The 46,743-nt window shown below is 73.4% G+C and carries 42 protein-coding genes, 1 tRNA gene, 3 pseudogenes and 1 riboswitch; of the genes and pseudogenes, 19 read left to right on the top strand and 27 right to left on the bottom strand.

The annotated features are described in order from the left end of the window. Positions 1-100 precede the first annotated feature (100 nt). On the bottom strand, positions 101-1,048 hold the full coding sequence (locus ACI79G_RS21780; RefSeq protein WP_456883132.1) for a DUF222 domain-containing protein: 948 nt from the start codon (positions 1,046-1,048) through the stop codon (positions 101-103). A gap of 549 nt (positions 1,049-1,597) precedes the next feature. Between ACI79G_RS21780 and ACI79G_RS21775 the strand changes: the two are divergent. The 4 genes and pseudogenes from ACI79G_RS21775 to ACI79G_RS21760 form a co-directional block, all read left to right on the top strand. Further along, positions 1,598-2,251 (top strand): annotated as a pseudogene (locus ACI79G_RS21775) (amidase family protein); the annotation flags it as partial. After that, the gene (locus ACI79G_RS21770; protein ID WP_456883131.1) at positions 2,167-3,009 is read left to right on the top strand and encodes an amidase family protein; all 843 of its coding nucleotides are present in this window, start codon (positions 2,167-2,169) and stop codon (positions 3,007-3,009) included. The pseudogene ACI79G_RS21775 and the gene ACI79G_RS21770, both read left to right, overlap by 85 nt. After that, entirely contained in the window at positions 3,009-3,611 is a 603-nt protein-coding gene (locus ACI79G_RS21765; protein WP_456883130.1) for a helix-turn-helix domain-containing protein, read from the top strand. Before ACI79G_RS21770 ends, ACI79G_RS21765 begins: the two co-directional genes overlap by 1 nt. A gap of 114 nt (positions 3,612-3,725) precedes the next feature. Next, the gene (locus ACI79G_RS21760) at positions 3,726-4,763 is read left to right on the top strand and encodes an ion channel (protein ID WP_456883129.1); all 1,038 of its coding nucleotides are present in this window, start codon (positions 3,726-3,728) and stop codon (positions 4,761-4,763) included. A gap of 78 nt (positions 4,764-4,841) precedes the next feature. Here the strand turns inward: ACI79G_RS21760 and ACI79G_RS21755 are convergent, their stop codons facing one another. Genes ACI79G_RS21755 through ACI79G_RS21745 form a run of 3 tightly spaced genes read right to left on the bottom strand, consistent with a single transcriptional unit; the run spans position 4,842 to position 6,784 of the window. Further along, positions 4,842-5,348, bottom strand: coding sequence for a mycothiol transferase (locus ACI79G_RS21755; RefSeq protein WP_456883128.1), 507 nt, complete (start codon positions 5,346-5,348; stop codon positions 4,842-4,844). Between the two features lie 28 nt (positions 5,349-5,376). Further along, complete coding sequence (locus ACI79G_RS21750) at positions 5,377-5,499, bottom strand: hypothetical protein (RefSeq protein WP_456883127.1); 123 nt, start codon at positions 5,497-5,499, stop codon at positions 5,377-5,379. A gap of 34 nt (positions 5,500-5,533) precedes the next feature. Further along, positions 5,534-6,784: a serine/threonine-protein kinase gene (locus tag ACI79G_RS21745; RefSeq protein WP_456883126.1), complete on the bottom strand. Its 1,251-nt coding sequence runs from the start codon at positions 6,782-6,784 to the stop codon at positions 5,534-5,536. 153 nt (positions 6,785-6,937) lie between these two features. On the opposite strand from ACI79G_RS21745, the gene ACI79G_RS21740 reads away from it, so the two are divergent. Next, the gene (locus ACI79G_RS21740; protein WP_456883125.1) at positions 6,938-7,516 is read left to right on the top strand and encodes a universal stress protein; all 579 of its coding nucleotides are present in this window, start codon (positions 6,938-6,940) and stop codon (positions 7,514-7,516) included. A 66-nt stretch (positions 7,517-7,582) separates the two neighbouring features. On the opposite strand, the gene ACI79G_RS21735 is transcribed toward ACI79G_RS21740, so the two are convergent. The 10 genes and pseudogenes from ACI79G_RS21735 to ACI79G_RS21690 form a co-directional block, all read right to left on the bottom strand. After that, complete coding sequence (locus tag ACI79G_RS21735; protein WP_456883124.1) at positions 7,583-8,083, bottom strand: DUF2505 domain-containing protein; 501 nt, start codon at positions 8,081-8,083, stop codon at positions 7,583-7,585. A gap of 77 nt (positions 8,084-8,160) precedes the next feature. Then, positions 8,161-8,772 (bottom strand): GPP34 family phosphoprotein, encoded by a 612-nt coding sequence (locus tag ACI79G_RS21730; protein ID WP_456883123.1) that lies wholly within the window; start codon positions 8,770-8,772, stop codon positions 8,161-8,163. A gap of 55 nt (positions 8,773-8,827) precedes the next feature. Further along, positions 8,828-9,244, bottom strand: a complete 417-nt coding sequence (locus ACI79G_RS21725) for a DUF6069 family protein (RefSeq protein ID WP_456883122.1) — start codon at positions 9,242-9,244, stop codon at positions 8,828-8,830. Beyond that, positions 9,241-9,810, bottom strand: a pseudogene (locus ACI79G_RS21720) (HXXEE domain-containing protein); the annotation flags it as partial. The gene ACI79G_RS21725 and the pseudogene ACI79G_RS21720, both read right to left, overlap by 4 nt. Before the next feature lie 113 nt (positions 9,811-9,923). Continuing rightward, positions 9,924-10,232 (bottom strand): annotated as a pseudogene (locus ACI79G_RS21715) (HAD family hydrolase); the annotation flags it as partial. Positions 10,233-10,253: 21 nt separating this feature from the next. Then, positions 10,254-10,541 (bottom strand): hypothetical protein, encoded by a 288-nt coding sequence (locus ACI79G_RS21710; protein ID WP_456883121.1) that lies wholly within the window; start codon positions 10,539-10,541, stop codon positions 10,254-10,256. Beyond that, positions 10,538-11,347 (bottom strand): phosphotransferase family protein, encoded by an 810-nt coding sequence (locus ACI79G_RS21705; RefSeq protein ID WP_456883120.1) that lies wholly within the window; start codon positions 11,345-11,347, stop codon positions 10,538-10,540. The genes ACI79G_RS21710 and ACI79G_RS21705 overlap by 4 nt, the downstream gene beginning before the upstream one ends. Further along, positions 11,344-12,804 carry an amino acid permease gene (locus ACI79G_RS21700; protein WP_456883119.1) on the bottom strand — a complete coding sequence of 487 codons (1,461 nt, stop codon included), beginning with the start codon at positions 12,802-12,804 and terminating at the stop codon, positions 11,344-11,346. The genes ACI79G_RS21705 and ACI79G_RS21700 overlap by 4 nt, the downstream gene beginning before the upstream one ends. A 31-nt stretch (positions 12,805-12,835) precedes the next feature. Further along, entirely contained in the window at positions 12,836-14,488 is a 1,653-nt protein-coding gene (locus ACI79G_RS21695) for an AMP-binding protein (protein WP_456883118.1), read from the bottom strand. Positions 14,489-14,498: 10 nt separating this feature from the next. Beyond that, positions 14,499-15,464 carry a cyclase family protein gene (locus ACI79G_RS21690; protein ID WP_456883117.1) on the bottom strand — a complete coding sequence of 322 codons (966 nt, stop codon included), beginning with the start codon at positions 15,462-15,464 and terminating at the stop codon, positions 14,499-14,501. A 147-nt stretch (positions 15,465-15,611) separates the two neighbouring features. Between ACI79G_RS21690 and ACI79G_RS21685 the strand changes: the two genes are divergently transcribed. After that, positions 15,612-16,901, top strand: coding sequence for a hydroxyacid-oxoacid transhydrogenase (locus ACI79G_RS21685; protein WP_456883116.1), 1,290 nt, complete (start codon positions 15,612-15,614; stop codon positions 16,899-16,901). On the opposite strand, the gene ACI79G_RS21680 is transcribed toward ACI79G_RS21685, so the two are convergent. The 6 genes from ACI79G_RS21680 to ACI79G_RS21655 all read right to left on the bottom strand — a co-directional run bounded on the left by ACI79G_RS21680 (position 16,902) and on the right by ACI79G_RS21655 (position 24,214). Beyond that, a complete protein-coding gene (locus ACI79G_RS21680; protein WP_091223823.1) occupies positions 16,902-17,318 on the bottom strand; it encodes a PaaI family thioesterase in 417 nt (138 codons plus the stop codon). A 114-nt stretch (positions 17,319-17,432) separates the two neighbouring features. Further along, the gene (locus ACI79G_RS21675; protein WP_456883115.1) at positions 17,433-17,609 is read right to left on the bottom strand and encodes a hypothetical protein; all 177 of its coding nucleotides are present in this window, start codon (positions 17,607-17,609) and stop codon (positions 17,433-17,435) included. 101 nt (positions 17,610-17,710) lie between these two features. Next, positions 17,711-20,047 (bottom strand): M28 family peptidase, encoded by a 2,337-nt coding sequence (locus ACI79G_RS21670; protein WP_456883114.1) that lies wholly within the window; start codon positions 20,045-20,047, stop codon positions 17,711-17,713. Positions 20,048-20,054: 7 nt separating this feature from the next. Beyond that, entirely contained in the window at positions 20,055-22,202 is a 2,148-nt protein-coding gene (gene helR, locus ACI79G_RS21665) for an RNA polymerase recycling motor ATPase HelR (protein ID WP_456883113.1), read from the bottom strand. Positions 22,203-22,430: 228 nt separating this feature from the next. Further along, entirely contained in the window at positions 22,431-23,225 is a 795-nt protein-coding gene (locus tag ACI79G_RS21660; RefSeq protein WP_456883112.1) for a phosphotransferase, read from the bottom strand. Between the two features lie 41 nt (positions 23,226-23,266). Next, positions 23,267-24,214 carry a sugar-binding transcriptional regulator gene (locus ACI79G_RS21655; protein ID WP_456883111.1) on the bottom strand — a complete coding sequence of 316 codons (948 nt, stop codon included), beginning with the start codon at positions 24,212-24,214 and terminating at the stop codon, positions 23,267-23,269. A gap of 163 nt (positions 24,215-24,377) precedes the next feature. On the opposite strand from ACI79G_RS21655, the gene ACI79G_RS21650 reads away from it, so the two are divergent. The 6 genes from ACI79G_RS21650 to ACI79G_RS21625 are packed head-to-tail and all read left to right on the top strand — an operon-like array spanning position 24,378 to position 31,402. Further along, the gene (locus ACI79G_RS21650; RefSeq protein WP_456883110.1) at positions 24,378-25,733 is read left to right on the top strand and encodes an ABC transporter substrate-binding protein; all 1,356 of its coding nucleotides are present in this window, start codon (positions 24,378-24,380) and stop codon (positions 25,731-25,733) included. Positions 25,734-25,770: 37 nt separating this feature from the next. Continuing rightward, positions 25,771-26,757 (top strand): carbohydrate ABC transporter permease, encoded by a 987-nt coding sequence (locus ACI79G_RS21645; RefSeq protein WP_456883109.1) that lies wholly within the window; start codon positions 25,771-25,773, stop codon positions 26,755-26,757. Further along, entirely contained in the window at positions 26,754-27,647 is an 894-nt protein-coding gene (locus tag ACI79G_RS21640) for a carbohydrate ABC transporter permease (protein WP_091223836.1), read from the top strand. The genes ACI79G_RS21645 and ACI79G_RS21640 overlap by 4 nt, the downstream gene beginning before the upstream one ends. Beyond that, positions 27,644-28,714 carry an NAD(P)-dependent alcohol dehydrogenase gene (locus ACI79G_RS21635; RefSeq protein WP_456883108.1) on the top strand — a complete coding sequence of 357 codons (1,071 nt, stop codon included), beginning with the start codon at positions 27,644-27,646 and terminating at the stop codon, positions 28,712-28,714. The genes ACI79G_RS21640 and ACI79G_RS21635 overlap by 4 nt, the downstream gene beginning before the upstream one ends. A gap of 38 nt (positions 28,715-28,752) precedes the next feature. Continuing rightward, on the top strand, positions 28,753-29,865 hold the full coding sequence (locus ACI79G_RS21630) for an ABC transporter ATP-binding protein (RefSeq protein WP_456883107.1): 1,113 nt from the start codon (positions 28,753-28,755) through the stop codon (positions 29,863-29,865). A gap of 22 nt (positions 29,866-29,887) precedes the next feature. Beyond that, on the top strand, positions 29,888-31,402 hold the full coding sequence (locus ACI79G_RS21625; protein ID WP_456883106.1) for a mannitol dehydrogenase family protein: 1,515 nt from the start codon (positions 29,888-29,890) through the stop codon (positions 31,400-31,402). Positions 31,403-31,445: 43 nt separating this feature from the next. Here the strand turns inward: ACI79G_RS21625 and ACI79G_RS21620 are convergent, their stop codons facing one another. The 4 genes from ACI79G_RS21620 to ACI79G_RS21605 form a co-directional block, all read right to left on the bottom strand. Then, on the bottom strand, positions 31,446-32,168 hold the full coding sequence (locus ACI79G_RS21620) for a DUF5602 domain-containing protein (protein WP_456883105.1): 723 nt from the start codon (positions 32,166-32,168) through the stop codon (positions 31,446-31,448). A 603-nt stretch (positions 32,169-32,771) separates the two neighbouring features. Next, positions 32,772-32,987: a hypothetical protein gene (locus ACI79G_RS21615; RefSeq protein ID WP_456883104.1), complete on the bottom strand. Its 216-nt coding sequence runs from the start codon at positions 32,985-32,987 to the stop codon at positions 32,772-32,774. 320 nt (positions 32,988-33,307) lie between these two features. After that, positions 33,308-33,703 (bottom strand): type II toxin-antitoxin system VapC family toxin, encoded by a 396-nt coding sequence (locus ACI79G_RS21610; protein WP_456883103.1) that lies wholly within the window; start codon positions 33,701-33,703, stop codon positions 33,308-33,310. A 19-nt stretch (positions 33,704-33,722) separates the two neighbouring features. Continuing rightward, positions 33,723-33,953 (bottom strand): FitA-like ribbon-helix-helix domain-containing protein, encoded by a 231-nt coding sequence (locus tag ACI79G_RS21605; protein ID WP_456883102.1) that lies wholly within the window; start codon positions 33,951-33,953, stop codon positions 33,723-33,725. 2 nt (positions 33,954-33,955) lie between these two features. Here ACI79G_RS21605 and ACI79G_RS21600 point away from each other — a divergent pair, with 2 nt between their 5' ends. The 4 genes from ACI79G_RS21600 to ACI79G_RS21585 all read left to right on the top strand — a co-directional run bounded on the left by ACI79G_RS21600 (position 33,956) and on the right by ACI79G_RS21585 (position 40,324). After that, positions 33,956-34,384, top strand: coding sequence for a tyrosine-type recombinase/integrase (locus ACI79G_RS21600; RefSeq protein ID WP_456883101.1), 429 nt, complete (start codon positions 33,956-33,958; stop codon positions 34,382-34,384). A 541-nt stretch (positions 34,385-34,925) separates the two neighbouring features. Then, positions 34,926-37,238 carry a hypothetical protein gene (locus ACI79G_RS21595; protein ID WP_456883100.1) on the top strand — a complete coding sequence of 771 codons (2,313 nt, stop codon included), beginning with the start codon at positions 34,926-34,928 and terminating at the stop codon, positions 37,236-37,238. 516 nt (positions 37,239-37,754) lie between these two features. Then, positions 37,755-38,984, top strand: coding sequence for an FAD-binding protein (locus tag ACI79G_RS21590; protein WP_456883099.1), 1,230 nt, complete (start codon positions 37,755-37,757; stop codon positions 38,982-38,984). Between the two features lie 239 nt (positions 38,985-39,223). Next, the gene (locus ACI79G_RS21585; protein WP_456883098.1) at positions 39,224-40,324 is read left to right on the top strand and encodes a methyltransferase; all 1,101 of its coding nucleotides are present in this window, start codon (positions 39,224-39,226) and stop codon (positions 40,322-40,324) included. A 64-nt stretch (positions 40,325-40,388) separates the two neighbouring features. Here ACI79G_RS21585 and ACI79G_RS21580 read toward each other — a convergent pair. Both ACI79G_RS21580 and pstS read right to left on the bottom strand, forming a co-directional pair. Continuing rightward, positions 40,389-40,462, bottom strand: a tRNA-Ile gene (locus ACI79G_RS21580). Positions 40,463-40,495: 33 nt separating this feature from the next. Continuing rightward, entirely contained in the window at positions 40,496-41,596 is a 1,101-nt protein-coding gene (gene pstS / locus ACI79G_RS21575) for a phosphate ABC transporter substrate-binding protein PstS (protein ID WP_456883097.1), read from the bottom strand. 465 nt (positions 41,597-42,061) lie between these two features. Beyond that, a riboswitch (cyclic di-AMP (ydaO/yuaA leader) is annotated at positions 42,062-42,212 on the top strand. Positions 42,213-42,223: 11 nt separating this feature from the next. Here pstS and ACI79G_RS21570 point away from each other — a divergent pair. Next, on the top strand, positions 42,224-43,444 hold the full coding sequence (locus ACI79G_RS21570; RefSeq protein ID WP_456883096.1) for a peptidoglycan DD-metalloendopeptidase family protein: 1,221 nt from the start codon (positions 42,224-42,226) through the stop codon (positions 43,442-43,444). Positions 43,445-43,517: 73 nt separating this feature from the next. Here ACI79G_RS21570 and ACI79G_RS21565 read toward each other — a convergent pair whose 3' ends face one another. After that, positions 43,518-44,417 (bottom strand): maleylpyruvate isomerase N-terminal domain-containing protein, encoded by a 900-nt coding sequence (locus ACI79G_RS21565; protein WP_456883095.1) that lies wholly within the window; start codon positions 44,415-44,417, stop codon positions 43,518-43,520. A gap of 122 nt (positions 44,418-44,539) precedes the next feature. Between ACI79G_RS21565 and ACI79G_RS21560 the strand changes: the two genes are divergently transcribed. After that, positions 44,540-45,652, top strand: coding sequence for a diguanylate cyclase domain-containing protein (locus tag ACI79G_RS21560; protein WP_456883094.1), 1,113 nt, complete (start codon positions 44,540-44,542; stop codon positions 45,650-45,652). A 364-nt stretch (positions 45,653-46,016) separates the two neighbouring features. Then, positions 46,017-46,517, top strand: a complete 501-nt coding sequence (locus ACI79G_RS21555) for a DUF3145 domain-containing protein (RefSeq protein ID WP_091223883.1) — start codon at positions 46,017-46,019, stop codon at positions 46,515-46,517. The last annotated feature ends 226 nt before the right edge of the window (positions 46,518-46,743 follow it).

Raw genomic sequence — 46,743 nt, 5'->3', positions numbered from 1 at the left:
CCCCCGCCTCCCCCCCCGGGCCCGGGGCCCCCCGGGCGCCCCCCCCCCCCCCACCCCCCCGCCGGGGGGCGGGGGCCCCTCGGCGTGCGTCGTCGGTCGGTCAGGCTGCGGTGGCCAGGGGTGGGCCGGTGCGCTGGGGGCCGGTGCGGATCTCGGTGCCGTCGGGTCGCCAGGCGCGCCATCGCCCGTCGGGTCGGCGTTCGACCCGGAAGCCGTGGTGCACCTTCGTGTGGTGCCGTTCGCACAGCAGCGCGGCGTTGTCCAGGTTGGTCGCCCCGCCGTTGACCCACTCGAGCAGGTGGTGGACGTCGCACCACCAGGTGGGCGCGGCGCAGCCGGCGAACACGCAGCCGCCGTCGCGCACCTCCACCGCGCGGCGCACGTGCGGTGGGAACAGCCGCAGCGTGCGGCCGTGGTCCAGCGGCACCCCGCCGGGGCCCATCACGATCCGGGTCACCTGCCCGTCGCAGGCCAGCCACCGGGCTCGCGCGGCGGAGATCTGCGCGCCGAAGCCGGTGTCGGCCGCGCCGCGGCCGGTCGCGGGGGCGGCCAGGTCCTCGATGCCGATCGTGACGATGACCTGCGGCTTGTGCCCGCGCAGGACCGGCAGGGAGCCGGCGGCGAGGGCGGTGTCGCACAGCTGCACCAGCGCATCGGCCAGCCGCTGGCTGCGTGTCCGCTCGTCGCCGGCGCACCGGCCGGCCTGCACCAGCGACTCCAGCGCCGCCTGCAGCCGCTCCCCACCCACCGCGTCCAGGTCGAACCGGCCGCTGACGCTCCCATCAGCCTGCTTGGCGAGCACCAGCCGGCGGCCCGCGGTCGGATCGGGCTCCGGGCCGTCGGCGTCGAGCCGATCGAGGTAGTGGTGCACCGCCTTCGCGGTATCGGCGTGCGGGCGTGAGGTCGCGACGCCGGTCAGCAGCTGGTCGACCCCGGCCAGGTCGACGTCCTGCCCAGCGGCCAGCGCGAGCGCCTCCGGCTCGGCCACCCGCGCGATGAGCCCGGCCTGCTCGCCGGTCACCGCACCGGCGGCGAACGCCGCGGCCATGGCGGGCAGGTTGCGCCAGCGCGCGGCCGGGGCGGACCACCCGGGCGGCCTCGGTGGCCGACAGGTGCCCGTGCCCGCACAGCCAGGACGCCATCGACGTCAGCCCGTCCACCTGCGCGGCACCGGACACCTCGGCCTCCCGCACCGTACGCGCCACCTCGGCGGCGAGCCGGTTCGCCGCGGCCAGCAGCGGGCGCAGCCGGTCCAACAGCGCCGGGCCGAACATCGGTGCCAGGTCCTCGGCGGCCAGGGCGTCGAGCGCGGCCGTCAGCTCGTCCACGACACCTCTCACCGGATCGATCACCTGTTCGAAGCCTATCCGATCAGCAGGGGCCGTACAACACGAATCCGCAGCTCAGCAGCTTGTCCACACAGTGCGGCCACGCTTTGACATGTGAGGTCTCCAGTCAGCCAGGTCGATGCGGCAACGGCCGTGGGGAGAAGCCTGAGTCCGCCTCCGAGCCGTTGGCGCCATCCGGCCCGTGGCGCCCACCAGGGCGGCGGTGCCACCTCTGGACATAAGCGAACGCTGCATTCACGATTCTGCGCATGCTGATCGCCGAGCGCGACTACCGCGCCTGGGACGCCGTGGAGATGGCCCGGCTCGTCCGCGCCGGGGAGCTCACCGCCACCGACCTGGCCGAGACGGCGATGGACCTCCTCGACCGCATGCCTGCGCTGAACGCCGTGGCCGACGTCGCTGAGCGGGTCGACCTCGCCAGGAGGGCCACCGGTCCGCTGGCCGGGGTTCCCTTCGCGGTCAAGGAACTCCTGGGCTGGCCGGGCCTGCCGTGGACCATGGGCTCGCGGCTCCTGGTCGGTCACCGCGCTCCCGGCTTCTCGCCGTACGCCGCCGCGATCCGGGATGCCGGGCTGCAGGTCCTGTGTTCCACCACCAGTTCGGAGTTCGGGCTGCTCGGGAGCACCGAGACCGCGTTGCACGGCACGACGCTCAACCCGTGGGGAGAGGGGTTGTCGGCCGGCGGGTCGTCGGGAGGATCGGCGGCGCTCGTCGCGGCGGGGGTCGTCCCGATGGCCCATGGCAACGACGCCGGCGGGTCGCTGCGGGTCCCGGCGTCCCTCACCGGTCTGTTCGGCTTCAAGCCGTCGAACCGCCGGTGCGCACCCACCGGCCCCGAGGTCCCCGGCCTGGGCGCACTGGTCGTGGACCACTGCATCAGCAGGTCCGTGCGGGACAGCGCCCACCTGCTCGCGCCACGGAGCGCACCGGCCCGGACGCCGTCCACCCGCCGGTCGGGCTGGTCGACCGCCCGGGCCGCGACCGGCTCCGCATCGCGGTGCTCGTGCCGACGCTCCTGGGTGAGGAGCCGGAGCCCGCCGTCCGACGGGAGCTGGACCGGGCGGCCGCGCTGTGCGAGGCCCTCGGGCACGACGTCGTCCCTGCGGAGTGGCCGGGCGTCGACGGGGAAGCGCTGAGCCGGGCGTTCTTCGTGGCCGCGGCGCGGACGATGTCCGAGGTGGCGCGGTCGGTCGTCCCGCTGCTCGGCCGACCACCGGGCCCCGACGAGTTCGAGCCGTTCACCCTGGAGCTCATGGCGTGGGCCGGGACGCTGGGACCGGAGGTGGACGCGGAGTGCGACCGGGCCCTCGTGCAGGCGAACCGCGCGTACCTGGGCCTGTTCGAGCGCTGGGACGTCATCCTCAGCCCCACCCTCGCGCGGCTGCCCTGGCCGCTCGGTCACCTCGCGCCGGCAGCGGGCCGTGGGGTCCTGGTACGGCGCACCGAGGAGGCGGTCGGGTACACGCCGATCCACAACACGGCGGGGTGTCCAGCGATGTCGGTGCCGCTGGGCCGGTTCGACGGCGTACCGGTCGGCATCCACTTCGCGGCGGCCCCGGGTGCGGACCGGCTGCTGCTGCAGCTCGCCCTCGCCCTCGAGGAGGCCGCTCCGTGGGTGGACCTCCGGCCGGACCTCGGCTGGCTGGAGCGGGCGGCCTGATGGCGCAGGTGCTCAAGCCGGCCGTGCGGGCGGGGATCGAGGTGGCGGCCCTGCGCTGCTTCGCCGACGCGGGGTACGGCGGCACGTCCGTGGCCCGGATCGCCACCGCGGCCGGGACGGCGCCGGCCAACGTGTACCGGTACTTCCCCTCCAAGGCGGCCCTGTTGGACGCGGTCGTCCCTGCGGACCTCCCCGTCCGGCACGACCGGCTGCTCGACGTGCGGATCGAGGCACTGGCGAGGGGAGCCGAGGGTGGCGCCGCGGCGGCCGCCGAGCTGCTCGAGTTCTGGCTCGACCACCGCCTGGCCGTCGTCGTGCTGCTCGACCGGGCCGAGGGCACCCCGTTCGCGGACTACCCGGCCGCCTTCGTGCAGCGGCTCGTCGCCCACGTCGAGCGGTCCCTCGGCGTCCCGCTGAGCGCGGTGCACCGGGAGCTGCTCGAGCTCGTGTTCGACAACACCCGCCGCGCCCTCGCGCGGATCCTGCGCAACCCCGGGGACCGCGAGCATGCCCGCGCCCTCGTCACCGGCTTCTGGAGCTACCAGGTCCCGGGGCTCGACGGCCTCGTGGCCGCCATCCGCGCGGACGCCACCGGCTCCTGAGGCCCCCACCAGCAAGGCGACGTCACCTCACGACGGGTGAGCACGCGCGGCGATCGGCGGTCGACCGGTGATCACGTCCGCTACGTTGCCCGGGTCGTCGTCGGGAGGTCCCAGGTGCCGTTCCTGCTGGCGCGCCTGACGCGCCTGCTGCGCGTGAGGCTGCCCGGGTGGCGGCTGCCGCTGGCCGTCGCGGTCGTCGTCTTCCTGACCAGCTGGGCGGCCATGGCCGTGATCGAGCCGGCCGGGACCGGCATCGCCTCGCCGGGCACCTACTGGTGGTACTTCGTCGTCACCGCGGCCACCGTGGGCTACGGCGACGTCTACCCGGCCTCGCCCGGCGGCCGCGTCGTCGGCGCGTACGTCATCGTCGGCGGCATCGTCACGCTCACCCTGCTCTTCACGCAGCTGTCCGCCGCGCTGCAGTCGGTGAGGGGCAAGAGACTGAGGGGGCTGGTCGAGCTGGACCTCGCCGACCACGTCGTCCTGCTCGGCTACACGCCGGGGCGGACGGCGCGCATCGTCACCGAGCTGTGCGCCGAGGGCCGCGCGCGCGTGGTGCTCTGCGCCTGGGACGAGGACGTCCCCGAGGACCCGCTGCCCGAGCGGCTGGACGTGCAGTTCGTCCGCGGCGACCTGACCTCCGAGGACGTCATGGCCCGTGCCTGCGTGGCCCGCGCCCGGACGGCGGTCGTCGACGTCCGCGACGACAACGAGGCCCTGGCCGTCGCGCTCGCCGTCACCCACGCCAACCCGCGGATCCACCTGGTCGCCGCACTCCGCGACCTCGGCCGGCTGGACACGCTGCGCTACGTGCACCCCGACGTCCAGGGGGTGCAGTGGCACATGCCCTTCCTGCTGACCGAGGAGGCCACCGACCCCGGCATCGCGCAGGTCTACAGCGACCTGATGACCAGCGGGGGGCACGGCAACACGTACTCGACCCGCGTCCCGAGCGGCTTCGCGCACCGCACGTTCGGCGACTGCCAGACCTGGTTCGGCCGCACCTTCGGTGCCACGGTGCTGGCCCTGCGCACCGACGGCGGGCCACTGGTGGTCAGCCCCGGCTGGGACACCCCGGTGCCCGAGGGCACGACGCTCTACTACGTCGCCGGTCGGCGCATCGACGACGCCCGGCTGCGCGCCGGCCGCTGAAGGACCCCGTCCTCCTCACCGCTCGCAGGCTCGCGGCGAGCCTCTGGACGGGGCCGCGAGCCGACCCTCAGCGCGGCATCAGCGCCCCAGCAGTCCGCGCACGTAGGCGGCCTGGCCCAGGTGCTGCAGGTCGTCCGACAGCACGCTGACCAGCCGCACGCCGAGGGTGACCGGCGGGTCCCAGCGGGTGTCGACGACCCGGTCGAGGTCCTCGTCGGAGAGGCCGCGCAGGAACTCCGCGGACCGCGCGTGCACGGCGCGGGAGTAGCCCACCAGCAGGTCGGCCGAGGGCACCCGGACGGCGTCCACCTCGTCGTCACCCATCCCGTAGCCGATCGCCGCGTCGTCCACGGGGAGGCCGAAGCGGCCGGCCCAGCCCTGCGCGGTCCACATCTGCTCGGTGCCGGCGACGTCGGCGACGTGGTCGTCCTGCACCCGCAGCAGGTGCCAGGCCAGCCAGCCGATCGGGTTGGCGCCGGGCTGCACCCGGCGGTTCAGGTCGTCGGGCTCCAGCCCCTCGACGGTGCGGGTGAAGGTCTCCTCGATCTGCTCGTAGGCGTAGGTGAGGACGTCGCGGCTGTGCATGGTCGGCCGCTACCCGTGGGCCGGTCGGTCACTCGCCGTCCGGGCCCTCCTCGGGCTCGCTCTGCGCCTCCAGGTCGGCGGCCTGCTCGGGTGTCTCCACCTCCAGGGCGATGTCGCGCGGCTGCGGGGTGTCCGGGGACGGCGTCGTCATGGCCCGAGCCTGCCCCAGGACGGGTCGGTCCGCGTCACCAGCCGTACAGGGTGCCGAAGAGGACGACGACGCCGACCGCCACGGCGAGCAGCACGAGCGCGAGCATCACCAGGGGGACGACGACCCAGCGACGGCGGAACCGGCGCCGCCGCGGCCGCTGCTCCCTCGGCCGGGTCGCGACGGGCGGTGGGGCAGGAGGTGGCGGCGACTCGGCGGGCGGGGCCGGCGGGGGAGCGGCCGCCTCCGACGTCCCCGTCCGGCGCTTGCGCTCCCGCCGCCGCTCGGCGAGGTGCCGCGCCTGGTCGCGGGCGTCGCGGGCCACCGCCCCGAGCGCGGTCGCCGACGCGGCCGCCAGCGCCTTGAGGTCCGCGGCGTCGATCCGCTCCAGCCGGTCGCCGTCCGCCGCGGGCTCCGCCGGGGGCGGGGTCGGCCCGGGGGACCACGGGTCGGTCCGGGGAGCCCCGTCGAGGACGGCCTGCAGCTCCCGGCGCGCCTGCTCGGCCGTCATCCGCCGCGCCGGGTCCTTCTCCAGCAGGCCGAGGACCACCGGCGCGAGCGGGCCGGCGTGGGTCGGCGGCGGGGGGTCCTCGGCGACGACGGCCATGAGGGTGGCCATCGGTTCGCCACGGGCGAAGGCGGGGCACCCCTCCACCGCGGTCCAGAGCGTCGCGCCGAGCGACCACAGGTCCGCGGCCGGGCCCGGCCGCTCGCCGTGGGCACGCTCGGGCGCCATGTAGGACGGCGAGCCGATGATCGCGCCGGTGGTGGTCAGCGTCGGGTCGCCGGTGGCGGTCGCGATGCCGAAGTCGGTGAGGCAGGCCCGCCCGTCGGGGGCGACCAGCACGTTGGCCGGCTTGACGTCGCGGTGCACCACCCCGGCCTCGTGCGCGGCGGTCAGCCCGGCCAGCACGTCCAGCCCGATGCGGGCGACCGCCGACCACGGCAGCGGGCCCTGGCCGTCGATGACCTGCTGGAGGCTGCAGGACTCGACGTGCTCCATCACCAGCCACGGCCGCCCGTCCTCCTCGACCACGTCGTAGACCGCGGTGACCGACGGGTGGTCCAGCCGGGCGGCGGTGCGGGCCTCGCGCAGCGTGCGCTCGCGCAGCACCCGGCGCTCCTCGTCGGACAGGTGCAGGGCGAAGGTGACCTCCTTGACCGCGACCGGTCGATCCAGCCGCAGGTCGGTGGCCAGCCAGACGACGCCCATGCCGCCGCGGCCCAGGACCTCCTGCAGTGCGTAACGCCCGGCCAGCAGGCGATCGGCGGACGGCTCCGCGGTCATGGGCGGACGGTACGCCGGGGCGGGCGTCGTTGCGCCCCCGATCGCGCGCGGGAACCGAGGGCCTTGTCGACTCCCGGGAGGCCGCGCATGCTCGGAGGTGCCGGTCGTCCGTGGGCACCGGGGCCCTCGGCCGGCCGGTTCGAGGAGGCCGACATGACCGAGCAGGCCGAGAGCGTCGACCAGCCGCAGGCGCGAGGGCCACGCGTCGTGGTGGGTGTGGACGGCTCGGCGGGAGCGCGGGCCGCGCTGCGGTTCGCCATCGAGGACGCCGTCCGCCGTGGCGTGCCCGTCGAGGCGGTCATCGCCCACCGCCCGCCCGAGGCCTGGATGGACTTCGACGCGATCGGTGAGTTCTCCTACGCCGAGGCGGAGGCCGAGGCGGTGCAGCGTGCCGAGAGGTTCCTCGCGGAGGTGCTGCGGGACATCCCGGAGCCACACCCGGAGATCCACGTGACGGCCGTCCTCGGCTCGGCGGCGGACGCGCTGATCCGGGAGTCGGCCGGCGCGGACCTGCTGGTGGTCGGCAGCCGGGGGCACGGCGGGTTCTCCAGCATGCTGCTCGGGTCGACGAGCATGCAGTGCGCCCTGCACGCGTCGTGTCCGGTGACCGTCGTCCACTCGCCCGAGTCGCACCGGGAGCGGCTGCACCTGCGGCGCCACCACGACGGGGAGCGGGTGCAGGCCCGCCGGAGGCGCTTCCGCGGGGCCACGGCCGACTTCAGCGGCCCCTGACGAACGGCCTCGCTGCAGGGGGCCCGCCGCGAGCCGGCGAGTGGTGGGGGGCAGGGAGGTCCTCCCTCAGTCCGGGGAACCCAGCCAGCGGCGCAGCACGTCGTCCTCACGGCGCAGCACGACCATCGCCAGCTCGCGGACGGCCGCCTCGGCCTGCCGCCCGACCACCGGCGCGTCGACCTCCGCCTCCCCGGTGACCGTCGACCGGGTGCCCTGGGCGGTCGGCCGCAGCCGCCGCTCGCCCCGCACCGCCGCGGTCCGGCCGAGGATGCGGGACTCGACCTGCAGGACGGCCCGGTGCCCCCCGCCGCCGTCGGTCGTCCAGTTGCGCCGGTCGGCGACGGTGACCTCGCGGCCGACGAAGCGGGTGAACACCGCCGGGACGCCCAGCGTGGGGACGACGAGCCGTAGCGCGGTGCGGGGGCTGCCGCCGTCCGGGGTGCTCTCCAGCGACTCGAGCCGCGCGCCGAGGGCCTGCGCGTAGTCGCGGAGGAAGGCCTCGTCGGTGAGGACGGCGAGGACGTCGTCCGGGGCGGCCGGGAACGTGGCGGTGTGGTCGATGGGCACGTGCAATCCTGCGACGGCCCGCGCGTCCGCGCCCGTCGAGCGCCGTTCCGCCCGGCCTCCCGGCTCGGTACGTTCCGTCAGCCGGGGGAGCCGTCGGCGAAGCTGACCGCACCCTTCATGTACCGGCCCCGGGTGATGGCCCGGTCGACCTCCTCGACGACCAGGTCGACCAGCCAGCGCACCGGCTCGGTGTGCGCGAGCAGCTCCTCGCCGGCGCGCTCCCGTGGGCTGGCCAGCAGGCCGAGGGTGCCGGCGACGGCGGCGAGGGCGGCGTCCTCCGGCGTCCACCCCGAGCGCTGCGGCTCGTCGAGGACCCGCTCGTCGGCATCCGTGCGGTCGGCGCGGGAGTCGTCGTAGCGGGTGCCCAGCAGCCGGCGGCGCACCGTCCACGACCCGCGCCGCACGTGCTCGGCGGCGAGGTCCCGCTGGTCGACCGGGCCGCGGCGGAGCAGGTCGGTCAGCGACTCGGCTCCCTCCGCGAGCAGCCGGTCGGCGGGAGGGAAGCCGGTGGGCGGGTCGTCGAACTCGACGGCCTCCTCGGTGTCCCGCACCCGCCCGCGCAGCGCGAGGTCGACCAGCAGCGTGCCGCGCACCGCCAGCGCCGTCACCAGGTCGTCGGTCAGCCGTCCCCTGTCCAGCGCCAGGGCGGCCAGCCGCATCGACACCGAGTCGTCCCAGTCGTCGTCCACGCGCGCATCCTGTCGCGGTCGGGGGCGGCACGGGCCCGGCCGTGCCGCCGGCCCCTCACCTCCGGTGGGTGGGGAGGCGACGGGCGACGGCCGGGACGACGATCGCCGCGGCCACGAGGGGGGTGACCATCAGCAGCACCCGGGTGTCGATCGTGGCGTCGGCGACCACGTCGGGGACCAGTGACAGCGCGGTGAGCACCACGGTCGTGCGCACGAAGGTGCTGCGCGGCCGCCGGGCGCGGCGGGCCAGCGCGGCGGCCAGCACCACGCCGACCAGGGAGAACACGGCGGTCAGCACGGCGAAGCCGGACACCGGGATGGGCGCCCCGCTGACGTCGAGGCTGATCCCGGCGGCGGAGCCCGCGGCGGCGACGGTGGTGGTCGCGAGGGCGGCGACCGTCGTGGCGGCCAGGCCCGCGCCGACGACGGAGCCGGTGCCGCGGCGGGTGGTGGTGGTCAGCGTGGCGGTCATGACGTCCTCCGAGGGGAACGGCCGGCTCGGTCCCGGCCTCTCACCAGGAGGTCGAACGGCCGCGGCCCGGATCGACACGGTCGCCGAGGACTTCTCCCGAGGCGTCCGCGCCGCCGATCCGCCAGCCGGAGCAGGCCGGACGCCGCGACGTGCGCCCCGACGACGACCAGGGGTCCGAGCAGCGCGACCGCCAGGGGAGTCGGTGCCACCGGGACCCCGGCGCGCCGGAGCCTCGACCGTGCCCAGAGCGCGAACGGCGCGACGACCGTGGGAGCCGTCAGCACGCCGGGGGTGTAGCCGCGGGTGACCACCGCGGAGGCGACGTGCGGGACGGCGTGCCACCCGAACGCGGCGAGCGTGGCCTGGAACAGCGGGTCGGCGCCGTCGGTGCGCGCACCCCGGGCCGAGGCGGCGGCGATGACGGTCCCCACGAGGCCGATGGCCACGGTCGTGTGCGGCCGAGAGACGGCCAGCCCGTCCCGGACCCGCGCCGGCAGCCGGGGCACGGTGCCCTCCAGACGCGGCCGGGCGCGGTCCGCCCAGCCGGGCATGGTGACCAGCTCCTCCGCGTCGTGGACGGCTCACGCGGCGAGCAGGCCCCACGTCGCGCCGCGCGGGAGGTGGGGCGTGGAGCCGGGAACGGGCACGCCTCCATCCTGGGGCCCGTCGTCGGAACCGGTCAGCCGGAGCCGTCCTGCAGGAGGGCGGCCAGCTCGCCGGGGCCGCGGTACAGGTGGGCGCGGAGTCCCACCCGCGCCGCGGCGTCGACGTTGACCTGCTGGTCGTCGACGAAGACGCACCGGTGCGGCGGCAGGCCGAGGGCCGAGCAGACCGCGGCGAACACCTCCGGGTCGGGCTTGGCCACCCCCAGGTCCGAGCTGTTGAAGACGGCGTCGAGCTCCCCGTCCAGTCCCAGCCGCTGCAGGTCGTGGGGCAGCCGGTCGGTCGCGTTGCTCAGCAGCGCCACGGGACGGGAGCGGCGCTGCTCGCGGAGGACGGCGAGGACCCGTCAGTCGACCTCTCCGCAGGGGCCCGACCAGTCGGCCACCGCTCCGGCCGCGGCCTCCCCGTGGACGGCGACCAGCCGTGCGGCGATCCCCGCCCGCCACTCGGCGTCGCTGATCCGGCCGGTGACGACGGCGCGCAGGGTGGCCGCGTCGGCGAACGCCGCGCGGTCGAGCGCGCCCGGGGGCAGACCGGCCCGTCGCTCGGCGGAGGTGACGATCCCCGGGTCCCAGATCCGCAGGACGCCGTCGAGGTCGACGACGAGGGCGGAGTCCGCGGATCGCAGGCTCATGCGGGGAAGAGCCACGCGAGGCTGCGGCGGGCGGCCGCGGCGTACTCCGCACGGCCCGTGCGCAGGCCGTACCCGAGGTCCTCGAGGGCGGCGCAGCGCGCGAAGAACTCGATCCGCGGGCCGGCGTCGGGCAGGCCGCCGTACGCCTGCAGGGTCTCGGCGAGGAAGGCGGGCCCGAAGTCGCGGTGGAGGCGGGCGAAGTCCAGGGCCGGGTCGGTGATCGCGCAGTCCGACCAGTCGATCACGCCGGTGAGGCCCGGTCCGTCGGCGAGGAGGTGCTCGGCGCCGAGGTCCGCGTGGGCCACCACGCGCAGTGTGGAGCGGCGCGGCACGCTCGACCGGACCACGCGCAGCAGCTCGGGAGGCCCGTCGAGGTCCGCCAGCCACTCGGCGGGGTCGGCGTCGTCCTCGTCGACGAACGCGCGCACCGTGTCCGGGTCGGTGGCGTGCAGGTCGCGCAGGAACCGGCCGAGCACGGCGGCGGTGCCCGGCGCGGGCGCCCGGCCGAGCAGCGGCCGTCCCGGCAGCAGCCGGTGGCCGAGCACCCCGGCGTCCGCGTCGGCGAACACGGGGACGGGGACGGCCAGCGGCAGCCGCGGCGCGAGGACTCCCAGCAGGCCCGCCTCGCGCTGCACGTCGTGACCGTCGGCCACCCGGAGGACCAGCTCGCCCGCGGCGAAGGCCGTGTTGTCCAGCCCGCGGCCCAGCTCCCGCAGCGGCAGGTCGGCGAGCTCGGGAGCGTGCGTCCGGAGCGCCCGGGCGGCGCGTGCCGCGGCGGGCCCGGCGTCCCCGCCGCCGGTGCTCACTCGCGGGGCGGGGCGGCCACCGCGCGCCGGTGCAGCGGGCTGTCCGGGTTCAGCAGCGAGTGCCGGCGGCCGTAGCCGAAGTAGAGGACCAGCCCGATGAGGAGCCAGACGCCGAAGCGCAGCCAGGTCTCCCAGTGCAGCTGGGCGATGAGGAACAGCGACGCCAGGACGCCGAACGCGGGGACGACGGGCATCAGCGGCAGCCGGAACGAGCGGGGCGCGTCGGGCCGGGTGTAGCGGAACAGGATGACGGCGACGCACACCACGACGAACGCCGACAGGATGCCGATGTTCGTCAGGTCCGCGACGGCGCGGATGGGGAAGACGCCGGCGAGCACGGCCGACCCGATCCCGGCGATCCAGGTGACGCGCTGCGGGGTGCCGTGGCGGTCGGTGCGGGCGAACCACGGGGGCAGCAGCCCGTCACGGCTCATGGAGAACCACACCCGGGTGACGCCGAGGAGGAAGGTCAGCATCACGGTCAGGATGGACAGCACCGCGAACACCGAGATGATGCTGGCGATCACCGGCAGGCCGGCATTGGTGAACGCGGAGGCGAAGCCCGCGGTGGGGTCGATCTCCCGGTAGTCCTGCATCCCGGTGAGCACCAGCGTGGCGAGGACGTAGAGCACCATCGCGATGACCAGCGACAGGACGATCGCCTTGGGCATGTGCCGCCTGCCGTCCTGGGCCTCCTCGGCGGCGGTGCTCATGGCGTCGTAGCCGAAGACGGCGAAGAAGACGGTGGCCGCGCCGGTGAGCACCGGGCCGAAGCCGGCGGGCATGAAGGGGTCGTAGTTCGCGGTGTCGATGTAGAAGACGCCGAGCCCGATGATGAACAGGATCAGCAGGATCTTGATCCCCACCGCGATCAGCTCGAACCGGCCGAACGTCCTGGTCCCGGCGCTGAGGATGGCGGTGACGAGCAGGCAGATCAGGATGGCCGGGACGTTGACGACCCCGCCCTCCTCGGCGGACGCGGTGACCGCCGTCGGCAGGGCGACCCCGAAGCCGTCGAGGAAGGCCTCCAGGTAGCCGGAGATGCCGATCGCCACGACCGCGACGATCGCGATGTACTCCAGGAGCAGGTCCCAGCCGATGAACCAGCCGATGACCTCGCCGAGGGCCACGTAGCCGTAGGTGTAGGCCGAGCCGGCCCGCGGGATCATGCCGGCGAACTCGGCGTAGGACAGCGCCGCGGCCGCCGAGGCCAGACCCGCGACGAGGAACGCGATGAGCACCGCCGGCCCGACGCCGGGGTTGTCCGCGTCGCCGTGCGCCACCAGCCCGGCGAGGGAGAAGATCCCGACGCCGATGATGCCGCCGACACCGATCGCGGTCAGCTGCCAGAGCCCGAGGCTCTTGGTCAGCGCGCCGGCCCCGCTCTCGGCCTCGATCTCCTCCATCCGGTCGATCGGCAAGCGGCGCCAGATGGAGTGCCTCGCCTGCGTGGCCATGCGTTCCCCCTCGCGGTCGGACCAGAGGTGGTCAGGACCCTCCGCGCAGTTCCCGGCGGAGGATCTTGCCGGTGACGGTCTTGGGCAGCTCGTCGACGATCTCGACGCTGCGCGGGTACTTGTAGGCCGCCATGCGCTCCCTGCAGTGCGCGATGAGCTCCTCGGGCGTCGCGCTGGCGCCGGGCACGAGGCTGACGAAGGCCTTCACCGTCTCCCCGCGCTTCTCGTCGGGGACGCCGACGACCGCGGACTCGCGGACCGCCGGGTGCTCGGCGAGGACGTCCTCGACCTCGCGCGGCCACACCTTGTAGCCCGACGCGTTGATCATGTCCTTCTTGCGGTCGACGATGAACACCCAGCCCTCGGGGGTCATGAAGCCGACGTCGCCGCTCTTCAGCGCGCCGCCGGGCAGGTTGGCGGCGGTCTCCTCCGGCTTGCCCCAGTAGCCGGCCACCACCTGCGGCCCCTCGGCGACGATCTCGCCGACCTCGCCGAGCGGGAGGTCCTTCCCGTCGTCGTCCTGGATGCGCACGACCGTGCTCGGCGCCGGGACGCCGACCGACAGCGCGCCCGAGGTGGGGTCGACGGGGGATGGCGAGCCGAACGGCGTGACGGTCATCGGCGAGGTCGTCTCGGTCAGGCCGTAGGCGTTGTGCACCTGCTTGCCGGTGGCCTCGAGGAACCGTCGTTCGGCGGCCGGCGAGATGGGGGCGCCGCCGGAGTAGATCGACGTGAACGACGCGAAGTGGTCCCGGCTGACCCCGGGTGCGTTGAGCAGCGCGCTGAACGCGGTGATCGCGCCGATGGTGAACGCCGGCCGGTGCTCGAGGAAGGCGTCGAGGACGACCTGCGGCTCGAACCGGTAGGCCAGGACCAGCGGCGCCGGAACGAGCATGCTGACCGCGATGTGCCCGATCAGCCCGGTGATGTGGAACAGCGGGGCGATCCCGAAGATGGCGCCGTCGCGCCCGGCGTGCACCCAGTCGCGGTAGACCTGCGCGGTGAAGACGACGTTGCGGTGGGTGTTCATGGCGCCCTTGGGCACCCCCGTCGTCCCCGAGGTGTAGGTCAGGAACGCGACGTCGTCCGGGCCCAGCTGCACCGGGGGCGGGGTCTGCCCGCGGTGCTCGGCCAGGAACTCGCCGAGGTCCGTCGTCCCCTCCTGCCGCTGCCGGCCCACCCCACCGAAGAGCCGCTCGTCGTCGCGGGTCTGGAACTCCAGCTCGCTGGTCGTGAGCACCAGCCGGACGTCGGTGCCGGGCACGACGTCGCGGGCGACCTGGTCGTACAGCGACTCCAGGGACACCAGCACCGTGGCCCCGGAGTCCTCCAGCAGGTAGGAGAGCTCGCGGGCCCGGCTCATCGGGTTGATCGAGACCATGGTCCCGCCGGCCTTCCAGGCCGCCACCATCGCGATGACGAACTGGGGCACGTTCTGCAGGTAGACGGCCAGCCGGTCGCCGGGGGCGAAGCCGTTGGCGAGCAGGCCGCTGGCCAGGGCGTCGCTGAACTCGTCGAGCTCGCGGCGGCTGACGACGCCGTCGAAGTACCGCAGCGCGTCGCCCGAGGGGTCCCGGGCCAGCCCCGCACGGAACATGCTCAGGGCGTCGTCGAACTCGATCTCGTAGTCGGCCGGCTGGTCGCCGTAGAGCGCCAGCCAGGGTCGCTCGTCGTAGTCGCTCACGGTGGCAGCCCTACTTGATGACGACGGGGTTGACGGGGGAGCCGCTGCCCTTGGCGACCTTGAGCGGGGCGGCGACGTAGAGGAAGGCGTACTGGCCGTCCTCGGCGCAGTCGGCGGCCAGCTGCTCGAGGTCGGCGATCTCGGTGAGGGTGACGCCGAGGTTGCGCATGAGCGCGTTGTGCAGGACCAGGGCGACGCCGGTGTTGGGGTCGGTGGTCACCTCGTTGGCGATGGTGTCGGTGACCAGGTTGGGGATCTCCATGTCCTGGAACCACCGCACGAGCTCGGGGCTGTAGACCAGGCCGGGCTCGTTGAAGCCCTCGTAGAAGGCCTCGCCCTGCTCGAAGAACAGCTGCAGGAAGTTGGTCCGGATGACCAGGATGTCCCGCTTCTGGATCTCCACGCCCTGGGCCTGCGCGCAGGCCACCAGGTCCTCGTGCGTGAAGGTCTCGCCCTTGTCGAGGGTGTCCTTGCCGCGGAAGCGGGCCATGTCGAGCAGGACCGCCCGGCCGACGACGCCGCGCTGGGCGATCGGCTCGACGCTGGCCTTGTCCAGGCCGCCGATGGTGGTGCGGGCGTCGTAGCCGTTCCAGATCTTGCCGCCGTACCAGACGTGGCCGAGTCCGTCGTACTGCGTCGAGCCCTGGAGGAAGGCGTTGATCTTGTCGTCGGCGTAGTGCAGGCCGCCGGGGTACTGCGGCGCGTCGGGGGAGTCCCAGGTCGACTCGTCGAGGATCTGGGTCCGCTCGGCGGGCGTGCGCCCGGGCCACACCGGGTCGCCCTTCGGGTCGCCGATCAGCCGCTGCAGGGTGAAGACCTTGCCGGAGCTGACCAGCCGGGCGGCGGCGAGCACCTGCTCCGGGCCGAGGTAGTTCAGCGCGCCGACCTCGTCGTCCGGGCCCCACTTGCCCCAGTTCGTCGGCGCGTCGGCGAGCAGGTCGTCGAGGGCGGGGACGGTGGGGGGCGCGTCGGTCACGGGTACCTCCTGGGCTGGGAAGGGTGCCGCCCGGTGGCGGACGGATCGGTGTCGTGGACTATCCCGTCGGTGTGGTGCGGACCACAACCACGTGCAACATTCGGCGCAACGCCACCCAGCCGCACCCCGACCGCAGAGAGGGACGTCATGAGCACCGTCGCGCCCGCCCACCCCGAGTCCGTCTTCACCTACGGGGCGCCGCAGCTGAAGTTCGGGAGCGGGGCCTCCGACGAGATCGGCTACGACCTGAGCAGGTACGGCGTCCGGCGGGTGCTGGTGGTCACCGACGCGGGTCTCGCGGCCACCGGCATCCCGCAGCGCGTGGCCGACCAGATGGCGCAGTTCGACATCGAGGCGCACGTGTACGACGGCGTGCACGTCGAGCCGACCGACGTCAGCCTCGTCGCCGCGATCGAGGAGGCCCGCTCGACCGGGCCCTGGGACGCCTTCGTCGCCGTCGGCGGGGGCTCCTGCATCGACACGGCCAAGGCGATCGACCTGCTGACCACCAACCCCGGCGAGCTCCTGGACTACGTCAACGTGCCGGTCGGGAAGGGGCAGGCGCCGTCGAAGCCGTTGAAGCCGCTGATCGCCGTCCCGACGACGACGGGCACCGGCTCGGAGAGCACCACCATCTGCGTGATGGACGTGATCGCGGCGCGGGTGAAGACCGGGATCAGCCACGCGATGCTGCGCCCGACCCTGGCCGTGATCGACCCGGACCTCACGCTGACCCAGCCGCCCGGGGTGACCGCGGCGTCGGGCATGGACATCCTGTGCCACGCCCTGGAGAGCTACACCGCGCGCTGGTACACGACCTACGAGCACAAGAAGCCCGAGCAGCGGGTGCCCTACTGCGGGTCCAACCCCATCTCGGACATGTGGGCGGAGAAGTCGCTCAGCCTGCTGGCCGGCTCCTTCCGGCGGGCGGTGCGGCACGGGGACGACGTGCAGGCGCGCGCCGACATGTCGATGGCGGCGACCTTCGCGGGCATGGGCTTCGGCAACGCGGGGGTGCACATCCCGCACGCCAACGCCTACCCGATCGCCGGGCAGGTGAAGGACTTCCACCCCAAGGACTACCCGGCGGACGAGCCGATGGTCCCGCACGGGATGTCGGTCGCGCTGACCGCGCCGGAGGCCTTCCGCTTCACCTTCGAGGCCGCTCCGGAGCGGCACGTGCGGGCGGCCCAGCTGCTGGCGCCCAACGCGGGGATCCCGACCGAGGCGGTCGACTTCCTGCCCATGGTCCTGACCGACCTGATGCGCGACATCGACATCCCCAACGGCGTGGGCGCGGTCGGCTTCGGCGAGGACGACATCCCGGACCTGGTCGAGGGCACGATGAAGCAGCAGCGGCTGCTGGCGACCTGCCCTCGCGAGGTCACCGAGGACGACATCGCCGGCATCTTCCGCCGGTCCATGTCGCTGTGGTGATCAGCCGAGGCGGACGACGCTCTTGGTGACCTGGGCGGTGGCGACCAGCTCGCCGTCCACCACCGCCTCGGCGCGCATGAAGGCGACCGCGCGGCCGCGGCGCAGCACGGTGGCGGTGACGTCCACCCGCTTGTCGGCGGCGACCGGCCGCAGCAGCGACACGGTCTGGTCGTGGGTCACCGCGTGCTCGGCGTCGGACAGCCGGGGGAGCAGCGCGAGGTAGCTCGCGGTGTCGAGCAGCGTCGTCACCACGCCGCCGTGCAGCACCGCCGCCTGGTTCTGCGCCGAGCGTCCGACCGGGAACCACAGGCCGGCGGCGGGGTCGGCCGGGTCGCGCAGCTGCATGCCCAGGAAGCGGTTGAGCGGGATGTCGAGGACGGCCTGCACGCGGGCGGCGGTCTCGGTCTCGGACGGCATGCGGGCCACCTCTCGTCGGGGGACCCGCCGAGCCTCGCACGCGCCGGTCGTCAGCCGCCTGGACCCACCCGGTGTCTGCGCCGGGGCGCGGGGGCGGCTGCCCGACGAGGTCGGTCACCCCGCGGGCGGGGGGACCGGCTCCTCGAGCCAGTTCCAGCTGTGGTGGCTGTACAGGGTCTTGTTGCCCTGGGCGTCGTACACGACGAGGTGACCGGTGGCGGTGAAGCTGAAGCGGGCGTCGTCACCGAAGCGCATCACTTCACCATCGGCTCGGTGGAGGTCGAAGGCCATCCCCGGAGCCTGGCACGGGAGTGGAGCCTGCCCGTGCCGATCCACCGTCGGTGCGTCGACGGGTGGCCGCCACGACGACGTCGTCGGGCTGCGGCTCGCCCTCACACCCGGGCCGTCCGCGTCACCCACAGCTCCGGGGTGACGAGCACGCGCCCGTGCGGCGGCGTGGACCCGGGCACGACGCCGAGATCGGTGCTGCGGTCGCCGAGCCGGAGGGTGAGCGCGTCGGCGCGCTGCTCGAGCACCAGGCGCACCTCCACGCCGTCCGCCGGCACCGCCGCCAGGACGAACCCGAGGTCCCAGGGCCCGCGCGGCCCGTGCACCGGGAGGTCGCGCCCGGCGACGCGGGCCTCGCGCACGGAGGCGCCGGCGGCGTCCACCCACAGGCCCACCGCGGGCGCGCCGCGGGCCGAGCGCAGGCGCAGGACGAGCTCGCGCTCCGTGCCCCGCCGCGTGTCGGACAGGACGGCGACCTCGGGGGGCAGCAGGTCCACGGCCGGTGCCGGCCCGTGCGCGAGCGCCCGCCCGTCGGTGTGGGGGAGGACGTCGTCGAGCGCGGCGGGCGGCTCGGTCAGCAGCGAGGCGCGCCACGCGCTGGGTGGTTCCCGCCAGGAGGCCCACAGCGCCCGGCCGGTGTCGGCGTCGAGACCGTAGAGGAGCTGCTCCTGGCGCGGTGGCGTCGCGCCCTCGCGGTTGACGACCAGTCCGGCTGCGGTGAGCACCGCCGCGAGGACCAGCGCTGCCACCGGCGTCCCCGCCGTCCGCCAGCCCCCTCGTCCGGCCCCCCGTCGGTCGGCCCGCGGCGGCCGGGAGAGGCGCACCACCGGCAGCACCAGGAGCACGAGCAGCCCGGCGAGCACCGCGCTGAACGGCCCGCCCAGCCCCAGGCCGACGTCGAAGCCGAGCCAGGCGCCGGGACCCAGCAGCACGGCGACGCCGGCGGACGCCAGGAACACGGCCGCGGCGCGCAGACCGGTCCACCGCCGTGGCACGAGGTCGTGCACGACCGCCCCGGCGGCAGCGCACAGCGTCGGCAGGACCAGCACACCGGAGACGCCCGGGGCGGTGAGCGCGACCAGGACCCCGGTGACCGCGAGGACGACCAGGGCCCCGACGGCTGCGGCGTCGGGGCCCGTCCAGCGGCGCAGCAGCCCCGCCACCGCCAGCACCGCACCGACCGCGGCCAGCAGCACCGCCGCCTGGTAGAGCAGGGGACGGTACGGCTCCCCGACCACCGCGGAGGCCTGCCCGGGGTCGATGGCGAGCGCTGCCTGCCACACCGCCCACCCGGCCAGGCCGGCGACGGCGAGCGCCGCGACCGCCCCCAGGGCACCCAGGGCGGTGCGGGGCAGCGTCAGCGCGCGCTGCCCCCGGCGCAGGACCAGCACCACGACAGCGAGGACGAGAGCGCCGAGGGCGAGCGGGACCTCGAGCCCCTGCGGATAGCGCAGGAGCCCCCACGGCAGGGTGGTCACGACCTGCTCGGTGCCGCGGGGGACCGCCGTCAGGTCGGCGGCGGTGAGGTGCCGGGTCGCCGCGAGGCTGACCTCGCCCATCTGCTGGACGGAGGCGGGGCTCAGGTGCTCGAGGTCGTCGACGGGGGAGTGGTAGTGCGCTCCGCCGGCCGAGATGGCCGTGTCGAGCCCGTGCAGCCCGGCCGCGGCGAAGGGGGTGAGGTCGCTGTCGTTGGGCAGGGCCTCGAAGGCCGCCTCCGCGGCGGACTCCGCCATGGCCCCGGGGGAGCCGGCGAGGGCGTCGAGCAGGGCGCTGTTGGGGGACGTCGTCCGGAAGGTCGCCGGCGTGCCCCACGCCCCGCGCGCCTCGTGGTTGAGGACCACGGTGGTCCCGAGGGAGGCAGCCCGTTCGCGGGTGAAGGCCTCGGCGCCCAGCAGCCCCGCCTCCTCGGCGTCGGTGAACAGGACCACGACGTCGTTGCGGGGTGGTGGGACCCCCTCGGCGGTCAGGGCCCGTGCGATCTCGAGCAGCACCCCCATCCCCAGGCCGTCGTCGCCGGCCCCCGGTGAGGCGGCGACCGTGTCGTAGTGGGCGGCGAGCAGCACGGTCCCGGTGGGGTCGGAACCCGGCAGGGACGCCACGACGTTGCGCACGAGCGCCACCGGTTGCGTGCCGGCCCGGCCGAGGTCGGTGGCCCCGACGGCCTGGTGCACCTCGGTGCGCCACCCCCGGGCGTCGAGGACGGCCAGCAGGTGGTCGCGCACCCGGGCGTGCTCGACCGACCCGACCGGACGCGGGGCGACGGCGACCTGCTCGAGCTCGTCCATCGCCCGGGCGGCGCTGAACTCCTCCGCCGGAGCCCCGGAGCCCCGTGGCGCGGCAGGAGCGAGGACCAGCACCGACGCGACGGCGACGGTCAGGAGCCCGACGAGCGCGAGGACGCCGGCCGGCCGGGGTGCGCGCGGTCCCGGGGGACTCGTCATGCCGGCGTCAGGGGCTCGTGAGGACGACGAGTCGCTGGGTGGCCCGCGTCATCGCGACGTAGCGGTCGACCGCTCCCTCGATGCCCCCGCCGAACGCCTCCGGGTCGACGAGGACGACGAGGTCGAACTCGAGCCCCTTCGCCAGCTCCGGGCTCAGCGACCGGACGCGCGGCCTCTCCGCGACCGTGGGGTCGCCGATGACGCAGGCGGTCCCCTCGGCGTGCGCGGCGAGCCAGGTGTCGAGGATCGTGCCCAGCTCGGAGGTGGACCCGTGCCTGACGGGGACGCCGGTGCTGCGGACGGACGTCGGCACGTTGGCGTCCGGGAGCACGGCCCGGATGACCGGCTCGGCCTCCGCCATGACCTCCGCCGGCGTCCGGTAGTTGACGGTCAGGGAGGCCAGGGTGACGTCGCCGAGCCCGATCCGTGCGAGCCGCTCCTGCCACGACTCCGGGAACCCGTGCCGGGCCTGGGCGCGGTCCCCGACGATGGTGAGGCTCCGCGACGGGCAGCGGAGCAGCAGCACCTGCCACTCCGCGTCGGTCAGTTCCTGGGCCTCGTCCACGACGACGTGGGCGAACGGGCCGGCGAGCGCGTCCCGGTCGGCGACGGGCAGGGCGGCCCGGTCGACCAGCGCGTCGCGGAGGTCCCCGTGGCGCAGGCTCGTCATCAGCAGCAGCTCGGAGTCGTCGGCCGCGATGAGCTCGTCGATGACGCCGGCCATGCGCTCGCGTTCGGCGGCGACCACGGCGTCCTGCCGGCGCTTGCGCCGCGACGCCCCCGGGTCGCCGAGCCGCTGCCGTGCCGCGTCCAGCAGCGGCAGGTCCGACACCGTCCAGGCCCGGGGATCCGCACGCTGCAGGGCCCGGACCTCGTGGGGGCTGAGCCAGGGCGCGCACGTGCGCAGGTAGGCGGGCACCGACCACAGGTCCCCGACGAGGTCGGTGGCCTCCAGCAGCGGCCAGGCGCGCTCGAACGCCGCGCGCAGCTCCCGGTCCCGCGCCAGCGCGCTGCGGACGACGTCGTCCTCGACCTCGCCGTCGTGCGCGTCCACCACGATCGACAGCAGCGCCTCCCACACCTGCTCGCGCGCCTCGTTGTGCGGCGTCCCGGGTTCGCGGGCGTCGAACGCCTCGGCCCAGTCGTCGGGACCGAGCTCCACGTCGGACCAGGGGGTCTCGACCGTCACCTCCTCGCCGGGCGGCTCCTCGTAGAACCGGACGGCCGCCTCGATCGCCGTCACCATCTCCGCGGAGGACTTCAGGCGGGCCACCTCCGGGTCGGCCTCCACGCCGGCGGTAGCTCCCTCCGGGACGAGGTCGCGCAGCGTGCAGGTCAGCACGCCCTCCTCGCCGAGGCTGGGGAGGACGTCCGCGACGTACGAGAGGTAGGGCTGGTGCGGACCGACGAACAGCACGCCGCCCCGGTGGTGCCCGAGGCGCGGGTCGGAGTAGAGCAGGTAGGCGGTGCGGTGCAGCGCCACGACGGTCTTCCCCGTGCCCGGACCGCCGTCGACGACGAGAGCGCCGCGGGACCCCGCGCGGATGATCGCGTCCTGGTCGGCCTGGATGGTGCCGAGCACGTCCCGCATCCGGGGTGACCGGCTGCTGCCCAGGCTGGCGATGAAGGCGGACTGGTCGTCGAGCGCGGCGGCGTGCCCGTCGAACCCGTCGGGGGTGAACACCTCGTCCCAGTAGTCGGTGATCCGGCCGCGGGTCCAGCGGTACCTGCGGCGGCTGACCAGGCCCATCGGGTCGGCGTGGGTCGCTCCGAAGAACGGCTCGGCCGCGGGGGAGCGCCAGTCCACCAGCAGCCGACGGCCCGCGCTGTCCGTGAGACCGAGTCGTCCGACGTACACGGGCTCGGGGTCGTCCGCGCGGACGACGTGCCCGAGGCACAGGTCCAGACCGAAGCGGCGCAGGGCACGCAGGCGGGCGGTCAGCCGGTGGACCTCCAGGTTCCGGTCCAGCGCCGCCTGGCCTGCGTCGCCGGGCGCCCTGCGCTCGGCATCGAGGCGGTCGGACAGGTCGGCGATCGACCGCTGGAGGCTCTCCGCGACGGCCGTGAAGTGCTGCTCGTCGCCGGCGATCAGCGCGGGGTCGGCCTTGTGGGACCGGTCGGGGAGGGCGAACACGCTGGTGGTCAGAGAGGTCACGTCAGCTCCGATCAGGTTCCCCCGCGACTCGTACGTCGACGACGGCACAGGCACGTCGCGACCCCGTTCCCGCAGGTCTGGGCTCTGGCCGGCGATTCTCCGGCCCGTCCCGGCTCTTGCCGCAAGTCCCCCGGTGCGCTATAGGTTGGAGTCGAGGGGATGGGTCCTCGTCCCCGTCGGCCCGGTTCCGCCGCCGCGATGACACCCGCCGTCCACCGCTCCCGGCTCTCAGGCGAGCGCCTGCTGCAGCACGTCGGCGTTGTCCAGGTACCAGCGGCGCGTCCGTTCGGCTCGTCGCATCGCCCCGCCGGCCAGGTACTCGGAGAAGGCGGGGTGGCCGTTCGCGGCCGCGGTCCCGACGATGTCGTACAGCCACTGGTGGTTGTGCAGGACCGCCGGGACGAGGGCTTCCCGGTCACCCTGGTCCAGGCCGTAGCTGTCCACGAAGAGCCGGAGGCGGTCGAGTGCCCGGCCGCGCCTGCTGTCGTCGATGTAGCGGTCCGGCCGCAGCGGAGCCCACAGCCGCGTGGCGCACGCGACGTCCCACACCCGGCAGCCCGGGCTGGCGAGGTCGAAGTCGATCAGCGCGACGGCCCGCCCGTCGCGGAAGACGACGTTGTCCAGGTTGACGTCGTTGTGGCTGATGAGCTGCCCGGCGAAGGGCGGGGGCGGCGACGGCGGCCACAGGTGCGGCGTCGGGGAGAAGGTGCTGACCGCCCGGTGGTAGTCGCGCAGCAGGTGCGCGACGCTGACGAGCGCCTCGTCGCTGAGGGCCCAGGCCGGGTAGGGCGGCGTGACGGCCGTCCCGGGGACGTAGGAGAGGACCTCCCGCCCCTGCTCGTCCACGCCGAGGAACCGGGGAGCGCCGTCGAACCCGACGTCGGCGAGGTGGCGAAGCAGAGCATGGGTGGCCGGACTCGTGGCGCGCCGGGGGCGCCGGACGGTGTCGCCGACGCGCACCACCTGTCCGCGGTTGGCGGTGCCGCCCAGGAGGAGGACCTCGGACTCGGTCTCGCCCGGCATCGGCCTCCTCAGGTCGCCCCACGGCCCGTCGGCGCAGGCGCTCACTCCTCGAGGACGGCGTGGGCCAGGGCCGTGTGCGTCACGATGCCACCGACGAGCCCGCTGCGGAGCGCGGCGCGGACGGCGGGGCTCTTCGACTCGCCGTAGGGGACGACGACCACCTCGGGGATGGCCCGCATCTGCTCCGCGTCGATGCCGATCATCCGCTCGGACAGCTCCGTCCGGATCGCCTCGCCGTCGGCCGAGAGGAAGACGCCGGACACGTCGGCGCAGACCCCCAGGCGGTGCAGTGCCGCGCGGTCGTCCTCGGACAGGGCGTCGTACAGGGTGGACTGGCCGGGCTTCCAGAGACCCACACCGGCCACGGCCTTGGTCACGAGGGGGAGCTGGGCGAAGGCGCGCGCCACCTCGGGCTGACGCCGGAGAGCCCGTGCGGTGGCCGCGTCGGGGACCGTGAAGGGCGCGTAGAAGACGTGCGCCGCACCGCCCGATGCGCTGGCCACGTCCCGGACGACGTCCACCGACGTGTCGGGTCCGTCCGGCAGCGAGAGCGCCCCGGTGAGCTGGACGACCGGGGTCCCGGGCAGTGGCGGCAGCGCTCGGGCCATCGCGCTCACCGCCCGGGCCCACGCCAGACCGAGCACGTCCTGCGGCGTGATGATCTCCGCGAGCAGCCGGGCCGCCGCCCGCCCGAGGTGCCCGCGGAGCGAGTCGGCGTCGTCGTCGGGCGTGTCGATGACGACCGAGTGCTGCAGTCCGAACCGGTCCTGCAGCCGCGCGGACAGGTCGACGTCGATCTCGCCCTGGTGGCGGATCTCGATGCGCACCAGCCCGCTCTGGCGGGCCGCGTCGAGCAGCCGGGCGACCTTGAAGCGGCTCAGGCCGAACTCCTCGGCGATCTCGACCTTCGACCGGCCGTCGAGGTAGTAGCGGCGTGCGACGGATGCCGTGAGGACGACCCGGGCCGGGCCGTCGTGCGCCTCTGCCATGCGCGTCTCCTGCTCATGTGAGCGTCCCGGTGCTCACTATGGCACGCCCCTTGACGTCACCCGATCGTGTGTTGAGACTCACCTCACACACATCTGAGACCCCCTCTGCTCATATGAGCGAGTGCGTGGTCGGCCCGGGGAGGACTGCACCGTGCACAGACGCGTGCGACCTGCACTCGCCGCTGCGACGGCGACCGCACTGGCCGTGGGGCTCGGCGGGTGTGCCGGCTGGGGCGGGGGTCCCGCCGCCGGCGGGGCCAACAGCATCAACGTGCTGATGGTCAACAACCCGCAGATGGTGGACCTGCAGCAGCTCACCGCCGAGCACTTCACCGCGGAGACCGGCATCACGGTCAACTACACGGTGCTGCCGGAGAACGACGTCCGGGACAAGATCAGCCAGGAGTTCTCGAGCCAGGCGGGGCAGTACGACGTCGCCACCCTGAGCAACTTCGAGATCCCCATCTACGCCCGGAGCGAGTGGATCGCCCCGCTGGACGAGTACGTCGCGGCCGACGCGGAGTTCGACCAGGACGACGTCCTCGGCCCGCTGACGGCGTCGCTGTCCGGCGACGACGGCCGGCTGTACGGCGAGCCGTTCTACGGCGAGTCCTCGTTCCTCATGTACCGCAAGGACGTCCTGGACGGGGCCGGCATCCAGATGCCGGCCAACCCGACCTGGCAGGAGGTCGCCGACATCGCGGCCGAGGTCGACGGAATCGAGCCCGGGATGGCCGGGATCTGCCTGCGCGGCCAGCCCGGCTGGGGTCAGCTGTTCGCGCCGCTGACCACGGTGGTGAACACCTTCGGCGGCACCTGGTTCACCGAGGACTGGCAGCCGCAGGTCGACAGCGAGGAGTTCCGGACGGCCGTGCAGTTCTACGTGGACCTCGTCCGGGAGCACGGCGAGGTCGGTGCACCGCAGGCCGGCTTCACCGAGTGCCTCAACAACGTGGTCCAGGGCAACGCGGCGATGTGGTACGACGCGACCTCGGCCGCCGGGTCGCTCGAGGCCGCCGACTCGCCGGTCAAGGGCAAGATGGGGTACGTCGCCGCACCGGTGGTCGAGACCGACAGCTCGGGCTGGCTCTACGCGTGGTCCTGGAGCATCCAGCAGGCCAGTGCGAAGAAGGACGCCGCCTGGGAGTTCATCTCCTGGGCCTCCAGCGCGGAGTACGAGCAGCTCGTGGGCGAGGAGCTCGGCTGGTCCAAGGTCCCCGCAGGCAAGCGGGCGTCGACCTACTCCAACCCGGACTACCTCGCGGAGGCCTCCGCCTTCGCCGAGCCCACGCTGGCGGCCATCGAGGCCGCCGACCCGAACGACCCCGGCGTGCAGCCCCGCCCCGCACCCGGCATCCAGTTCATGGGGATCCCGGAGTTCCCGGACCTGGCCACCCAGGTGTCGCAGGACGTCAGCTCCGCGATCGCCGGCCGGACGACCGTGGACGAGGCGCTCGAACGGGGGCAGCAGCTCGCCGAGGACGTCGCCGAGCGCTACCAGGAGCGGGAGTCGAAGTGACCGAGCCGGCAGGACGATCCCAGGGGGAGGCAGCGGGATGAGCACCGCTCTCGAGACCAGCCGCGGGCGCGGTCAGCAACCGCCGACACCGCCGCCGGCACCGCCCTCGCCCTCGCCGGGCGGAGCGCTCCGCCGGTCCGCCGACTGGGCCCGCCGGGCGCCGCTGCTGCCCGCGCTGGTCTTCACGATCGTCGTCACCCAGCTGCCGTTCGTGGTCACGTTGATCGTCTCGTTCATGGACTGGAACGCGTACTACCCGGACGAGCGCGGCTTCGCCGGGTTCGGCAACTACGCGAGCGTGTTGACCGACGTCAACATGCGCCAGGCGATCGTCACCACGGTCATCCTGACCGCGGTCGTCGTCCTGGTCAGCCTGCTGCTGGGGATGGTGATCGCGCTGCTGCTGGACCGGCAGTTCCGCGGCCGGGGCGTGGTGCGCACCATGATGATCACGCCGTTCCTCATCGTCCCGGTGGCCGCCGCGCTGCTGTGGAAGCACGCGCTTTTCAACCCCGAGTACGGGCTGCTCAACGGGACGCTCACCGCGATCTGGCGGCTGTTCGGCTCCGACGACGCGCCGCAGCCGGACTGGATCACCGCGGCGCCGCTGGTCTCGGTCGAGGTCGCCCTCATCTGGCAGTGGACGCCGTTCATGATGCTGATCCTGCTGGCCGGCCTGCAGAGCCGGCCGCTGGACGTCATCGAGGCCGCGCGGATCGACGGCGCGAGCAGCTGGCAGATCTTCCGCTACATGACCTTCCCGCACCTGCGCCGCTACCTGGAGCTGGGCGCGCTGCTGGGGTCGATCTACATCGTGCAGAACTTCGACGCGGTCTTCACGATCACCTCGGGCGGCCTGGGCACGGCGAACCTCCCGTACGTGATCTACCAGACCTTCTACCAGGCCCACGACTACGGCCGGGCCTCGGCAGCCGGCGTCGTCGTCGTCATCGGCACGATCGTCATCGCCACGCTGGCGCTGCGGACGGTGTCGACGCTGTTCCAGGAGGAGAACGCGCGATGAGCTCCGTCACCGACGTCGCACCGGTCGCCGCCACCCGCACGCCCGAGGGCCGGCCCCGTCGGCCGCGCAAGCCGCGGTCCGGTGCCCTGCTGGGGCTCGCCGCCTGGTTGATCGGCTTCCTGTTCGTCGTGCCCGTGCTGTGGATGGTGCTGACCTCGTTCCACAGCGAGGAGGCCGCGGCCACCAACCCGCCCTCGCTGTTCGCACCGCTGACCGTCGCCGGCTACCGGGAGTTCTTCGGCGTCGGCACCGGCACCAGCCCCTGGCCCTCGCTGCTCAACTCGCTGACCGCCAGCGTGGTCTCGACGATCATCGTGCTGCTGCTGGCCATCCCGGCCGCCTACGCGCTGTCGATCAGGCCGGTGCGCAAGTGGACCGACGTGATGTTCTTCTTCCTGTCCACCCGCATGCTGCCGATCGTCGCCGGGTTGCTCCCCATCTACCTGTTCGCCCAGTGGAGCGGTCTGCTGGACAACATCTGGCTGCTGATCGTCCTGTACACGGCCATGAACCTGCCGATCGCGGTCTGGATGATGCGCTCGTTCCTCGCCGAGGTCCCGGTCGAGATCCTCGAGGCGGCCTCGATGGACGGCGCGGGGCTGCTGCTGACCCTCCGCCAGGTGGTGGCGCCCATCGTCCTGCCCGGCATCGCCGCCACCTCGCTGATCTGCTTCATCTTCAGCTGGAACGAGCTGCTGCTGGCCCGGACCCTGACCGGCACCGTGGCCGGCACCGCGCCGGTCTACCTGACCGGCTTCGTCACCAGCCAGGGGCTCTTCCTCGCGCAGGTCTGCGCGGCCGCGTTCGTGGTGTCGCTGCCGGTGCTCGTCGCCGGCTTCGCCGCCCAGGACAAGCTGGTCCAGGGGCTCTCGCTCGGAGCGGTCAAGTGAGCGTCGCGACCGGGACGGTGCCGGGGACCGGCGACCTCGGTCCGGCGGCCACGATGCGGGCCTCGGTCCTGCGCGGCCCCGGGGACGTGGTCGTGGAGGAGCGGGCCGTCCCGCAGCCGGGGCCCGGTGAGGTGGTCGTCCGCGTCTCCTCGGTCGGGGTCTGCGGATCGGACACGCACTACTACGACCACGGGCGCATCGGCCGGTTCGTCGTCGAGTCCCCGCTCGTGCTGGGGCACGAGGCGGCGGGGGAGGTGGCCGCCCTCGGCCCCGGCGTCACCACGCTGTCGGTCGGGCAGCGGGTGTCGGTCGAGCCGGGGGTGCCGGACCTGACCTGCCCGCAGTGCCTGGCCGGGCGCTACAACCTCTGCCCGAACATGCGTTTCTTCGCGACCCCGCCGATCGACGGCGCCTTCGCCGAGTACGTCGTCGTCCACGCGGCCTTCGCCCACCCGGTGCCCGAGACGATCAGCGACGACGCCGCCGCACTGCTGGAACCCCTGTCGGTCGGCATCTGGGCCTGCCGCAGGGGCCGGGTCGGCGCCGGCTCCCGGGTGCTGGTCACCGGCGCCGGACCGATCGGCCTGGTGAGCGTCCAGGCGGCGCTGGCCTTCGGCGCCACCGAGGTCGTGGTGTCCGACGTCAACCCCGCCCGGCTGGCCCTGGCCCGTGACCTCGGGGCCACCGAGGTCGTCGACGCCCGGACCTCGCGCCTCACCGACCTGCCGCGCCTGCCCGAGGTGCTGCTCGAGTGCTCGGGGCACCCGGCCGCGACCGCTGACGCGATCCGCGCTCTCGACCGCGCGGGCCGGGCGGTGCTCGTCGGCATGGGCGGGGACGAGCTGGCCCTGCCGCTGTCGGTGGTGCAGGAGCGCGAGCTCGAGGTGACCGGCACCTTCCGCTACGCCGGGACCTGGCCGACGGCGATCGCGCTGGTCGCCGCCGGGCGGATCGACCTCGACCGCCTGGTCACCGGCACCTACCGCCTGGACCAGGCCGAGGACGCGCTGACGGCCGGTCGCCGCGACCCGCGGTCGGTGAAGGTCGTCGTCCACCCCCAGACCTGACGTCCCCCTGACCTCTGGCTCCAGCGAGGAGAGATCCCATGGCCTCCGTCACCTACGACCGGGCGACCCGCATCTACCCGGGCGCGGAGAAGCCCGCGGTCGACGCCCTCGACCTCGAGATCGCCGACGGCGAGTTCCTCGTCCTGGTCGGCCCCTCCGGCTGCGGCAAGTCGACCAGTCTCCGGATGCTCGCCGGTCTGGAGGACGTCGACGACGGGGCGATCCGCATCGGGGACCGCGACGTCACGCACCTGAAGTCCAAGGACCGGGACATCGCCATGGTGTTCCAGAGCTACGCGCTGTACCCGCACATGACCGTCGCGGACAACATGGGCTTCGCGCTCAAGATCGCCGGGGTGGGCAAGGACGAGATCGCCCAGCGCGTCCGGGAGGCGGCGAAGATCCTCGACCTCGAGACCTTCCTGGACCGCAAGCCCAAGGCCCTCTCCGGCGGCCAGCGCCAGCGCGTCGCCATGGGCCGGGCGATCGTGCGCTCGCCGCAGGTGTTCCTCATGGACGAGCCGCTGTCCAACCTCGACGCCAAGCTGCGGGTGCAGACCCGCACGCAGATCGCCGCGCTGCAGCGCCGGCTCGGGACCACGACGGTCTACGTCACCCACGACCAGGTCGAGGCGATGACGATGGGGGACCGCGTGGCGGTGCTGCGGGCCGGCGTCCTCGAGCAGTGCGACACGCCCCTGCGGCTCTACCAGGAGCCGGCCAACGTCTTCGTCGCCGGGTTCATCGGGTCCCCCGGCATGAACATCGCGGAGTTCCGGCTGGACGACGGGCACGCGGTGCTCGGGCGGGCGCGCCTGCCGCTGCCCACCACGGCCCTGAGCGCGCTGTCGGCGGAGGGGGCCGACCGCGTCGTCGTCGGCTTCCGGCCGGAGGCCCTCGACCTCGCCACGGAGGGCGACGCCGGCGCCTTCCCCGTGGACGTCGGGGTGGTGGAGGAGCTCGGCTCCGACGCGTTCCTGCACGGGACGCTGCCCGAGCTCCGCGAGCGCTCGGGCCCGCTCGCCGACAGCATCGTCGCGCGGGTCGACCCCGCCCGGCCGCCCGCGAAGGGGGAGCGGGTCCACCTGCGCATCCAGCCGGGCAAGGAGCACCTCTTCTCCCCGTCGACCGGGCGCCGGATCACGGCCTGAGAGCCGGGCAGGAGGACCAGCCGTGCAACAGCTCAGCACCGCGACCCTGGCGTCCCTCGGCGGCTCGCTGCCCGTGCCGTCCTACGACCGGTCCTCGGTGCGGACCGGGATCGTGCACCTGGGGGTGGGCGCGTTCCACCGGTCGCACCAGGCCATGTACCTCGACCGGCTCATGGAGGAGGGCAAGGCGCGGGACTGGGGCATCTGCGGTGTCGGCGTCCTGCCGTCCGACCGGCGGATGGCGGAGGTGATGGCAGCCCAGGACTGCCTCTACACCCTCGTCGTCAAGCACCCCGACGGCGCCATGGAGCCGCGGGTCGTGGGATCGGTCGTCGAGTACCTCCTCGCCCCCGACGACCCCGAGGCGGTCGTCGAGAAGATGGCGGCCGGGACGACCCGGATCGTGTCGCTGACGGTCACCGAGGGCGGCTACAACATCGCCGCGATCACCGGTGAGTTCGACGCGACCCATCCCGACGTCGTCTCCGACCTCCGGCCGGGCGCTGCGCTGCGGACGTCGTTCGGTCTGGTCACCGAGGCGCTGGTGCGCCGGCGCGACCGTGGGCTGGCCCCGTTCACCGTGGTGTCCTGCGACAACATCCAGCACAACGGGGACGTCGCCCGCCGCAGTTTCGCCGCCTTCGCCCGGCTGCGGGACCCGGAGCTGGGCGCGTGGGTCGAGCGGGAGGTGCCGTTCCCGAACTCCATGGTCGACCGGATCACCCCCGCGACCACGGACGACGACCGGGCCGAGGTGGCCCGGCGGTTCGGTGTCGACGACGGGTGGCCGGTGGTCTGCGAGCCGTTCACCCAGTGGGTCCTCGAGGACCGGTTCGGCCTCGGCCGCCCGCCGCTGGAGGACGCCGGCGTCCAGGTCGTCGACGACGTCGACCCCTACGAGCGGATGAAGCTGAGGCTGCTCAACGCCAGCCACCAGGGGCTGGCCTACCTCGGCCGCCTCGCCGGCTACCGCCTGGTCCACGACGCGGCGCAGGACCCGTTGTTCCAGGCGTTCCTGCTCGGCTACATGGAGGAGGAGGCGACCCCGACCCTGCTCCCGGTCCCCGGCATCGACCTCGACGACTACCGGCGGGAGCTCATCGCCCGCTTCTCGAACCCGCACATCCGCGACACCCTCGCGCGGCTGGCCTTCGACGGCTCCGAGCGGCTGACGAAGTGGCTGCTGCCGGTCGTCCGGGACAACCTCGCCGCCGGTGGTGAGGTGCGCCGGTCGGCCGCGGTCGTCGCCGGCTGGGCACGGTACTCCGAGGGCGTGGACGAGCAGGACGAGCCGATCGAGATCGCCGACCGCAGGCGGGAGTCGCTCCGGGCCGCCGCCCTCCGCCAGCGAGAGGACCCGCTCGCCTTCATCGCCGACCGGGAGCTGTTCGGGGACCTGGTCGACGACGAGCGGTTCACCGGGCCCTACCTCGCGGCGCTGACCTCGCTGTACGAGCGCGGGGCCCGGGCCACCCTCGAGGCGTTGGTCGACCGGGGGCGGACGCCGTCGAGCGCGCTGGGCGGCACCGGGTCCTGACGCCGGGGTCCGTCGCCGTCCGCCGGCGAGGTGGCGGTCGGGACTACGACGCGGTGCGGGCCGTCATGCCGGCCAGCGAGACGACGTAGTCCCCGGTCTGCTCGTCGACGTCGATGGCGTAGGTGGTCGGGTAGTAGGCGGTCTTCTGGAACGCCTGGGGCTGCTTGAGCGGCTGTTCCACGTCGGGCCCGCTCATGAGGAACTCCGTGGTGATCATGGGCTCGTAGAAGGTGTGGCGGCCGTCCCAGCTGCCGTTGAGGAGGATGTGCTGGAAGTCGTAGGTGCCCGGGACCAGGCTGGTGTCGCTGGCGTCGAACCAGTGCACGCCCATGCCGGGTACGGCCTGTGCCGCGACGGGCACGTCCGGCGCGACCGCGTAGTCCGCTGGCATGTACCTGGCCTCAGGCAGGTGTTCGGCCTTGGCGGCGTAGTCGGGGTCGGCCGGGTCGATGGCGTGCATCGTCGCCATGTCGACCATGTCGAAGTGGATGTCGAAGTGCGGCTTGCCGAACAACTCGACGGGGTCGTGCCCCTGGGGGTTCCAGTTGAGCATGACGTGGTCGAACGCGGTGGTGGCCGCCTGGTCGGGGAAGTCGAGCATCAGCATGGTCCCCGACTGGGGCAGTCCCTCCAGGGCGGTGCTCGACAGTCGCACGCCGACCTCGGTGGGTCGCCCGTCGCCGTCCAGGGTGACGTAGGTCCTGGCGTCCCCGTTCCCGAGCCCCTGGGAGGGGCCGACGACCGTGTCGCTGGCGCTGGCCGGCACGGGGGTGTCGGACCGTGCGCTCTCGGCGCGGCAACCGGTGAGGACGGACAGGGCGGAACAGGTGACCGCGGCAGTCAGTACCGCGTCCCGGAGGTGTCGTTGGACGCGCATGGTCCTTCCCTTTCCTGAGGGCGACTCAGACGGAGGGACCCGCGGCATCGCGCCGGCTCGGAGGAGACCCCGGAGCACGTGAGGTGGCCTCGGGGAGCCGGCGGTGGGCCGGTCGTCGACACGCCTGATCGCCCGGTGTTCGGGTGATCCACTCGCCGGCACGCTAGGGATGGGACGTCACTGCGGCATCACGGGTGCATCACCGCCGTGGGCGAGGAGGAACCGCAGAGGGGGCGTGCCCCTCGCTGCACCGACCGTCGGTGACCGACCCCTGGCACCGATCCGGCATCTCGCCCATGAGCGGTGGAGGCGGGACCTGTCCACCACCGGCCCACCCCGCCCGATCGGCGTGGTCGGGGACCGGGAGGAGTGGCTGTCACCCATCGATCGCACGGGGGATCCGCAGGGCGCTGCGCCGGATCGGGCGGGTGGGAACGACACCTCGCTCGACGGGATGGTCCGCCGTGACTCCCAGCCGGTGGGCTGGGCCGGTCAGGCGGCCGGGTCGAGCCTCGGCTCGGGCCGGCGGGCGGCGCCGGTCACCAGGGTGAGGACCGAGGCGGTGGGCCCGACGGCTCCCCTGACGGCGATCTGGCGGCCGAGGTGCCACGCGGTGCAGTCCGCGCAGTAGGCCATCCACCGGTGCATGCCGTGCCGGGGGCAGGGCGTGTCGGCGGCGGGAGTGGTGTGCAGGACGACGCTGGTCATCACGGGGCTCCCCTCAGGTCAGGGGTCCTGGTCTCGTCGGATCGGTCGGCACCGAGCGTGGGGGCTGGGCCTGGCACCGGGCTGTCACGCCGGTGTCAGGCAGGCGGTCGACATGTCAGCGCACCGCCACGAGCGGGCGACCGGCGCCGATGTCGGCGAGGCGCTGAGAAGGCCCTGCTGGGCACCGTGCCCTCGCCGGGGAGGAGCGGAGGACCACACACCACGAGTCCGGCCAGTCGTGCTCGGGATGCTCGCCCCCGGGGCGGACCGGTGCGGCGTGAGTACGGGATCCTCGACCGGCGTTCCGTGCGGGAAGGGCCTCAGCGCAGGACGCGGATGGCGCACCGAGGGCCAGGAGCGGTGGCCAGCCGGCCGTCCGCCGTGACCAGTTCGCAGTCCAGCCGCTCGGCCAGGGCCACGTAACAGGCGTCGTAGGCGCTGACGTTGGCCCGCAACTCAAGGGCGCGCCGCACCAGTCGAAGCGTCGGCACCCGCTCGAAACGCAACTGCTGCAGATGCCCGACGGCGGCCTCGAAACGCTGGTCGGTCAGGGTGCGACCCAGCCAGCGCTTGCGCAGCACCGACACGGTCTCGACGTCGACCAGATCCGGCGCGGTGACCTGGTCGGCGGCGCGCAGTTCACCGCGGGCGGCCTCCCCGTCTGCCTGGTCGTCAGCGAGGGCGTTGGCCAGGATGGAGGCGTCGACGACGATCACCGTGCGCTCACGTGGACGGTCAGCGCAGTGAGCGTTCTTCGTCCAGGTCGGCCACGGCCGCCCGCAGGCCGACGCGACCGCCGTGCTGGGCCTCGACCTCGTCGAGGACCTCGCTGATCGAGCGTTGCTCGGCGAGGTGGCGCAGCTCGACAGCAAGGTACTGCTGCAGCGACTGGTGGCGGCGCTCGGCTTTGCGCTGCAGAGCGGCGTGGACGTCCTCAGGGACATCGCGAACGAGAACATGCGGCATGCTTGCATAATGCTTTCATCGGCTGGTCGCCGCAAGGAATTGGCGTCTCGGTCGGTGGTTTAGACCTCCGCGACGACCGGCGTGAAGTCGACCCAGAACTGACCCGGGATGCACGGCTGCGTGGGGTGGTGAATGAGATCTCGTTCTTCGACCCGGCAGCCAAGGCGGCCGGGCTCGAGGACCTCAGCCCGTACGACCTCAGGCACACCGCCGCGAGCCTGCTGCTGGCCACCGGCGCGAACGTCAAGGCGGTTCAGCGGATGCTCGGCCACGCCTCCGCGGCCATGACTCTCGACGTCAACTCCGGGCTCTTCGACGACGATCTCGGCGCGCTGGTCGAACGCATGGACGCCGCCCCACGGGGCCTCTGTCACCAGTCGTCACGGTGCATAGTGTGGGCGCCGTGTGGGCACGGAGCCCTGTCACCATGATCGACGATCAAGGTCCGAACCGCTGACCTGCGCTTATACCGGTGGGGCGGGTGGGGCTCGAACCCGCAACCCAGGGATCATGAATGCACGCGCCGTGTGCTGTACTCAGCTGGCAAGACGCAGGTCACGTGCGAGCGTAAGGCGTCGAATACCCGGGTCTTCGGCGGACGCCTCGCGAAGGAGCCGAGGAATGGCGACGGCAGACCGAGGCGTGCCTGTCCCGGCTCGGGTCGTACTCGACGACGTACTCGGCGGCACCCCTTGCATGGTCTCAAGTCCCAAGGAATGTTGACCGGCTCACCGCTCGGATCCAGCCCCAAGCGGCGGTGGACCGAGGGGCGCAGACGTCCGGTGACGGTCCGGTGACGAGGGCGTGACGCAGTAACCCTAGCGTCGCCAGCGGCGCGGCAACCACACCATGCGATCCGGCGGAGCCGAGTGGTGAGAACGCATGAGCTCGAGTCCTCCTGAATCGGTCCCCAGTGGTCCTCCCGAGCAGACCCATGCTGGTCCGCGCCGGCGACTCACCGTGTGGCGCCGCGTGCCCGGTCCGGTGTGGGCAGCCGCCGTCCTCTTCGGAGCGGTCGGTCTGTTCGCCTCCTGGGTGGGCCTGCTCGACGTCCTGTCCGCCGCCACCCTGCAGTACAAGCTGGTGGGACTCGCGTTCGCCGTAGCCGGGCTGGCTCTGTTCACGGGGAGTGCGGTCCTCCTGCGGAAGCGGTGGCGGCGTACACACGGGCGCATCGCGGCAGTCGCCGCAGGCGTCGCCGGAGCGCTCGTCGGCATCTACCTGCTGGTGATGCAGTACCGAGCACCCGGCCTAGCTCCGAGTCGGCTGCCACCGTTTCCGGCATGGGTGCCGTGGGTCGGCCTCGTGGTCGCGTCGGTGGTGGGGGCCGTTCTCGGGTGGTGGAGCACCCGTAAGTACGTCGATTCCCAGGTGCAATGGACGGCGCTGGGTGCCCGCCTGGCCGCCGGGGGACTCTCCGTCACGGTGCTGTTCGCCGGAGTGCAGTGGTGGTACACGCAGCAGTACCAGCCCGGCACGATCGCGGCGGCACTGACGGTCACGACCGATCTGAAACCGGCGACGAGTGAGAGCAACACGTCCGACCCGCATCAGTACGAGGGGACCATCAGGGTCCGGAACGACAGCCCCGCGAAGGTCCAGATCGTCGCCTCCCTGTACCAGGTCACGAAGGTTACGCAGACCGCTCGGCCCGAGATCCCAGGTATCAACGCTGTGGACGAGGAGCGGCAGGCGGTCGCCTGCTTCCTTGAGGAACTAGCGCCCGTCACGGACCCGGAGTGCGACGAGCCCCGCATTCGGAAGTACGGCGGCTTCAGCGCCGGCGACCCGCAGGCGCAGGACGACTGGTCGATCTCCCGCACCGGTCAGTTGGCCGCCGTGCAGACGCTCCAGCTGGGCCAGGTCGTCGGAGACCGCTCGTGGCTCGAGCCCAAGGAGGAGTTTCAGACCAACGTGCTCGTCCACGTCCCAGAGGAGGAGCAGGCGGGGGCCAGCGGACCCTCCGCCCTCAACACTCTGGAGATGTCGGCGTGGTTTGCCGTCGCCCAGGGATCACGACTCGTGCTCGAACCAGTTCCGAGCCACTCGCCCGAGATGGTGTCGCAGGCCCTCATGAGCAACGAGGAGTACCGCGACTACACGCAAGCGCAGAAGGACGTCCAGACCCCTGAGAGGGAGGCAAGAGACTGCCCCAGCGGTGCTGGCGAGGTGACGCAGGAGACCGAGGAAATGAGCGTTGGTGATCGGGAAGCGCTCCTGCAGGAGCTCGCCGTGTCCAAGCCTCTGGACGAAAGCTCCCTCGACGTGTGCGAGCCGGTGCAGACGCCACGGATGTACCCGCACCGTTACACCGTGACCGAGTGGGAGGTCGAGGACCTGAGCACCGTCCACCGACTCGTCGCGGGCTCCCAGGTCGTCAATTCCATTCAGGTGCTGAGCATGCGGACCTACGACCCACTGGCACCAGCTGCAGTGCTCCCGGACCCGACGCTGTCGGCTCTCATGGAATACGAGTCCGGTGGCATGGCCACGTGCATCAGTCCCGCCGGCACCTTGTCGGGCCAGGAGGACGACTCGGAGATCCGTCGCGACCCGACCGCCGTGTGCCCGGGAACCTGGTACTCCCTCCTGGACGAAAACGGTGGCGTGGCGAACGACTATGAGCGCCAGTACCAGGGGATGGTCGACTACCGCGAGGAGATGGCGGACTACTACGGGCTCGTCCAAACCGGAGCGGGAGACGTGCTGTCACTGACGACTGCGGACGAGGCCGCTGCGGCCACGATGCCGGCCTCGGACTACTTCCATCCGGTGACCAGTCAAGCGTTCGAGCGGTGTGAACCCGCGCTGGAGTGGGCTGACACGCTCATGGGCTTCTACGTCGACGACCCGCAGGGAGCGAACGACATGAAGGGAGCATTCCTCCGGCATTACGCCGAGATGCGGAGTTCTGACGATGACGACGTGCCCAACGGGCCGACCCTTGAGGACGGCGTGGCGCTGACTGACCACTTCGACGTGTACTTCGACTTCACGGACGCTGTGCTTGCCGACTGCAGCGGCATCGAGGTGCCCGAGGAGACTCCGGCGGCTGCCTGCACCGAGGCCGCCGACGCCAGACTCAGCGCTCTCAGGTACGCGCGGGACCTGGGCGAGGCGATGAGAGCGCACCTGTCGATCATGCAGCAGCTGGAGCGCAAGGAGATCACTGCGCAGGAGGCCGGTGTGCAAGGGAAGCCCTCGCTCGACGGCGGGACCGCCGCGACTAGCGGGTTCGACCAGGCCGTGGCGAAGGCCCAGGAATGGGTGGCCAGCTGCCGTTGAGAGTCCGAATACGGGACAGGAAGCGGACGGGTCGCCCTCGCCAATGCAGCTTTGACCTGGAAACACCGGTGGGGCGGGTGGGGCTCGAACCCACGACCCAGGGATTATGAGTGTTCACGCAATGTGCGCTGTGCTCACTTGCATGGACGCAGGTCGCACGCGAGCGCAAGGCGTCGAATACCCGGGTCTCACGCGGACTGCTCAACCGACCTCCACCCGCTCAGGCCACATGATCGTCGGAGTGCCGGATGTAGTGACCCGTGGCGGTCAGTGAGCTCGTGGCGCTGGCCGCGAGCCATGGACGCCCTGGTCCTGACCTCCTAGCCTGGAACCCCATCTCGGCAGCCGAAGCAGTCCGAGCATCTGGCCTGAGGTGCGTCGGCGCAGCCCCGTGCAATGCGTCGAAAGGACGGCGCGCTCATGACGATCTCACTTCCTCAGCTTGAGGGATGCCTCGTCACGGACGAGGCATCCCTCACTGCCTGCGCCCGCGACTACGGCCGCGTGGTGCACCGCATGCCCTCGGTGGTGCTCCGGCCGGCCACGGTGCGCGACGTGGTGGAGGCGCTGCGGTACTGCGGCGACCAGGCGCTTCCGGTCGCCGCGCGGGGTCAGGGGCACAGCACCGCCGGACAGGCCCAGGTAGAGAGCGGGCTGGTCATCGACATGTCCACGCTGCACGGCATCGGTTCCATCCAGGACGGTGTGGTGCGGGTGGAGGGCGGCGCGACGTGGAGGCAGGTGCTGAGCAGGACCGTTCCGCTCGGCTGGTCGCCGCTGGTCCTGACCGGCTACACCGGACTGTCGGTCGGCGGCACGCTGTCGATGGGCGGCATCGGCGCGGCCAGTTTCCGGCACGGTCCCCAGGTGGACAACGTCCTCGCGCTGCAGGTGGTCACCGGTGAGGGGGAAGTCGTGACCTGCTCGCCCAGCGAGCGACCGGAGCTGTTCTCCGCCGTCCTGGGCGGTGTTGGCCAGTACGGGGTGATCGTGGAGGCCACGCTGGCGCTCATGCCAGTCGCCCCCCGGGCCCGCTACCACCTGCTCGGGTACGACGACGCGGACGCCTTCTTCGCCGATCTGCGGACGCTCACCACCCGGGACCGGGTCGACGGGCTCTACGGGCAGGTCCTGCCGGGTGCTCAGGGAGGCTGGTCGTACCTCCTGCACGCGGTCGAGTTCTTTTCATCGACGTCCAGCGACTCAGCACTGCTGGCCGGGCTGCGCAGCGCCCCTGGGGCCCGCACCGTCATGGAGCTGGACACGTCTTCCTTTTTCACCGTCGTCGACGAGCAACTCGAGGCCCTCGGACTGACCCACCTACCGCGGGTGTGGAGAGACGTGTTCCTCCCCGGCTCCCGCATCGAGGCCTTCGTCGCTGACGCGCTGGCCGAGCTGACCGCGGAAGAGCTCGGGCCAGCCGGCTTCGTGCTGCTGTTCCCGATTGACAACGCCGCGCGGCCCCACGCCCTGCGCCTGCCCAAGGAGGAACAGGTCCTCCTGTTCGACATCTGCACCTCCGGTTCGCCGGAGGACCCGGGCTACGTGCCGACCCAACTGGACAAGGCCCGCGCGATGTACGAGCGAGCCCGCGCGCTGGGAGGAACGCTCTACCCCATCGGCAGCACGCCGATGACCAGGGAGGACTGGCGGACCCACCACGGGCCGGGCTACCAGGCCCTGCGCACGGTCAAGGAGAACTACGACCCGGCTAACATCCTGACGCCAGGAGCCGGAATGTTCTGAGCGGAAATTTCGTGATGGCGTTGAACAGCACGCTGAATCGAGCCATATTGCAAGAGCCGGCCGAGGTCCCGCGGCTGGTGGACTGCACCGCGGCGCGGCTGGAGGCTCTGTCGTGCTGCGGGGAAAGCCGATGAGATCGGCGCCCCGCATTTCCACCACCAGCCATCGCTCGGAAGTACCGCTCGGGCCGCCGCGGCTCAGGTCTACGACGGGCACACAGCGGTGAAGGATCCCTAGTTATGACCCAGCCGGAATCGGATCCGTCCCCACCGACCGTCAAGGCGGGCCTGGTTGACCTGTCGGAATCCGCCGTCAGTGACCGCCAGGCCCTGGAGGACAACAAGGCGATTCTCGCGGTGGTGGGGATGCTGCGCGGGCAACGGCTCGCACGTGCGGTCGAGACGGCCGCGGAGCTCGGCCTCGCCGACCTGGTAGCGGATGGTCCGCGGTCCATCGACGATCTCGCCGAGGCCACGGGCAGCCACGCCCCGTCTCTCTATCGTCTGCTGCGGGCCCTCGCCGCCCACGGTATGTTCGAGGAGCTTGAGGAGCAGCGCTTCGCGCAAACTCCGCGATCGGCCACGCTCGCCTCGACCCATCCCGAATCCCTGCGCGACACCGCTCGCATGTTCGGGTCCGAGTGGGAGTGGCGTTCCTGGGGAGCCTTTCCGCACAGCATCCGCACGGGGCGGCCCGCGTTCGACGCGGTCTACGGGATGTCGCTGTGGCAGTACTTCAACGACGTCGACCCCGCGGCCGGAGCTGTCTTCGACGCGGCCATGACCAGCGTCTCCAGCCGCCTCACGCCGGCAATTGTGGCGGCCTATGACTTCTCCGTGTGCTCCACGCTGGTCGACGTCGGCGGCGGCCACGGGCACCTGCTCGCCGCTGTGCTGCAAGCGAACCCGCGGCTGCACGGCGTGCTCTTCGACCGGCCCTCCACCGTGGCCGCGCTGCACGATGACCTGCGCGCGCCGGATGTGGCAGATCGCGTCGAGGTGATTGCCGGTTCTTTCTTCGACCGCATTCCTCCCGGTGCCGATGCCTACCTTGTCAAGTTCGTGCTGCACGACTGGGATGACGAGTCGGCCAGGCAGATCCTGTCTCGGCTGCGTGAAGCGGTCCCCACCCACGGACGACTGCTCGTTGTGGAGTTCGTCCTCTCTCGGGCGACGGACCTCGCCGCCGCCACGCTTCTGGATCTTGAGATGCTCGTCGACCAGGTGGGTCGGGAACGCTCCGAGGACGAGTTTCGTACGCTTCTCGCCAGCGCCGGATTCGAGCTGACCCACGTCGTGCCGGCCGGACCCGTTTGCATCCTGGAAGCGCGGACCGGCTGACGACCTCGTACATGTGGAGCAGGAGCTGCTGTCTGATCCAAACCTGCAGGTTATGCGCAATACGTGGGGCGGGTGGGGCTCGAACCCACGACCCAGGGATTATGAGTCCCATGCTCTGACCGGCTGAGCTACCGCCCCGCGGTGTCCAGCCTGCCAGATGCGCGGACCGTCTCAGGACGCGGTGGTGATGGCGTCGATCGCCGTCCGGGCCTGCTCGCGCAGCGCCTCGGAGATCGGCGCGGAGCCGGCCACCTCGGCGGCCGCGGCCTGGCCCTCCTGGCTCGTCACGTACGTCATGAAGTCCGCGACCAGGTCGGCGGTCAGCTGGTCCTCGTACGCGATGCAGCCCAGGTGGTAGCTGACCAGGACGATCGGGTAGCGGCCCGACTCGGCCGTCGTCCGCTCGAGCTCCAGGGCGAAGTCGTACGGACCACGGCCCGGCAGCGGCTCGGACCCCTCCACGACGGCGGCCGCGGCCTCGGGCGTCGGCGCGACGAACCCGCCGCCGACGCCGATGCGGGCCACCCCGAGGTCGCCGGCCTGGGAGAGGTCGGCGTAGCCGATGGTCCCCTGCCCGCCGGCGACGGCGGCCACCACGCCGGAGTTGCCCTGGGCCGACTCGCCGCCCTCCACGGGCCACTCGCCGTCGGGCTCGAAGGGCCAGGCCCCGGGTGCTGCGGCGGCCAGGTACTCGGTGAAGTTCTCCGTCGTCCCGGACTCGTCGGACCGGTTCACCGGGGTGATCGGCAGGGCGGGCAGCGCGACGCCGGGGTTGTCCGCGGCGATCGCGGGGTCGTCCCAGCGGGTGATCTGCCGGGCGAAGACCCGGGCCAGGACCTCGGGGGAGAGGGCCAGCTCCGCCACCCCCGGGAGGTTGTAGACCGCTGCGATCGGTGAGATGTAGTTCGGCAGCTCGAACACCTCGCCGCCGCAGCGCTCCCGTGCCGCGACGAGCTCCTCCTCGTCGAGCGGCGCGTCCGAGCCGGCGAAGTCGATGCCACCGGCGACGAACTGCTCGCGGCCACCACCGGAGCCGACCGGGTCGTAGTCCACGGTGACGCCCGGCTGCACCGCCGAGTACCCCGCCGTCCACCCCTGCATCGCCGCCTGCTGGCTGCTCGCCCCGGCGCCCACGAGGGAGCCGCTGAGGTCGCCGGCGGCTTCCGTGCCCTGGCCGCGCTCGTTCGGGGGCACGTACTGCGACAGGGCCACCGCTGCACCGGCCACCACGGCGACCCCGACAGCAGCGGCGACCTTCCTCCGGGCCGACACCCGCGTCCTCCCGCCATCCGGCCCCGCGCTCCGCGCCGGGCGTCCGGACACGACCCTAGGCCTCGCTCCCGGCCCTCACCGATCAGCACCCGGAGGCGCCGCTACACGGGTTCCGCACCCAGCGAGGAGGGCTGTGGACGACGCCCGGGCGACGTCCACAGCCCCCCGATCGAGTGGTCCCGTGGGCGAGATCACACCGGACACGTGGTGTGCCGGCCGGTCCGGCCGGGAATCCGCGGGATCCCGGCGTTCCTGCTGGTCGCCTCGCGCGTCACACCTGCACCCCGGTCACCGTTCCGCGGTCGCGCGCTGACGCCGCGTAGTGGAGACGGCGCTCCGGTGGCAAGGCGGCGCCCCGGCTCCGTTACCCGATCGTGACCCGGGGCCCGGATCCGTGTAGGTTCCCCGACGGCCCTGCCGGGCTCAGCTCCTCGGGAACCGGGGGCCTCGGCACGGCCCCGCCGAACCGCCGACGTCCCGACCCGGGGCCGAGGCGGACCGGGGACCCACCGAACACCTGGGGTGAGTCCTGCATGCGCACGTGCTGCGCAGGCAGGTAGGGCGCCGTCCGGCCCGAACCCGTCAGCTAACTCGGTAGGCGGTCGCGAGGATGGGAGAACCGTCGCCTTGGCGACCCTGCACCGCCTGAACACCGTGGTCCGCTGCGCCACGTCGCCCAGCAGTCGCTCGCGCGCTCCGCGTCGGGCCGTCGTCGTCGCCGCCGCGGTGGTCGGGCTCCTGGCCGGCACGCCCGTCGTCGCCGGGGCCGCGCCCGCCCCCGCCGCCTCGGAGCAGGCCTCGCTCGAGGAGCAGGTCAAGGCCATCGAGGCGCAGGTCAAGGCCGCGGAGGAGCAGCTCCAGCGGATGACCATCGAGGCCGAGGCCGCCGCGGACGCCGCCCTCGTCGCCCGCGCCCAGCTGGCCCAGGGCCAGGCCGAGGCCGAGCGGACCGCCGCCGAGCTGGCCGCCGCCCAGGCCGACGTCGCCGGGGCCGAGGAGGACATCGCCCAGCTCGGCCGCGAGGCCTACATGGGCGCCGAGGAGCGCTACGGCGACCTCGAGCTCATCCTCGACGCGCAGAGCCCGACCGAGTTGCTGCAGCAGGCCGCCACCATGGAGCAGCTCGGTGACCACCGCGCCGACCGGCTGCAGGAGTTCCTCACCGTCCAGGCGCGGGTCGAGGAGGCCGACCGCGCCGCCCGGGCCGCCGTCGCGCAGCTCGGCGAGCTCGCCCGCAAGGCCGACGAGGCCGAGCGCGCGGCGAACGAGCACCTCGCCCGGGCCCAGGCCGACTACGACGCCCGCGCAGCGGAGAAGGCCCGCCTCGACGAGGAGCTCCGCCTGGCCGGCGAGCGGCTGCTCGCCGCGCAGGGCGCCGCCGACGCCGCGGCCGCGTGGAGCGCCCGCCAGGCCCAGCAGCAGCAGACGCTGGCCAGCGCCTCGGGCACGTCCGGCATGCCGACCGCCGGCCGGGTGACGTCCTGCTACGGCCCGCGCTGGGGGACCATGCACCAGGGCGTCGACATCGCCGCGCCCATCGGAACCCCGATCTACGTGCCCGAGGACGGCGTCGTCCTACAGGCCGGCGCGGCGAGCGGCTTCGGTCAGGCCGTGTACGTGCAGCACGGCGACGGGCAGATCACCCTCTACGGGCACGTGAACCAGTTCCACGTCGGCGCCGGTCAGGTCGTGGAGGCCGGGGACCACATCGCCGACGTCGGCAACAAGGGCCAGTCCACCGGGCCGCACCTGCACTTCGAGGTGCACCAGGGCGGGCTCTACGCCAGCCGGGTCAACCCGATGCCGTGGCTCCAGTCGCACGGCATCGCGCTGGGCGGCGCCTGCTGAAGCAGGACCCTGTTCGCCTCACCGGGGAAGGACCCCGTCCTCCCCACCCTCGGAGAAGGGCCCCGGAGGTCTCTCAGCGTCGTCCGCGCAGCCGGCCGAGCAGGCCGCCCACGCCCCCGAGGGTCTGCGCCGCCAGCGCCAGGATCGGGCCGCCGGGGATGCCCGGCGCCGACTGCACGATCGGCGCCAGGGCCAGCAGGCCGCCCAGCTCGTGCACCCGCAGCCGTCGCCGGGCCAGCGCCGCCACCGGGTTGACCCGGCCCGAGGCGGCCTCCAGGAGCAGGTCCGCCGGCGCCTCCACCGCGGTGCCCCGGACGTCGCCGGCGGGGGTCGGGCGCACCGTCCAGCCGGAGCCGTCGGCGGCGAAGGCCCAGCCGCCCTCCGGCGTCGCCAGCGTCGCGCCGCCGCTGACCCCCTCGCGGGCCGCCAGCGCGCCGGTCACGTCGGCCAGCGCGGCCAGCCCGGACTGCAGGACCGCGGGCGGGGGAGGGGTCGCGCCGCAGGGCACCAGGTCCAGGCCGTGCACCGCGAGCTCGTAGGCCTGCCCGAGGACGACGCTGAGCAGCGGCAGCCGGCCGACGACGGCCACCGCCGGTGCGGTGTCGAGTTCTGCCGGCTCCTCGGCGAGGTACCGGGCGGTGGCCTCCCCGTTCCGGCGCAGCGCGGCCAGCACCTCCTCCCGGGAGGCGTCCCGGTACGCGGCGGTCACCCGCGCGTTCGTGGCGTCGACGTCCGGCGGCGTCCCCACCCCGCCGGCCCGCGCCGAGGCGATCAGGTCGGGCAGCGCGGCGTGGTCGTCCCACAGGCCCAGGTGCACGCACACCTCGTGTGCGCGCCAGCCGGGCAGCCGGGTCGGCCGCCCGAGGTCGACCTCCGCCGCCTGCTCGAGGAAGGCGTCCCACGCGCCGAGCACCATCGGCCCGACGGCGTCGCGGCCGGCGTCGGCCATGCCCCGGTGCTGGGTCAGCTGCATGGCCGCCTCCTACCCCGGGGGGACGGCGGCAGGCGTGGCGTGGGTCTCGCCGCGGTCCGGTGAGCCACCCTCCGGGGATGAGGTCGGTCAAGGGGGAACCACCCCGCGTCGATGCCGGGGCCGTGGACGACAGGCCGGTCCCGGACCGCCGCTCTCCCCGTGGGAGCGGACGGCGCGGCCGCCTGGCCGTGCTGCGCACCGCGCTCTACCGGCAGCTGGCTGCCGACGACGACCGCGCCGCCTACTGGGTGCGCCACGTGCGCCTGGGCGTCTGGCTCACCGAGGTCAGTGCCCTGGCGGTGATCGGCTACGCGCTCCTGACCCCGGGCACCGCCACGCGCACCGTCGTCCTCCTGGCGCTCGCCGGCACCGCGGTCCTGGCGGCGCCGCTGCTGCTCATGCTCCCGGTGGCCGCGATGGTCCGTGACCGCCGCGGCAGCCTGCTCTTCTACGGCTGGAGCCTCGCGGTCACCGGGCTGGTCACCGCCGGCACCCGGGTGGACGGCGGGGCGCGCAGCCCGCTGTACGCGCTGCTGTTCATCACCCTCGGCTTCCTGGCGGTGGCCTACCCGCCATGGGGCGTCGTCGCCGTGGGCGCCGTGATGACCGGGGCCTACCTGGTCTGCGTGGCCGGCGGTGACCTGGACTCCTCGGGGTCCTTCATCGCGGTCGTCATGGCCGCCTACACGGTGCTCTGCGCGATGGCCTCGGCCAACCAGTGGGAGTCCTACGAGCGGCAGCAGCTGCTGCTGCGCACGTCCGCCGTGCTGGCGGCCACCGATCCGCTGACCGGCTGCCTCAACCGCCGCGCCTTCCTCGACCGGCTGGACCGCGCGGCGGCCGGCGCCGGCGAGGGGTGGGTGGTCTGCCTGGTCGACCTGGACGGCTTCAAGGGCGTCAACGACCGCAGCGGCCACGCCGCCGGGGACGCCGTCCTGCGGGCGGTCACGGCCGCGCTGAACGGCGTGGTGCGCGGGACCGACACGGTGGCCCGGCTCGGCGGCGACGAGTTCGCCGTCCTCGCGGAGGTGGACCCCGGCGGGAGTCAGGCCCTGGCCGTCCGGTTGCGGGACGCCGTGGCCCGGATCGGTGCCGGCGCCGGCGTGACCGCGAGCGTCGGCGTCACCGACGTCCGGCCCGGTGACGAGGGGCACGAAGTCCTCGGCCGCGCCGACCAGGCCATGTACCGGGCCAAGGGCGCCGGCGGCAACCGGGTCACCGCGCTCGGCTCCTGAACCGACGCGGGTCGCGCCCGCGGGTCGCAGCTACCGAGCGTGAGCGGATTCCGGCACGTCCCCGTTCGTACCGTGACCTCCTGTGGACCCGCGGGGGAGATCCTGTGGACGGCATGTGGGGTGCCGGTGGATCGGGGATTCCCGGCCGCAACCCGCCAGTACGCCACTGACCAGCACGTAGGTGCCGAGCGCAGAACCGTCCCGTCACACCGGACGCAACTGTCCCGCCCGCACTGGCGCGATCGGGTGACCATCGTGCACACTGTCACCAGGACCCCGGGTCCGAGATCGTCGAACACAGCCTGTCACCGAATCGATCGTCCGTTGGGGAAGACGAGACCGATCGAGTCGATGGAGGTGCCCCGTGCAGCGACGGTCTACCCAGGGTGTCGTCTTCGTGCACGCGTGCCCGAAGGCGCTCTGCCAGCACGTCGAGTGGGCGCTCGAGCGCGTCATCGGCGCGCCGGTCTCCCTGTCGTGGGCCGACCAGCCCGCGGCGCACGGTGCCTACCGTGCCGAGGTCGCCTGGACCGGTGCTCCCGGTACGGGCGCCAAGCTGGTCGCTGCGCTCCGCGCGTGGCCGATGCTGCGCTTCGAGGTCACCGAAGAGGCCAGCTACGGAAACGACGGTGAGCGCATGTCGTACGTGCCCGGCCACGGCGTCTTCCGCGCACCCACGAGCGCCAACGGTGACCTCGTCGTCAGCGAGCAGCAGCTGCGCAACCTCGCGGCCAACGCCACGTCCATCGAGGCGTTCCGGCACGGCGTCGACGAACTGCTCGGCGCCGCCTGGGACGCCGACCTCGAGGTCTACCGGCACGCCGGCGACGGCAGCCCGGTCACCTGGCTGCACCAGGTGGTCTAGGCCCCGCTGCAGGGGGTCCTGTATCACGAACCGGCCACGACGGGGCGGCGCCCCCGCACCTCTCGTCGTAGGCTCAGACCGGTCGTCCGGACGTCGTCGGGGAAGCGGCGTCCGGACGGCCAGCACCTGCTCCACGACCGGGCCCGGGCCCGCCGCGGCGGAGGCGGGCCCGGGCGGGGGGGGTCCCCGCGGGCGGTTGGCGTGGGGCCCCCGGCGCGCGCGCCCC

This window comes from Geodermatophilus sp. SYSU D00779 (assembly GCF_054050595.1).
The sequence above is the reverse complement of the archived record's forward strand: the minus strand, read 5'-3'. Positions and strand labels throughout refer to the sequence as shown.

What these genes read in the sequence shown, in the direction of transcription:
- ACI79G_RS21680 (WP_091223823.1), bottom strand. Translation starts at nt 17,318, where the DNA reads ATGCCGTCCGAGACCGAGACCGCCGCCCGCGTGCAGGCCGTCCTCGAC.
- ACI79G_RS21755 (WP_456883128.1), bottom strand. Translation starts at nt 5,348, where the DNA reads ATGCACAGCCGCGACGTCCTCACCTACGCCTACGAGCAGATCGAGGAG.
- ACI79G_RS21700 (WP_456883119.1), bottom strand. Translation starts at nt 12,804, where the DNA reads ATGGCCACGCAGGCGAGGCACTCCATCTGGCGCCGCTTGCCGATCGAC.
- ACI79G_RS21565 (WP_456883095.1), bottom strand. Translation starts at nt 44,417, where the DNA reads ATGCAGCTGACCCAGCACCGGGGCATGGCCGACGCCGGCCGCGACGCC.
- ACI79G_RS21660 (WP_456883112.1), bottom strand. Translation starts at nt 23,225, where the DNA reads ATGCCGGGCGAGACCGAGTCCGAGGTCCTCCTCCTGGGCGGCACCGCC.
- ACI79G_RS21765 (WP_456883130.1), top strand. Translation starts at nt 3,009, where the DNA reads ATGGCGCAGGTGCTCAAGCCGGCCGTGCGGGCGGGGATCGAGGTGGCG.
- ACI79G_RS21605 (WP_456883102.1), bottom strand. Translation starts at nt 33,953, where the DNA reads ATGCCGCATGTTCTCGTTCGCGATGTCCCTGAGGACGTCCACGCCGCT.
- ACI79G_RS21750 (WP_456883127.1), bottom strand. Translation starts at nt 5,499, where the DNA reads ATGACGACGCCGTCCCCGGACACCCCGCAGCCGCGCGACATCGCCCTG.
- ACI79G_RS21725 (WP_456883122.1), bottom strand. Translation starts at nt 9,244, where the DNA reads ATGACCGCCACGCTGACCACCACCACCCGCCGCGGCACCGGCTCCGTC.
- ACI79G_RS21630 (WP_456883107.1), top strand. Translation starts at nt 28,753, where the DNA reads ATGGCCTCCGTCACCTACGACCGGGCGACCCGCATCTACCCGGGCGCG.
- ACI79G_RS21655 (WP_456883111.1), bottom strand. Translation starts at nt 24,214, where the DNA reads ATGGCAGAGGCGCACGACGGCCCGGCCCGGGTCGTCCTCACGGCATCC.
- ACI79G_RS21740 (WP_456883125.1), top strand. Translation starts at nt 6,938, where the DNA reads ATGACCGAGCAGGCCGAGAGCGTCGACCAGCCGCAGGCGCGAGGGCCA.
- ACI79G_RS21745 (WP_456883126.1), bottom strand. Translation starts at nt 6,784, where the DNA reads ATGACCGCGGAGCCGTCCGCCGATCGCCTGCTGGCCGGGCGTTACGCA.
- ACI79G_RS21615 (WP_456883104.1), bottom strand. Translation starts at nt 32,987, where the DNA reads ATGACCAGCGTCGTCCTGCACACCACTCCCGCCGCCGACACGCCCTGC.
- ACI79G_RS21710 (WP_456883121.1), bottom strand. Translation starts at nt 10,541, where the DNA reads ATGAGCCTGCGATCCGCGGACTCCGCCCTCGTCGTCGACCTCGACGGC.
- ACI79G_RS21780 (WP_456883132.1), bottom strand. Translation starts at nt 1,048, where the DNA reads ATGGCCGCGGCGTTCGCCGCCGGTGCGGTGACCGGCGAGCAGGCCGGG.
- ACI79G_RS21640 (WP_091223836.1), top strand. Translation starts at nt 26,754, where the DNA reads ATGAGCTCCGTCACCGACGTCGCACCGGTCGCCGCCACCCGCACGCCC.
- ACI79G_RS21645 (WP_456883109.1), top strand. Translation starts at nt 25,771, where the DNA reads ATGAGCACCGCTCTCGAGACCAGCCGCGGGCGCGGTCAGCAACCGCCG.
- ACI79G_RS21675 (WP_456883115.1), bottom strand. Translation starts at nt 17,609, where the DNA reads ATGGCCTTCGACCTCCACCGAGCCGATGGTGAAGTGATGCGCTTCGGT.
- ACI79G_RS21585 (WP_456883098.1), top strand. Translation starts at nt 39,224, where the DNA reads ATGACCCAGCCGGAATCGGATCCGTCCCCACCGACCGTCAAGGCGGGC.
- ACI79G_RS21685 (WP_456883116.1), top strand. Translation starts at nt 15,612, where the DNA reads ATGAGCACCGTCGCGCCCGCCCACCCCGAGTCCGTCTTCACCTACGGG.
- ACI79G_RS21670 (WP_456883114.1), bottom strand. Translation starts at nt 20,047, where the DNA reads ATGACGAGTCCCCCGGGACCGCGCGCACCCCGGCCGGCCGGCGTCCTC.
- ACI79G_RS21590 (WP_456883099.1), top strand. Translation starts at nt 37,755, where the DNA reads ATGCCCTCGGTGGTGCTCCGGCCGGCCACGGTGCGCGACGTGGTGGAG.